Origin of the sequence: Kitasatospora sp. NPDC059812 (assembly GCF_042732075.1) — a bacterium.
Classification (GTDB): Bacteria; Actinomycetota; Actinomycetes; order Streptomycetales; family Streptomycetaceae; genus Kitasatospora.
In genome coordinates this window covers 10,822-54,940 of sequence record NZ_JBHWIO010000016.1, presented here as the reverse complement: position 1 = coordinate 54,940, position 44,119 = coordinate 10,822, and the positions used below count along the sequence as shown (strand labels likewise).

At 73.1% G+C, this 44,119-nt stretch carries 41 protein-coding genes; 31 read left to right on the top strand and 10 right to left on the bottom strand.

Translation table 11 applies throughout. From position 1 onward, the window contains the following. Positions 1-243: 243 nt before the first annotated feature. The 16 genes from ACFV6D_RS11395 to ACFV6D_RS11320 all read left to right on the top strand — a co-directional run bounded on the left by ACFV6D_RS11395 (position 244) and on the right by ACFV6D_RS11320 (position 14,663). A complete protein-coding gene (locus ACFV6D_RS11395; RefSeq protein ID WP_063346908.1) occupies positions 244-1,236 on the top strand; it encodes a YafY family protein in 993 nt (330 codons plus the stop codon). Positions 1,237-1,262: 26 nt separating this feature from the next. Beyond that, entirely contained in the window at positions 1,263-2,210 is a 948-nt protein-coding gene (locus ACFV6D_RS11390; protein ID WP_063350986.1) for a YafY family protein, read from the top strand. 27 nt (positions 2,211-2,237) lie between these two features. Further along, positions 2,238-2,444, top strand: coding sequence for a hypothetical protein (locus ACFV6D_RS11385; RefSeq protein ID WP_380559356.1), 207 nt, complete (start codon positions 2,238-2,240; stop codon positions 2,442-2,444). A gap of 55 nt (positions 2,445-2,499) precedes the next feature. Continuing rightward, positions 2,500-2,676 carry a hypothetical protein gene (locus ACFV6D_RS11380; protein ID WP_159398379.1) on the top strand — a complete coding sequence of 59 codons (177 nt, stop codon included), beginning with the start codon at positions 2,500-2,502 and terminating at the stop codon, positions 2,674-2,676. Between the two features lie 300 nt (positions 2,677-2,976). Next, a complete protein-coding gene (gene tatA, locus ACFV6D_RS11375) occupies positions 2,977-3,294 on the top strand; it encodes a Sec-independent protein translocase subunit TatA (RefSeq protein ID WP_063346906.1) in 318 nt (105 codons plus the stop codon). Positions 3,295-3,421: 127 nt separating this feature from the next. Beyond that, the gene (gene tatC, locus ACFV6D_RS11370; protein ID WP_380345068.1) at positions 3,422-4,312 is read left to right on the top strand and encodes a twin-arginine translocase subunit TatC; all 891 of its coding nucleotides are present in this window, start codon (positions 3,422-3,424) and stop codon (positions 4,310-4,312) included. A gap of 162 nt (positions 4,313-4,474) precedes the next feature. Beyond that, the gene (locus ACFV6D_RS11365) at positions 4,475-5,644 is read left to right on the top strand and encodes an NAD(P)/FAD-dependent oxidoreductase (RefSeq protein ID WP_380482195.1); all 1,170 of its coding nucleotides are present in this window, start codon (positions 4,475-4,477) and stop codon (positions 5,642-5,644) included. An 86-nt stretch (positions 5,645-5,730) separates the two neighbouring features. Next, positions 5,731-6,045 carry a (2Fe-2S)-binding protein gene (locus tag ACFV6D_RS11360; protein ID WP_063346903.1) on the top strand — a complete coding sequence of 105 codons (315 nt, stop codon included), beginning with the start codon at positions 5,731-5,733 and terminating at the stop codon, positions 6,043-6,045. Next, on the top strand, positions 6,026-7,498 hold the full coding sequence (locus tag ACFV6D_RS11355; protein ID WP_380559353.1) for an NAD(P)/FAD-dependent oxidoreductase: 1,473 nt from the start codon (positions 6,026-6,028) through the stop codon (positions 7,496-7,498). The genes ACFV6D_RS11360 and ACFV6D_RS11355 overlap by 20 nt, the downstream gene beginning before the upstream one ends. Positions 7,499-7,621: 123 nt before the next feature. Then, positions 7,622-8,485 carry a dihydrodipicolinate synthase family protein gene (locus ACFV6D_RS11350; protein WP_380426866.1) on the top strand — a complete coding sequence of 288 codons (864 nt, stop codon included), beginning with the start codon at positions 7,622-7,624 and terminating at the stop codon, positions 8,483-8,485. Positions 8,486-8,601: 116 nt separating this feature from the next. Further along, a complete protein-coding gene (locus ACFV6D_RS11345; RefSeq protein WP_063346900.1) occupies positions 8,602-9,606 on the top strand; it encodes a proline racemase family protein in 1,005 nt (334 codons plus the stop codon). A gap of 104 nt (positions 9,607-9,710) precedes the next feature. Beyond that, the gene (locus ACFV6D_RS11340; RefSeq protein ID WP_363377977.1) at positions 9,711-11,081 is read left to right on the top strand and encodes an aldehyde dehydrogenase family protein; all 1,371 of its coding nucleotides are present in this window, start codon (positions 9,711-9,713) and stop codon (positions 11,079-11,081) included. Continuing rightward, on the top strand, positions 11,081-12,109 hold the full coding sequence (locus ACFV6D_RS11335; RefSeq protein ID WP_363377959.1) for a proline racemase family protein: 1,029 nt from the start codon (positions 11,081-11,083) through the stop codon (positions 12,107-12,109). Before ACFV6D_RS11340 ends, ACFV6D_RS11335 begins: the two co-directional genes overlap by 1 nt. Before the next feature lie 68 nt (positions 12,110-12,177). After that, positions 12,178-13,098 carry an ornithine cyclodeaminase family protein gene (locus tag ACFV6D_RS11330; protein ID WP_380559351.1) on the top strand — a complete coding sequence of 307 codons (921 nt, stop codon included), beginning with the start codon at positions 12,178-12,180 and terminating at the stop codon, positions 13,096-13,098. A gap of 148 nt (positions 13,099-13,246) precedes the next feature. Next, positions 13,247-13,957, top strand: a complete 711-nt coding sequence (locus tag ACFV6D_RS11325; RefSeq protein WP_063346897.1) for a GntR family transcriptional regulator — start codon at positions 13,247-13,249, stop codon at positions 13,955-13,957. 109 nt (positions 13,958-14,066) lie between these two features. After that, positions 14,067-14,663, top strand: a complete 597-nt coding sequence (locus ACFV6D_RS11320; RefSeq protein ID WP_380345042.1) for a Uma2 family endonuclease — start codon at positions 14,067-14,069, stop codon at positions 14,661-14,663. Between the two features lies 1 nt (position 14,664). Here the strand turns inward: ACFV6D_RS11320 and ACFV6D_RS11315 are convergent, their stop codons facing one another. Next, positions 14,665-15,345: an ABC transporter ATP-binding protein gene (locus tag ACFV6D_RS11315; RefSeq protein ID WP_380482201.1), complete on the bottom strand. Its 681-nt coding sequence runs from the start codon at positions 15,343-15,345 to the stop codon at positions 14,665-14,667. Continuing rightward, positions 15,342-16,418 (bottom strand): ABC transporter permease, encoded by a 1,077-nt coding sequence (locus ACFV6D_RS11310; protein WP_380345045.1) that lies wholly within the window; start codon positions 16,416-16,418, stop codon positions 15,342-15,344. The genes ACFV6D_RS11315 and ACFV6D_RS11310 overlap by 4 nt, the downstream gene beginning before the upstream one ends. 164 nt (positions 16,419-16,582) lie before the next feature. Between ACFV6D_RS11310 and ACFV6D_RS11305 the strand changes: the two genes are divergently transcribed. The 3 genes from ACFV6D_RS11305 to ACFV6D_RS11295 all read left to right on the top strand — a co-directional run bounded on the left by ACFV6D_RS11305 (position 16,583) and on the right by ACFV6D_RS11295 (position 19,593). Further along, positions 16,583-17,782, top strand: coding sequence for a sensor histidine kinase (locus tag ACFV6D_RS11305; RefSeq protein ID WP_380426853.1), 1,200 nt, complete (start codon positions 16,583-16,585; stop codon positions 17,780-17,782). 71 nt (positions 17,783-17,853) lie between these two features. Next, a complete protein-coding gene (locus ACFV6D_RS11300; protein ID WP_380559349.1) occupies positions 17,854-18,519 on the top strand; it encodes a response regulator transcription factor in 666 nt (221 codons plus the stop codon). 48 nt (positions 18,520-18,567) lie between these two features. Beyond that, positions 18,568-19,593 (top strand): nitronate monooxygenase, encoded by a 1,026-nt coding sequence (locus ACFV6D_RS11295; RefSeq protein WP_380559347.1) that lies wholly within the window; start codon positions 18,568-18,570, stop codon positions 19,591-19,593. A 17-nt stretch (positions 19,594-19,610) separates the two neighbouring features. Here the strand turns inward: ACFV6D_RS11295 and ACFV6D_RS11290 are convergent, their stop codons facing one another. Continuing rightward, on the bottom strand, positions 19,611-21,077 hold the full coding sequence (locus ACFV6D_RS11290) for an aminopeptidase P family protein (RefSeq protein ID WP_380426859.1): 1,467 nt from the start codon (positions 21,075-21,077) through the stop codon (positions 19,611-19,613). Between the two features lie 214 nt (positions 21,078-21,291). On the opposite strand from ACFV6D_RS11290, the gene ACFV6D_RS11285 reads away from it, so the two are divergent. From ACFV6D_RS11285 to ACFV6D_RS11265, 5 genes are read left to right on the top strand one after another with little or no spacing between them, the layout of a single operon-like run. Continuing rightward, positions 21,292-23,043, top strand: coding sequence for an ABC transporter substrate-binding protein (locus ACFV6D_RS11285; RefSeq protein WP_380426861.1), 1,752 nt, complete (start codon positions 21,292-21,294; stop codon positions 23,041-23,043). A 13-nt stretch (positions 23,044-23,056) separates the two neighbouring features. Then, complete coding sequence (locus ACFV6D_RS11280) at positions 23,057-24,016, top strand: ABC transporter permease (RefSeq protein ID WP_380426863.1); 960 nt, start codon at positions 23,057-23,059, stop codon at positions 24,014-24,016. Positions 24,017-24,047: 31 nt separating this feature from the next. Further along, positions 24,048-25,034 carry an ABC transporter permease gene (locus tag ACFV6D_RS11275; RefSeq protein WP_063346888.1) on the top strand — a complete coding sequence of 329 codons (987 nt, stop codon included), beginning with the start codon at positions 24,048-24,050 and terminating at the stop codon, positions 25,032-25,034. After that, positions 25,034-26,032 carry an ABC transporter ATP-binding protein gene (locus ACFV6D_RS11270; protein WP_063346887.1) on the top strand — a complete coding sequence of 333 codons (999 nt, stop codon included), beginning with the start codon at positions 25,034-25,036 and terminating at the stop codon, positions 26,030-26,032. The genes ACFV6D_RS11275 and ACFV6D_RS11270 overlap by 1 nt, the downstream gene beginning before the upstream one ends. Then, positions 26,029-27,006 carry an ABC transporter ATP-binding protein gene (locus ACFV6D_RS11265; RefSeq protein ID WP_079135478.1) on the top strand — a complete coding sequence of 326 codons (978 nt, stop codon included), beginning with the start codon at positions 26,029-26,031 and terminating at the stop codon, positions 27,004-27,006. The genes ACFV6D_RS11270 and ACFV6D_RS11265 overlap by 4 nt, the downstream gene beginning before the upstream one ends. 260 nt (positions 27,007-27,266) lie before the next feature. Here ACFV6D_RS11265 and soxR read toward each other — a convergent pair whose 3' ends face one another. The 3 genes from soxR to ACFV6D_RS11250 all read right to left on the bottom strand — a co-directional run bounded on the left by soxR (position 27,267) and on the right by ACFV6D_RS11250 (position 32,615). Continuing rightward, on the bottom strand, positions 27,267-27,749 hold the full coding sequence (soxR, locus tag ACFV6D_RS11260; RefSeq protein ID WP_380559345.1) for a redox-sensitive transcriptional activator SoxR: 483 nt from the start codon (positions 27,747-27,749) through the stop codon (positions 27,267-27,269). 246 nt (positions 27,750-27,995) lie between these two features. Then, the gene (locus ACFV6D_RS11255) at positions 27,996-30,365 is read right to left on the bottom strand and encodes an immune inhibitor A domain-containing protein (protein WP_380559343.1); all 2,370 of its coding nucleotides are present in this window, start codon (positions 30,363-30,365) and stop codon (positions 27,996-27,998) included. 159 nt (positions 30,366-30,524) lie between these two features. After that, positions 30,525-32,615, bottom strand: coding sequence for a prolyl oligopeptidase family serine peptidase (locus ACFV6D_RS11250; RefSeq protein WP_380559341.1), 2,091 nt, complete (start codon positions 32,613-32,615; stop codon positions 30,525-30,527). A gap of 82 nt (positions 32,616-32,697) precedes the next feature. On the opposite strand from ACFV6D_RS11250, the gene ACFV6D_RS11245 reads away from it, so the two are divergent. Then, positions 32,698-33,870 (top strand): aminotransferase class V-fold PLP-dependent enzyme, encoded by a 1,173-nt coding sequence (locus ACFV6D_RS11245; RefSeq protein WP_244293311.1) that lies wholly within the window; start codon positions 32,698-32,700, stop codon positions 33,868-33,870. Positions 33,871-33,926: 56 nt separating this feature from the next. Here the strand turns inward: ACFV6D_RS11245 and ACFV6D_RS11240 are convergent, their stop codons facing one another. Then, a complete protein-coding gene (locus ACFV6D_RS11240; protein WP_380559339.1) occupies positions 33,927-34,289 on the bottom strand; it encodes an ArsR/SmtB family transcription factor in 363 nt (120 codons plus the stop codon). Positions 34,290-34,318: 29 nt separating this feature from the next. After that, the gene (locus ACFV6D_RS11235) at positions 34,319-34,693 is read right to left on the bottom strand and encodes a hypothetical protein (RefSeq protein ID WP_063346882.1); all 375 of its coding nucleotides are present in this window, start codon (positions 34,691-34,693) and stop codon (positions 34,319-34,321) included. A gap of 310 nt (positions 34,694-35,003) precedes the next feature. Here ACFV6D_RS11235 and ACFV6D_RS11230 point away from each other — a divergent pair, with 310 nt between their 5' ends. After that, entirely contained in the window at positions 35,004-37,856 is a 2,853-nt protein-coding gene (locus ACFV6D_RS11230; protein WP_380559378.1) for a DEAD/DEAH box helicase, read from the top strand. Positions 37,857-38,054: 198 nt separating this feature from the next. Here the strand turns inward: ACFV6D_RS11230 and ACFV6D_RS11225 are convergent, their stop codons facing one another. Both ACFV6D_RS11225 and ACFV6D_RS11220 read right to left on the bottom strand, forming a co-directional pair. Beyond that, positions 38,055-38,543 (bottom strand): SAM-dependent methyltransferase, encoded by a 489-nt coding sequence (locus tag ACFV6D_RS11225; RefSeq protein WP_380559337.1) that lies wholly within the window; start codon positions 38,541-38,543, stop codon positions 38,055-38,057. Between the two features lie 41 nt (positions 38,544-38,584). Then, positions 38,585-39,961, bottom strand: coding sequence for a Tat pathway signal protein (locus tag ACFV6D_RS11220; RefSeq protein ID WP_380559335.1), 1,377 nt, complete (start codon positions 39,959-39,961; stop codon positions 38,585-38,587). A 192-nt stretch (positions 39,962-40,153) separates the two neighbouring features. Here ACFV6D_RS11220 and ACFV6D_RS11215 point away from each other — a divergent pair, with 192 nt between their 5' ends. Genes ACFV6D_RS11215 through ACFV6D_RS11195 form a run of 5 tightly spaced genes read left to right on the top strand, consistent with a single transcriptional unit; the run spans position 40,154 to position 43,986 of the window. Then, positions 40,154-40,774 carry an ATP-binding protein gene (locus ACFV6D_RS11215; RefSeq protein WP_380491703.1) on the top strand — a complete coding sequence of 207 codons (621 nt, stop codon included), beginning with the start codon at positions 40,154-40,156 and terminating at the stop codon, positions 40,772-40,774. Continuing rightward, positions 40,771-41,721 (top strand): hypothetical protein, encoded by a 951-nt coding sequence (locus tag ACFV6D_RS11210; protein WP_380559333.1) that lies wholly within the window; start codon positions 40,771-40,773, stop codon positions 41,719-41,721. Before ACFV6D_RS11215 ends, ACFV6D_RS11210 begins: the two co-directional genes overlap by 4 nt. Before the next feature lie 28 nt (positions 41,722-41,749). Next, positions 41,750-42,358, top strand: a complete 609-nt coding sequence (locus ACFV6D_RS11205; protein ID WP_380559331.1) for a hypothetical protein — start codon at positions 41,750-41,752, stop codon at positions 42,356-42,358. Then, the gene (locus tag ACFV6D_RS11200) at positions 42,345-42,878 is read left to right on the top strand and encodes a class IV adenylate cyclase (RefSeq protein ID WP_380559329.1); all 534 of its coding nucleotides are present in this window, start codon (positions 42,345-42,347) and stop codon (positions 42,876-42,878) included. Before ACFV6D_RS11205 ends, ACFV6D_RS11200 begins: the two co-directional genes overlap by 14 nt. A gap of 13 nt (positions 42,879-42,891) precedes the next feature. Further along, positions 42,892-43,986: a radical SAM protein gene (locus ACFV6D_RS11195; RefSeq protein ID WP_380559327.1), complete on the top strand. Its 1,095-nt coding sequence runs from the start codon at positions 42,892-42,894 to the stop codon at positions 43,984-43,986. The last annotated feature ends 133 nt before the right edge of the window (positions 43,987-44,119 follow it).

The following is a 44,119-nucleotide window of genomic DNA, read 5'->3' as shown; positions in this document are numbered from 1 at the left end:
CTCCCCCCCTCGCGCGCGCGGCGGGGGGCGCGGCGGGGTGTGGGCGCGGGGGGGGGGGGGGGGGTCCCCCCCCCCCCCCGGGCGCCCCCCCCCCGGGCGCCCCCCCCCCCCCCCCCCTCGTCTCCGGAGGCGGCTTTTGCACTGCGTACCGCTACCGGTACGGTCGGTCCCGCCGGGTGACGACCTCCCGGCGGGCGCACCCCGCGCACCCCGCGCACGCGCGGCACACCGGAAGGGTCAGCGATGGCGATCGCCAAGGCAGAGCGGCTGATGAATCTCGCCCTGTGCCTGATGAACACCAGACGTCCGCTCTCCAAGAAGGAGCTGCGGGAATCCATCGAGGCGTACCGCGAGGCCTGGCAGAACAGCAGCGAGGACGCCTTCAACCGGATGTTCGAGCGGGACAAGGACGACCTGCGCGAACTCGGCCTGGTGATCGACGTCGACGAGAGCGCCCTGGACGGCGAACTCGGCTACCTGGCCCGCGCCGACCGCAACCGGCTGCCCGAGATCGCGCTGGACGCCGAGGAGGCGGCCGCGCTGACCCTGGCCGCCCGGGTCTGGCAGCAGGCCAAGATGTCCGGCGCGGCCAGCGGCGCGCTGCAGAAGCTGCGCGCCGCCGGGGTGCCGTTCGCCGAGCCCGAGGGCCGGACCGCCCTGGAGCCGCGCATCCCCGCCCGGGAGGCCGCGTTCGAGCCGCTGCTCACCGCCGCCCGGGACCGTCGCCCAGTCGGCTTCGAGTACCGCAAGGCCGGCGCCGCCGCCGGCGAGCTGCGCACCGTCGAGCCGTGGGCGCTGGAGTGCTGGCGCGGGCACTGGTACCTGGCCGGGTGGGACCGCGACCGCGGCGACGCCCGGGTGTTCCGACTCAGCCGGATCACCGGCAAGGTCCGGGCCAAGGCCGGCGCCTTCCTCGGCACCGTGCCCGAGCACGTCGACGTCCGCGCCACCGTCGCCAAGTTCGCGGGCGAGGGCGCCACCGCCACCGCCACCGTCCGGGTCCGCCGGGGAGCGGGCTTCCCGCTGCGCACCAAGGCGCTGAGCAGCGCGCGGGTGGACGACGGCTGGGACGAGCTGGAGATCCCGTACGGCAACGGGCTGGGCGCCGACCTCGCCGAGTTCGGGCCGGACGTGCTGGTGCTCGGGCCCGAGGAGCTGCGGGCCGACGTGATCGACCGGCTGCGGGCCGTGGCCGGGCTGGACGTGGTGAACGGAAGCGGAGGGGTTCAGGCGTGAGCAACGCGATCGACCAGACGCGGCGGATGCTGTCGCTGGTCACCTACCTGCGCGAGCGCCCCGGCGCCGAGGTGGCCGAGGTGGCCCGTGCGTTCGGGATCTCCGAGCGCGAGCTGATCGGGGACCTCAACGTGCTGCCGATGTGCGGCACCAGCTTCCGCGGCGGCGACCTGCTCGACATCGACACCGACGGCGAGCGGATCTGGTGGCACAACGTCGACGACGTGGCGCAGCCGCTGCGCCTCGCCGCCGACGAGGCCACCGCGCTGCTGGTCGCCGCCCGTGCGGTGGCCGGGCTGCCCGGCCTGCGGGCCGGCGACCGGGAGGCGCTCACCCGGGCCGTCGTCAAGATCGAGAACGCGGCGGGCGAGAGCGCCGCCGGCAGCGCCCGGGTCGGCGTGACCTTCGAGGCGGAGGGCCACGTGTTCGCCGACATCGACCGCGCGCTCAGCGAGGGGCGCCGCCTGTGGCTGCGCTACTACTCGCACGGGCGCGGCGGGATGACCGAGCGCGAGGTCGACCCGATCCGGCTGCTCACCGAGGGCCACACCTACCTTGAGGCCTGGTGCCGCACCTCCGAGGACCACCGGATGTTCCGGCTGGACCGGGTCGCCGAGATCCGGGTGCTGGACGTCCCCGCCGACCCGCCCCGGCGCGAGCCGCGCGATCTGAGCGGCGGGCTGGTCAACCCGTCCGCGGACGACCCCGAGGTGGTCGTCGAGGTCTCCTCCGGCGGGCGCTGGGTGGCCGAGTACTACACCCACGACCGGGCCGAGGAACTGCCCGACGGCGGGCTGCGGATCACCCTGCGCAGCGCCGACCCCTCCCAGCTGCGCCCGCTGGCGCTGCGGCTGGGCCGGGACGGCCGGATCGTCTCGCCGCCCGAGCTGGCCGGGCAGGCCCGCGCGGCCGCCCTGGAGGCGCTGGCCGCGTACGGGGAGCAGACCGTTGCCGACGGGGAGGGGCGGGTCTGATCGGTGGAGCCCGGGACCAGATTCAAGGTGTACTGCTCCGAGTGCCGGGAGAAGGTCGAGCTCCCGGCGGAGGAGTTCCGGCTGACCCTCGGTCGCAGCCCGGCCCAGGCGCACTACAGCTTCGGCTGCCCGCTCTGCGGGGCGGCGGTGCGCAAGCCGGCCGGGGAGAAGATCGTCGCGGCGCTCGTCGGGGCCGGGGTCCGCACCATGCGGCTCGTCCCGGCCGAGGGGTAGCGGGCGCTCTCCTGCGGACCGGGCCGGGGGGGCCGGGCCCGATAGGGTGGGGCGCATGTCCTGGATGCTCGTCGCCGCCGTCCTGCTCGCCACCGCGGGCCTGCTGGTCCTCGGGGTGCTCGCGATCCGGCTCTGGCTGGACGTGCGGGCGCTGGCCAAGGGCGTGGACGCGGCCTCGCGGGCGCTGGCCGAGGCGGCGGGGGAGCTGGCGGAGGCCGTACCGGGGCGGTAGGGCCGTCCGGTGGTGCCCGTCCGGTGGTACCCGCCGGGTAAGGCCGTCCGGTTGTTCCCGTTTGGTAGCGCCCGTTCGGTGGTGCCTGTTCGGTAGCACAGGAGGGCCGTCGGTGGTACGGGGGCTGCTGCGGGGAGGCGGGGGCGGGTTACGCTCTCAGATGGCTCCTGCAGATGGCTCCTGAACTGCGAACCGGGGCCGCTGTCCTGTTCGGGCGGCCGTCGTCGTGGCGTCATCCGCAGCGGTTACCATCCGCGGCGGGGGGCCCGACGGGTCGCCATGAGTGAAGGTGGTCGCGCAATGCGCATCTCGATGACCGCGATCGTGGTGGTCGTGATTTTCGCCGTCCTGCTGTTCGGCGCCAAGCGGCTGCCCGACCTGGCTCGCTCGCTCGGGCAGTCGATGCGGATCCTGAAGAGCGAGACCAAGGCCATGCGCTCGGACGGCGCCGAGGAGGACGCCGCCGCGACGCCGCCTCCGGCGCCCCGGGTCGACGGCGGTTCGGCGACGACCGCGGCCAGGACCATCCAGGCCGCTCCGGGCGCCTCAGGCACCGCCCGCCCGGTGGCCGAGCCCGCCGCCGGGCCGTCCGCGGCCGACGGCGACCGCCCGCGCTGAGCGCGGCGCACGTGACGAACGCGACCACGGAGGCCCGTCGACCGGCGGGCCTCGACGCACGAGTTGAGGACCGGGGTTGAGCAAGCTCTCCAAGGCGTCGAAGGCGTCCAAGGATCCTGAGGGACGGATGGCCCTCACCGACCACCTGCGGGAACTGCGCAACCGCGTGGTCAAGTCGGTCCTGGCGATCGTGGTGATCACCATCGTGGCGGCGATCTACCACAGGCAGATCGAGAACTTCCTGCTGGAGCCGCTGCCGCGCTGCACACCGGAGACCGCCAACCAGTTCAAGGGCAAGTGCGCCCAGGTCTCCAACATCGGTCTGACCGCCGGTTTCACCTGGATGCTCAAGGTGTCGCTGACGGCCGGTGTGGTCGCGACCGTGCCGATCTGGCTCTACCAGGTCTGGGCCTTCGTGGCACCCGGTCTGCACCGGCACGAGAAGAAGTACGCCGTCATCTTCATGCTGTGCGGGGCGCCGCTCTTCCTGGCCGGTGTGGGCTGCGCCATCCTGGTGCTGCCGACCACCGTCGACGTGCTGATCTCGTTCACCCCGGACAAGACCACGCCGATCCTGCCGCCCGAGGACTACCTCGACATCGCCACCCGGATGGTGCTGGTCTTCGGCTTGGCCTTCGAGTTCCCGCTGCTGCTGGTGATGATGAACATGGTCGGCATGGTCACCGGCAAGCGGCTGCTCGGCTGGTGGCGCGGCATGGTCATGGGCATCACGGTCTTCGCCGCCTTCGCCACCCCGAGCGCCGATCCGGTGAGCATGCTCACGCTGGCCGCGCCGATCTGGGCGTTCTACTTCCTCGCGGTGGGCATCGCGATCTTCAACGACAGGCGCAAGGAGCGCCGCAACCCCGACGCCGGGCTGAGCGACGAGGAGGCCTCGGAGCTGGACCTCTCGGTGCAGCCGGTGGCCGGTACGGAGATGGTCCAGGCCTCGGCCGCGCCGACGGCGGGCGCCCCGGTGCCGGCCGCCCGTCACGAGCAGATCGACGACATCACCTGAGCCGGTAGCGCACCCTGAGGCCCCGGCCCGCCGCCCGACGCGGTGGGCCGGGGCCTTTTGGCTGCTCCGGCCCGGTGAGCCCGGCCTTTTGGCTGCTCCGGCCCGGTTCGGGATTCGGCGGGTGGTCTTGGCACGATGGATGGCATGTGACATATTACTGACGTGCTCAAGACGCAGAGACCTCCCCTGGATGTCGTCGTGGTCGGCGCCGGCGTGGTCGGCGCCGCCTGCGCCTACTACGCGGCCCGCGCCGGGCTCACCGTCGCCGTCGTCGACCGCGGACCGGTGGCCGGCGGCACCACCGGCGCCGGCGAGGGCAACCTGCTGGTCTCCGACAAGGAGCCCGGGCCCGAACTCGACCTCGCCCTGCTCAGCACCCGGCTCTGGCACGACCTCGCCGAACACCTCGGCGCGGCCGTCGAGTACGAGCCCAAGGGCGGCGTGGTGATCGCCTCCACCCCGGCCGGGCAGGACGCCCTGCGGGCCTTCGCGGTCGGCCAGGCCGCCGCCGGCGTCACCGCCGAGGAAGTCCCCGCCGAGCGGCTGCACGAGCTGGAGCCGCACCTCGCCCCCGGCCTCGCCGGCGGCTTCCACTACCCGCAGGACGCGCAGGTCCAGCCCGCCCTCGCCGCCGCCCACCTGCTGCGCGAGGCCCGCCGGATGGGCGCCGAGCTGATCACCGGCGAGACCGTGACCGCCGTGTACCGGGGGCCGGACGGCGCCGTGCGCGGAGTGCGCACCGACCGCCGCCGCCTCGACGCCCCCGCCGTCGTCAACGCGACCGGCACCTGGGGCGGCGAACTGGCCCGGCTGGCCGGGGTGCACCTGCCGGTGATGCCCCGCCGCGGCTTCGTCCTGGTCACCGAGCCGCTGCCGCGGATCGTCCGGCACAAGGTCTACGCCGCCGACTACGTCGCCGACGTCGCCAGCGGCTCGGCCGGGCTGCAGACCTCCGCCGTGGTCGAGGGCACCCCCGGCGGGCCCGTGCTGATCGGCGCCAGCCGCGAACGGGTCGGCTTCGACCGCACCCTCTCCCAGGAGGTGCTGCGGCGGCTCGCCGCCCAGGCCGCGGCGCTCTTCCCGGTGCTCGCGGACGTCACCGTGATGCGCACCTACCGGGGCTTCCGCCCGTACCTGCCGGACCACCTGCCGGCCATCGGCGAGGACCCCAGGGCGCCCGGGCTCTACCACGCCTGCGGGCACGAGGGCGCCGGCATCGGGCTGGCCCCGGCGACCGGCCTGCTGATCAGCGAGCAGCTGACCGGCAAGCAGCCGGAACTGGACCTCGCGCCGTTCCGCCCGGACCGCTTCCCGGCGGACGCCGGGGCCTGAGCCCGGGACTGCTGTCTGCCTGCCGACTGCCTCGCTCTGTCGATCGCCCTCGTTCGTCGACCAACCCCGGAACGGAGAAGCCGCCGATGCGCCGCACCCCCGCCGACCTGGTCCGGGCCGAACCCGGCCCCGCCCACCACATCGAGTTCGACGGCCGACCCGTCCCGGCCCTGCCCGGACAGTCGATCGCCGCCGCGCTCTGGGCCGACGGCGTGCTCGCCTGGCGCACCACCCGGGTCGGCGGCCGGCCGCGCGGGGTGTTCTGCGGCATCGGCGCCTGCTTCGACTGCCTGGCCACCGTCGACGGCCGCCCCAACCAGCGCACCTGCCTGCTCCCCGCCGAACCCGGCACCACCGTCACCACCCAGGAGGGCAACGGCCGTGCCGACCTCGCCGTCTGACCGGGCCGCCGCCGAAGCGGCCCGACGCCCCGACCTCGCGGTGATCGGCGCCGGCCCGGCCGGGCTCGCGGCCGCCGTGACCGTTGCCGACCTCGGGCTGCGCTGCGTCCTGCTGGACGCAGGCCGAAGCACCGGCGGGCAGTACTACCGGCACCCCGCGCCCGGCCTCGGCGCCGCCCGCCCGGACCGGCTCCACCACGGCTGGTCCGTCTACACCGGACTGGCCGACCGGCTCGCCGCGCACGAGCGGGCCGGGCGGGTCCGCTTCCTCGGCGGCCACCAGGTGTGGGCGCTGGAGCGGACCGGCGACGGCTTCGCCGTGCACGTCACGCGCGGACCGGAGGCCACCGACCGGGCCACCGTCCCGGCCGCGTCCGTGCTGCTCGCCACCGGTGCGTACGAGCGCCAGCTGCCGTTCCCCGGCTGGACCCTGCCCGGGGTGGTCACCGCGGGCGGCGCACAGGCGATGCTCAAGGCCGGGCTGGTGCTGCCCGGACGGCGGATCGTGGTGGCCGGCAGCGGGCCGCTGCTGCTCGCGGCGGCGTCCTCGCTGGTCACCGCCGGGGCCGAGGTGCCCGCGGTCGTCGAGGCCACCGACTACCTCGGCTACGCCCGGCGCCCCGGCGCCTTGGCGGCCGTCCCCGCCAAGCTCGTCGAGGGCGCCGGCCACGGGAGCACGCTGCTGCGGCACGGCGTGCGGCTGCGCCCGCGCAGTGCCGTCGTCGAGGCGCACGGGACCGAGCGGGTCACCGCCGTCACGGTGGCCCGGCTGGACGCCGACTGGCGGCCGGTGCCCGGCACCGAACGCCGGATCGCCTGCGACGCCGTCGCCGTGGGCCACGGGCTGCTGCCGCAGATCGACCTGGCCACCGAACTGGGCGCGGCCACCAGGACCGCCCCGGACGGCGCGGTCGGGCTCCAGGTCGACGCCCGGCTGCGCACCACCGTGCCCGGCCTCTGGTCGGCGGGGGAGACCAACGGCGTCGGCGGCGCGGACCTCGCGATCGTGGAGGGCGAACTGGCCGCGCACGCCGTGGCCGACCGGCTGCCGAAGCCCGCACTGCTGCGCCGCCGGGCCCGGCTGCGGAACTTCGCCGACCTGATGGCCGCGGCCCACCGGCCCGGCCCCGGCTGGACCGGCTGGCTGCGCCCGGACACCGACGTCTGCCGGTGCGAGGAGGTGCCGGTCTCGGCGATCCGGGAGGCCGTGGACGAGCTGGGCGCGGGCGATCCGCGCACCGTCAAGCTGCTCACCCGGGCCGGGATGGGCTGGTGCCAGGGCCGGATGTGCGGTCCGGCCGTGGCCTGCCTGGCCGGCTCGGGTGAGCCGGGGCCGGACCGGCGGCCGCTGGCCTGCCCGGTGCCGCTGTCGCAGCTGGCGGCCGGGCCAGCCGGGCCGTCCGGGTCGTTCGGGTCGTCCGGGTCGTTCGGCGAGGCCGGCGACACGCCTTAGGGCATGTTGCGGGCCGGGGACTCTTGTCTCCGGCCCATCTCCTCTAATAAAATGTCACACCTCACCAAGGAGCTCATCGTGTCCAACACCCCACACGACACCGCCCGGCCCTGGCGCGGCATCATGGTCGCCACCACGATCCCGCTGCGCCCGGACCTCTCCGTCGACTACGACGCGTACGCCGAGCACGTCCGCTGGCTGATCGAGTCCGGCTGCGACGGCGTCGTCCCCAACGGCTCGCTGGGCGAGTACCAGACGCTCACCGCCGAGGAGCGCGCCCGCGTCGTCGAGGTGGCCGTCGAGGCGGCCGGCGACGGCTCCCGGGTGATGCCCGGCGTGGCCGCCTACGGCAGCGCCGAGTCCCGCCGCTGGGCCGAGCAGGCCGCCGAGGCCGGCGCCGGCTCCGTGCTCCTGCTGCCGCCGAACGCCTTCCGGGCCGACCACGCGTCCGTCCGGGCGCACTACGCCGAGGTCGCCAAGGCCGGACTGCCCGTCGTCGCGTACAACAACCCGATCGACACCAAGGTCGACCTCGTCCCCGCGCTGCTCGCCCAACTGCACGGCGAGGGCTCGATCGTCGCGGTCAAGGAGTTCAGCGGCGACGTCCGCCGGGCCTACGAGATCGCCGAGCTGGCCCCCGGTCTGGACCTGCTGATCGGCGCCGACGACGTGCTGCTGGAGCTGGCGCTGGCCGGCGCGGTCGGCTGGATCGCCGGCTACCCGAACGCCCTGCCGGAGGCCAGCGTCGCGCTGTACCGGGCCGCCGTGGCGCACGAGCTGGACACCGCGCTGCCGCTGTACAAGTCGCTGCACTCGCTGCTGCGCTGGGACTCCAAGACCGAGTTCGTCCAGGCCATCAAGCTGTCCATGGACATCGCCGGGCGCCCCGGCGGCCCCGTCCGCCCGCCGCGCCAGCCGCTGACCCCGGACATCGAGGCGGCCGTTCGCGCGGCCACCGAGAAGGCGCTGGCCGAGGGCCTGGCCTAACCGGGAGACTTCGTCACCAGGGCCGGCTGAGGGGGCAGCCGGCCCGGCCCCACCCACCCGATCCGGCGTACGGTCACCACCTCCGTACGCCCACTCCGACGGGAGTCGTCAGAGCCATGCGCAGCCGTCACGTGTTCCACGCCGTCGACTCGCACACCGAGGGCATGCCGACCCGGGTCATCACCGGCGGCTTCGGCGTCATCCCCGGCGCCACCATGGCCGAGCGCCGGGTGCACTTCCAGCAGCACCTGGACCACTTCCGCACCCTGCTGATGTACGAGCCGCGCGGCCACGCCGCGATGAGCGGCGCCATCCTCCAGCCGCCGACCCGGCCCGACGCCGACTTCGGCGTGCTCTACATCGAGGTCTCCGGCCTGCTGCCGATGTGCGGCCACGGCACCATCGGCGTCGCCACCGTGCTGGTCGAGACCGGCATGGTGCCGGTGGTCGAGCCGGTCACCACGGTGCGGCTGGACACGCCCGCCGGACTGGTGATCGCCGAGGTGCGGGTCGAGGACGGCGCCGCCACCGCGGTGACCATCCGCAACGTGCCGTCCTACTCGGCCGCGCTGGACGCCAAGATCGAGGTGCCCGGGTACGGCACGATCGGCTACGACCTGGCGTACGGCGGCAACTTCTACGCCATCCTGCCGCTCGCCGAGTTCGGGCTGCCCTTCGAGCGCGAGCGCAAGCAGGACATCCTGGAGGCCGGACTGGCCCTGATGGCCGCCATCAACGCGAGCCCCGACCGCCCGGTGCACCCGGAGGACCCGTCCATCCACGGCTGCCACCACGTCCAGCTGCTCGCCCCCGGCTCCACCGCCGAACACTCCCGGCACGCGATGGCCATCCACCCCGGCTGGTTCGACCGCTCGCCCTGCGGCACCGGCACCTCGGCCCGGATGGCACAGCTGCACGCGCGCGGCGAACTGCCGCTGGGGCGCGACTTCCGCAACGACTCCTTCATCGGGACGACCTTCATCGGGCGCCTGGTCGAGGAGACCGAGGTGGCCGGGCGGCCCGCCGTGGTGCCCACCGTCACCGGGCGGGCCTGGGTCACCGGCACCGCCCAGTACTTCCTCGACCCGCGGGACCCGTTCCCGGCCGGGTTCCTGCTGTAGAGCTGTCTGAAGCGGTTTGAAGCTGTTTGAAGCCGTTTGAAAGAGGAGCCGGCCTCGGGGGAGGGGCCCGCTCAGACGTCCGCTGAACCACCTTCGAAGGGCTGCTGGTCGTGACCATCACCTCGTACAACCCCGCCGACCCCGCGGACCTCGTCGTCGCCGTCGAGGAACCCGGCGCCGAAGCCGTCCGGGCCGCCGTCGCCCGGGCCCGGGCCGCCCAGCCCGGCTGGCTCGCGGCCGGCGCGGGCGCCCGGTCGGCGGCGCTCGGCCGGATCGCCGAAGCGGTCGAGGCGCACGCGGACGAACTGGCCGGGCTGATCGTGCGCGAGGTCGGCAAGCCGCTCGCCGAGGCGCGCGGCGAAGTCGCCCGCACCGCGGCGATCTGGCGCTACTACGCGCAGGCGCCGTTCGCGCCGTCCGGGGCGGTGCACGAGACCGCCGCCGGGCCCGGGCTGCTGCTCACCCGGCGCCGCCCGTACGGCGTCGCCGGGCTGATCGCGCCGTGGAACTTCCCGCTGGCGATCCCCACCTGGAAGGCCGCGCCGGCGCTGGCGGTCGGCAACACCGCGGTGCTCAAGCCGGCGCCCGAGGCGACCGCCTGCGCGCTGCGGCTGGCCGAACTGGCCGCCGGGGCCGGGCTGCCGGAGGACGTGTTCACCGTGCTGCCGGGCGGCGCCGAGGAAGGCGCGGCGCTGGTCGACACGGCCGACGTGGTCTCCTTCACCGGCTCGACCGGCGTCGGCCGGGCCGTGGTGCGGGCCGCCACCGAGCGCGGCGTCCCGGTGCAGGCCGAACTCGGCGGGCTGAACGCCGCGCTGGTGCTGCCGGACGCCGACCTCGCGCAGGCCGCCGCCCACCTCGCCGCCGCCATCGCCGGGTACGCGGGGCAGAAGTGCACCGCCACCAGCCGGGTGATCGCGGTCGGCGCCGCGTACGAGCCGCTGCGCGACGCCCTGGTCAAGGCGCTGGAACTGGTCGACGACACGGCCTGCGGGCCGGTCATCAACGCCGCCGCCCGGGACCGGCTGACGGCCGCCGTCGACTCGGCCGTCGCCGCCGGGGCCACCCTGCTCACCGGCGGCCGGGCACCCGAGCGGGACGGCTGGTACCTCGAACCGGCCCTGCTCACCGACGTGCCGGCCGAACACCCGCTGGCCCGCGAGGAGTTCTTCGGCCCGATCGCGCTGCTGCACGCCGCCGCCGACCTCGACGAGGCGATCACGCTCGCCAACGACACCCCGCACAGCCTCTCCACCTCCGTGCACACCCGCAGCCTGGACGTGGCGCTCGCCGCCGCCGACCGGCTGGACGCGGGCATGATCCGGGTCAACGCGCCGTCCAGCGGCGTCGACTTCCACCTGCCGTTCGGCGGCGCCAAGGGCGCCGCCCACGGCGAGCGGGAACAGGGCCAGGCGGCACTGGACTTCTACACCGTCAGCCGCACCGTCAGCCTGCTGCCGGGCGGGGGCGCCTGATGCTCGTCCGCACCGTCGACTACCACGCGGCCGGTGAGCCGTTCCGGATCGTGCTGGACGGCGTGCCCGCGATCCCCGGCGACAGCGTCGCCGAACGGCGGGCCATCGCACTCGGCGCCGGCGGCAGCGCGACCGCGCCCCGGCCGAGCGCGCTGGACGACGCCCGGCAGCTGCTCAGCCGCGAACCGCGCGGCCACGCCGGGATGTACGGTGGGTTCCTGGTGCCGCCGGACGACGACGAGGCGCACTTCGGGGTGCTGTTCTGGCACAAGGACGGCTACTCGACGGCCTGCGGGCACGGCACCATCGCGCTCGGCGCCTGGGCGGTGGACTCCGGGCGGGTCGCGGCCCCCGCCGACGGCGTGGCCCGGGTGCGGATCGACGTGCCGTCCGGCCGGGTCACCGCGCTGGTGCACCGGGCCGGCGGGCGGACCACCGGCGTCACCTTCCGCAACGTGCCCACCCGGGTCGCCGCCCTGAAGTTGCCGCTGGCCACTTCGCGGGGCACCGTGGAGGTCGCGGTGGCGCACGCGGGCGCCTGCTACGCCTCGGTGCCGGCGGCCGCCCTCGGCCTCGCGGTCGAGCCCGCGCAGCTGCCCGAACTCACCGCCGCCGGGCGGGAGATCAGGGAGCTGCTGGCCGGCGCGGCGGCGGTGGCGCACCCGAGCGACCCGCTGCTGTCGGGCGTGTACGGGGTCATCCTGTTCGACGAACTCGTCTCGGAGGACGGCGTGTTGAACCAACGGAACGTCACCGTCTTCGCGGACGGGCAGATCGACCGCTCGCCCTGCGGCTCCGGGACCTCCGCCCGGCTCGCCGTCCTCGCCGCCGAGGGCCGGCTCGCGCCGGGGGAGGAACTGCGGCACGAGTCCGTCATCGGGACGGTCTTCACCGGCCGCGTCCTGCCCGGCGGCGACCCGCTGGACGGCGGCGTCGTCACCGAGGTCACCGGCAGCGCCCACCGCACTGGCGAGCACGCGTTCGTCCTGGAACCGGACGACGACCTGGGGGCGGGGTTCCTGCTGTGACCGCTCCTGCGAACCCGCCTGCGGACCCTGCTGCGCCGCCTCATGCGTCGTCTCATGTGCCGCCTCTTGTGCCGCCCGGTACGGCGGCTGAGCCGCTCCAGTACGCCGTGCCGGGCGTTGGCGGGGTCGGGCCCGCGGCCGCGGTGGCGGCGATCGAGCGGGTGCTGCTCGACGGGTTCGACCCGGAGCCGGCACCGGCCCGCTCGGCCGTCCCCGTCCCGGCCGGCGAACTGCTGATGATGCCGGCCGCCGCCGGCCCGTACGCCGGGGTGAAGATCGCCGGGGTCGCGCCCGCCAACCCCGGCCGGGGGCTGCCCCGGATCACCGGCAGCTACCTGCTGCTCGACGGGCCCACCCTGCAACCGCTCGCCCTGCTCGACGGCGCCGCGCTCACCGCGCTGCGCACACCCGCCGTCACCGCCGTCGCGCTGCGCCGGCTGGCCGCGCCGGACGCCGAACACCTGGTGCTGTTCGGCTCCGGGCCGCAGGCGTACGGGCACCTGGACGCGCTGCTGGCCGTCCGGCCGCTGACCAGGCTCACCGTGGTGGCGCGGGACGCCGGACGGGCCGGGGCCCTCGCCGTGTACGGGCGCGGCCTCGGGCTGGCGGCCGGGGTCGGCGGGCCGGAGGCCGTCGCCGAAGCGGACCTGGTGGTCTGCTGCACCACCGCGCGCACGCCGCTGTTCGACGGCGCCCTGGTGCCCGAGCACGCCGCCGTCGCGGCCGTCGGCTCGCACGAGCCCGACGCGCGGGAGGTGGACGAGGTGCTGGTCGGGCGGGCCGAACTATACGTGGAGGCGCGGACGGTGGCGGCGCGCGAGGCCGGCGACCTGATCATGGCGGGGGTGGCCGGCCGGCAGCTGTGGAACCTGGCCGAGCTGGTGCGCGGCGACGCGCTGGTGCCGGCGGGGCGGCCGCGGTTCTTCAAGAGCGTCGGCATGGCGTGGGAGGACCTGGCGGTCGCGGCGGAGGTGTACCGGCGGGGGTAGGTGCCGGGCGCTCCCGGCTGCCAGGGGCGCTCAGCCGCCGAGGGGGCGGGGCCGGCTGTCCGGGTGGGTGTCCGAATCGCGAAATGTTGCACACTCAACGTAACGTGACATTGTACGCTGGTGTTCTGCACCCACCCGGAGGAACACCATGGCCGACCTCAAACCCCGCACCCTGATCTCCGTACAGGAGCGGCTTCGCGACCAGGTCGCCCACGCGCTCCGGGCGGCCCTGATCTCCGGCGAACTGCGCCCCGGCGTCGTCTACTCCGCACCCGCGCTCGCCGCCGACTTCGGCGTCTCCGCCACCCCCGTCCGCGAGGCCATGCTCGACCTCGCCCGCGAAGGCCTCGTCGAGGCCGTCCGCAACAAGGGCTTCCGGGTCACCGAGCTCACCGAGCGTGACCTCGACGACTACACCGAGATCCGTGCCCTGATCGAGGTCCCCACCGTCGGCCGGGTGACGCGCACGGCGACCAAGGAGCAACTGGAGCGGCTGCGCCCGCAGGCCGAGGAGATCGTCGCGGCCGCGCGCAAGCACGACCTCATCGGGTACCTGGAGGCCGACCGGCAGTTCCACCTGGACCTGCTGGGGCTGGCCGGCAACGCCCGGCTGGTCGACGTCGTCAGCGACCTGCGGAAGCGCTCGCGGCTGTACGGCCTCAACCGGCTCGACGAGCGCGGCGAGCTGACCTCCTCGGCGGAGGAGCACCTGGAACTGCTCGACCTCATGCTGGCCGGCGACGCCGAGGCGGCCGAGGCCTGCATGACCCGCCACCTCAGCCACGTCCGCTCGCTGTGGGCGGGGCAGGACGAGGCGGCGGAGGAGGCCCGCCCGGCGCTGAAGCTGCGGGCGCGGTAGGGGCAGCCGGGGCTAAACCGCCCGTTCGGGTGAAGACTGGGGATCGGGCGGCGGAATGCGTTCGCGCCCTACGATGATGTTCTCGACATCGGCAGCCAGGAGGAAATCCATGTCCGCCGCAGCAGTGGAAGAGCCCATCGAGCAGCCGACGCTGCTCGAAGTCGCCGAGCTGATCTCCAACCAGTTCGCCGGGCACCGGGTCGAGATCGTCGGGAGCCAGATCACCGTGACGCCGCCTCCGAATGCTTCGCACGGCAAGTCGCTGAGTCGCCTCATGCGTGCGCTGTTCGCCGCCGGCCTCGACGGGGATGAGGTCGACGTCATTCAGGGCGTTGGCATCTGGCTGCCGGATGGGCCGTCGGACTACGCCGTTCCCGACCTGGCGATCGTCGATGCCGACATCGATGACCACTTGATCGAGTACAACTGTTACGACCCGGCGGTCTTCCGGCTCGTGTTGGAGGTCACGTCGTCCAACATCAGCGACGACCTGAAGCGGAAGCCCTTCGTCTATGCCGCCGCTGGAGTACCCGTCTACGTGATCGTGGACCGGACGAACCAGCGGGTCATGGTGCTCACTGACCCACAGGAGGGCGAGTACCGCGTGCACGCCGTCCACCATCCGGGGCAGTCGTTCACCCTGCCGGAGTCGATCGGGGCGTCGGTGACGCTGTCGGTGGACGACGTGCTGGCGGCGAAGAAGTAGCTCAGGCCGCTGCCGGCACTGTCAGGCGGCCGTCGTGGACTTCGGCGATCTGGTCGACGGCCGTCAGGTGGGTGCGGTCGTGGGTGACCAGGACGGTGGCGGTGGCGCGGCGGTGGGTGAGGTCGGTGATGAGGTCGAGGACGGCGGCGCCGCGTTCGTGGTCGAGGGCGCTGGTGGGTTCGTCGATCAGCAGGACGGTGGGGTCGTTCATCAGCGCGCGGGCGATGTTGACGCGCTGGCGCTGACCGCCGGAGAGCTGGTGCGGGCGGCGGGCGGCCTGGTCGCGCAGGCCGACGGCGGCCAGCAGGTCCAGGGCCCGGGGGAGGGCGGTGCGCGGGGAGCGGCCGTCCAGGTGGGCCATCACCTGGAGCTGTTCGACGGCGGTGAGCGAGGGCAGCAGGTTGGCCTGCTGGAAGACGATGCCGATCCGGGTGCGGCGCAGCGCGGTGAGTTCGGCGCGGCCGAGGCCGGTGGTGTCGGTGCCGTCCACCACGACCTGGCCGGTGTCCGGGGTGATCAGGGTGGCGGCGACCGCCAGCAGGCTGGACTTGCCGGAGCCGGACGGGCCGACGACGGCCGTGATCGAGCCCTTGGGGACGGTCAGCGACACGTCGTCCAGCGCCGTGAGCCGGCCGTCGCCGTCCGGGTAGGTGAGGGTGATGCGGTCGAGGGTCAGGCTCATCGGGCACTCCCCAGGGCGGTCAGCGGGTCGACGGAGGTGATCCGGCGGATGGACAGGGCGGCGCCGACCGCGCCGAGCGCGATCATGACGGCGGCGGGCAGCAGCAGGGTCGGGGCGTCGAGGACGAAGGGGACGGCGGAGCCGATCAGCGCGCCGGCGCCCAGGGCGAGCGCGGTGCCGGCGGCGGTGCCGAGCACCAGCAGCAGGACGGCCTGGCCGAGGGCGTCGCGCAGCAGGTAGCGGGTGGAGGCGCCGAGGGCCTTGAGCACCGCGACGTCGCCGCTGCGCTGGATCGTCCAGACGGTGAAGAAGGCGCCGATCACCAGGGCCGAGATGGCGAACAGGAAGCCGCGCATCAGCTGGAGCGAGCCGTTCTCGGAGGTGTAGGAGCCGATCGCGGCGAGGGCGTCGTCGCGGGTGCGGGTCTCGGTGCCGTGGCGGGCGTCGGCGCCGTGCAGGTCGGCGCCCTTGGCGGTGGTGAGCGCGATGACGGTCGCGTGGCCTGCGCCGCCGGGGGCGGCCTGCTGCCAGTCGGTGAGGCTGGTCCAGATCACCGGGGTGTGGCTGTACGCGGCGTCGCCGTCGACGGCCGCGACCCGGAGGCGGTGGCCGGCCAGGGTGAGGTCGGCGCCGGGGGCGAGGTCGCCCAGGTTCTTGGCGGCGGTCTTCGACAGGACGGCCTGGCCGGGGGCGATCCGGGCGCCCTGCGGGGCCAGCGCGGAGCCGTCCGGGACGCCGAAGGCGGACAGCGCCGTGGTGCGGGTGCCGGCGGCGGCCTTGGTGGTGGTGATGCCCAGCGGCTGGGCGGAGGTGACGCCCGGCTCGGCCGCCCAGGCCTGCCACTGCTCGGGGGTGACCTGGGAGTCGGTGAAGGACAGCTTCTGCCCGTCGGCGGGCTCACCGAACACCAGGTGGTCGGCGGGCAGGCCGGTGATCGCGGAGATGTTCTGCCGGCCGAGTCCGGCGGTCAGTCCGGACAGCAGACCGACCAGTACGGTGATCAGCACGATGACGGTCCCCATCAGGGCGAACCGCCCCTTGGCGAACCCCAGATCCCTCCAGGCGACGAACACGGTGGGCCTTCCTGCTGAACGAGTGCTTCCGACGCTTCCACCGTCCCGGAGAAGGGGCCCCGCGGGCATCGCACCGCGGATTGCATCCTCGGCATCAAAGGGCAGAAGCGGAGTTCAACCTTTTGATTGATGCCGGGGCCCGATCCGGAACCTAGGCTGGACGGATGGCGACCGAACGATCCCGCACCACCCCCGTCGCCCGCGTCCTCCAGGTCTGCCTGCACCTGCTCGTGGCGGGCCTGCTCGCCCTGGCCGTCGCCCGCGCCGCCGTCGGCCGGGACGGCGACCCGCTGCCCGTCGCCGCCGCGGCCACCGCGATGGCCGCCGTGTACGCCGTCGGCCCCCGGCTGGCCGCCGTCCGCCGCTCGCGCCGGGCCGCCGCGCTGTGGCTGGCGCTGCTCGGCGTCACCTGGGTGGGCGTGCTGATCGCCACCCAGGACGGGGTGTGGCTGGCGTTCCCGCTGTACTTCCTGGAACTGCACCTGCTCGGGCGGCGCGGCGGCCTCACCGCCGTCGGGCTGACCGCCGCCACCGCCATCGCCGCCTGGTCCTGGCACCAGCACACCTTCAGCCTGCCCGCCGCGATCGGCCCCGCGCTCGGCGCGGCCGTCGCCACCGCCACCGTGCTCGGCTACCAGGCGCTGTACCGGGAGAGCGAGGAGCGCCGCCGGCTGATCGACGAACTCACCGCCGCCCGCGCCGACGCCGCGGCCGCCCACCACACCGCCGGGGTGCTCGCCGAACGCGAGCGCCTCGCCCGGGAGATCCACGACACCCTCGCGCAGAGCCTCAGCTCCATCCAGCTGCTGCTGCGGGCCGCCCAGCGGGCCCTGCCGGAACGCACCGAGGCCGCCTCCGGGTACGTCGAGCAGGCCCGGCAGGCCGCCCAGGACAACCTGGACGAGGCCCGGCGGTTCGTCCGCGCGCTCACCCCGCCCGCGCTCGACGGCGACCCGCTGCCGGTCGCGCTGGAACGGCTGTGCGCCACCACGGCGGCGCACAGCGGCCTGCCGGTGAAACTGCACGTCTCCGGGGACCCGGTACGGCTGCCGGTGCCGCAGGAGGTCGCGCTGCTGCGGATCGCGCAGTCCGCGCTCGGCAACACCGTCCGGCACGCGCACGCCTCGCACGCCGAGGTGACGCTCAGCTACATGGAGGGCGAGGTGGCGCTGGACGTGTTCGACGACGGGGCCGGATTCGACCCGGTGGCGGTCGCCGGGCGCAGCGGAGGGGACGGCGGGTTCGGGCTGCCGTCGATGCGGGCCCGGGCGCGGGCGCTCGGCGGCACCTTCACGGTGGAGTCGGCGCCCGGCGGGGGCACGGCGCTCGCGGTGCAGCTGCCGGTGACGGAGGTCGGGGAGTGAACGGGCGGAGTGACGACGGGCGGAACGAAGGCGGGCGGGGCGTGAACGGGCGGAACGAGGGAGGCCGGGGCGTGAACGAGCACAGTGACGGCGGGCGCGGGAGCGGCGCGGTGATCCGGCTGCTGCTGGCGGACGACCACCCGGTGGTGCGGGCCGGGCTGCGGGCCGTCCTGGAGGGCGAGCCGGACTTCACCATCGCCGCCGAGGCCGCGACCGCCGAACGGGCCGTCGAACTGGCCGCGGCGGGCGGGGTCGACGTGGTGCTGATGGACCTCCAGTTCGGGCCCGGCTCGGCCATGAACGGCGCCCAGGCGACCGCCGCGATCACCGCCCGGCCGGGCGCGCCCCGGGTCCTCGTCGTCACCACCTACGAAACCGACGCCGACACCCTGCCCGCGCTGGAGGCCGGCGCCACCGGCTACCTGCTCAAGGACGCCCCGCCGGAGGAGCTGGCCCAGGCCGTCCGGGCGGCCGCCGCGGGACGCTCGGCGCTGGCGTCGAGCGTCGCCGACCGGCTGCTGGAACGGATGCGGACGCCGTCGGCGGCGCTCAGCGCGCGGGAGACCGAGGTGCTGGGGCTGGTCGCGGACGGGCTGACCAACCAGCAGATCAGCCAGCGGCTGCACCTGAGCCAGGCCACGGTGAAGTCCCATCTGGTGCACGTCTACACCAAGTTGGCGGTGGACTCGCGGACGGCGGCGGTGCGGGCGGCGCGCGGGCGGGGGCTGATCCGCTGAGCGTAGGGTGGGCCGGGTCCGAACCGTATCCCGGAGTGGAGGACCCCGATGGCCGTCCGTCTCGATGAACTTTCCGTGCCGGTGATCGGCGCGCCGATGGCGGGCGGGGCGTCCACCCCGGAGCTGGTGGCGGCGGTGAACCGGGCCGGCGGGCTGGGGTTCCTCGCCGCCGGGTACCGGAGCGCCGCCGCGGTGGCCGAACAGGTCGCGCTGGTCAGGGAGTTGACCGGTGGGCCGTTCGGCGTGAACCTGTTCGTCCCGGCCTCGCCCGGCGATCCGGCGGCCGTCGCCGCCTACCGGGAGCGGCTGCGGCCCGAGGCCGAGCGGTGGGGCGTGGCGCTGCCCGAGGAGATCGGGCCGGACCGGGACGACTGGGAGGCCAAGCTCGCCGTGCTGCTGGCGGACCCGGTCCCGGTGGTCTCGTACACCTTCGGCCTGCCGACGCCGCAGGAGGCGGCGGCGGTCCGCGCGGCCGGGTCGTTCCAGGTCGGCACCGTCACCACGCCTGCGGAGGCGCGGGCGGCGGAGGCGGTCGGGATGGACGCGCTGTGCGTGCAGGGCCCGGAGGCCGGCGGGCACCGCGCCACCCACCGGATCGGGGACGAGCCCGGCGACGTCCCGCTGCTGGAGCTGCTGCCCGCCGTCCGGGCGGTGACGGCGCTGCCGCTGATCGCGGCCGGCGGGCTGGGCGACGGACCGGCGGTGGCGGCGGCGCTGGGGGCCGGGGCGGCGGCGGTGCAGCTGGGGACGGCCCTGCTGCGCGCCGACGAGTCCGGGACCTCGGCCGCGCACCGGGCGGCGCTCACCGAACTCCCGGAGACGGCCGTCACCCGGGCCTTCACCGGCCGCCCGGCCCGCGGTCTGCGCAACGCCTTCATCGACCGCCACGGCCCGTACGCCCCGCCCGCCTACCCCGAGGTGCACCACCTCACCCAGCCGCTGCGCGCCGCCGCGACCCGCCGCGCCGACCTCCAGTCCATGCACCTCTGGGCCGGCACCGCCCACCGGAAGACCCGCACCGGCCCGGCGGCGGCCCTGATCGCGGAGCTGTGGCGGTCCGCGCGGGCGGTGTGAGCGGCCGCTCCCTGGGCTCAGCCGAGCAGGTCGGCCATCCAGGATTCGATGGCGGGGGCGGTGCGGGGGAGGGCGTGGGACATGAGGTGGGCGCCGTCGGGGGTGATGACGAGGTCGTCCTCGATGCGGATGCCGAGGCCGCGGAGTTCGAGGGGGAGGGTTTCGTCGTCGGGCTGGAGGTAGAGGCCGGGTTCGACGGTGAGGACCATGCCGGCTTCCAGGGTGCCGTCGAGGTAGCGGTCGGCGCGGGCCCTGGCGCAGTCGTGGTAGTCGAGGCCGAGCATGTGGCCGCTGCCGCAGAGGGTGTAGCGGCGGTGGAGGCCGTTGTCCTCGGCGAGGGACTGTTCGGCGGGGATGCGCAGGACGCCCCAGTCGGCGAGGCCTTCGGCGATGACCCGCATGGCGGCGTTGTGGAAGTCGCGGAAGCGGGCGCCGGGCCGTAGCGCGGCGATGCCGGCGTTCTGGGCGGCGAGGACGAGGTCGTAGGCCTGCCGTTGGATGGGGGTGAAGGTGCCGCTGAGCGGGAGGGTGCGGGTGATGTCGGCGGCGTAGAGGGTGTCGGTTTCGACGCCGGCGTCCAGCAGGAGCAGGGAGTTCGGGTCGAGGGCGCCGTCGTTGCGGATCCAGTGCAGGACGCAGGCGTGGGCGCCGGAGGCGGCGATGGTGGTGTAGCTGGTGCCGTTGCCTTCGGCGCGGGCGCGCAGGTCGAAGACGCCCTCGATCCAGCGTTCGCCGCGGGGGTGGCGCAGGGCGGTGGGCAGGGCGCGGACGACGTCCTGGAAGCCGGTGACGGTGTGGTCGACGGCGAGTTGTAGCTGGTCGATCTCCCAGGTGTCCTTGACCAGGCGCAACTCGGCGAGGACGGCGTCGAGTTCGCCGTCCCGTGCGGTGTGGGCGCCGGGGCGTCCGGTGCTTTCGTCGACGAGGGGGTCGGTGCCGGCGAGGACGCGGGTGGGCGGCTGGGGGCCGGTGAGGAGTTTGTCGAGGTCGTCGAGGTGTTCGGTGCGCAGTCCGGTGAGCGCGGCGGCTTCGGCGAGGTCGGGGCGGCGGCCGACCCAGAACTCGCCGTAGCGGCGGTCGCGGTAGAACTCGGCGCCGTTGGCGTGCCCCCCGCGGGGGGAGCGGGGGCGCAGGTACAGGACCGGCTCGTGGCCGTGGGGGCCGGTCGGTTCGAGGACGAGGACGTGGTCGGCCTGGTCCTCGCCGGTGAGGCCGGTGAGCCAGGCGTAGGCGCTGTGCGGGCGGAAGCGGTGGTCGAGGTCGTTGCAGCGGACCTTGAGCCGGCCGGCGGGGACGATCAGCCGTTCGCCGGGGAAGGCGGCGGAGAGGCGGGCGTGGCGGCCGGGGAGGCGGTCGTGGCCGGGGGCGCGCTGGTCGGCGGGGAGGGGGGTGGCGGCCCAGCGGGTGCCCATGAAGGCGTCGAGGGCGGGGGAGACGGGGAGGTCGTGGCTCCCGGTGTTGAGGCCGGTCTGGCGGTGGGTCACCGGTGAACTCCTAGGAGGGGCGGGGGTGGTGTGGCCCGGACACAGCTCGGTAACGGGAGGCGTCACCTCTTGTGCAGTGCAATTTCACATTACTATGTTACGGGTCACACCGCGGAGCGGCCAGACCTCGAAGGTCGCCTCCCGGTCGGGTCCCGGATCACCTCCCGGGGCGGACCACGGGCTTCACGGCAGGCCCCCCACAGCGGAGTTGCACATGACCAGGCGCACCCACGCCGCCCTCGCGGCGGCCCTCGCGGCGACCCTCACCCTCGGCCTCGGGGCCTGCAAGAACGACAAGAGCGACAGCGGCGCCGACGCGGCGGCGGGCAGCACCAAGGGCCCGGGGGCGGCGTCCGGTTCGATCGTCGGTGGCACCCCGGTCAAGGGCGGCACTCTCACCGTCCTGTCCAACCAGGACTTCGCCCACCTCGACCCGGCCCGCAACTGGACCATGCCGAACATGGACTTCGGCATCCGGCTGCTCTACCGCACCCTGGTCACCTTCAAGGCCGAGCCGGGCGCCGCCGGCAGCGAGCTCGTCCCCGACCTCGCCACCGACCTCGGCCGCTCCTCCGACGGCGGGAAGACCTGGACCTTCACCCTCAAGGACGGCGTCAAGTACGAGGACGGGACGCCGATCAAGTCCGCCGACGTCAAGTACAACGTCGAGCGCTCCTTCGCCCCGGACCTCACCGGCGGCCCCGACTACGCCCAGCAGTACCTGGCCGGCGGCGAGAACTACAAGGGCCCGCTGAACGGCGAGCACCTGGCCAGCATCGAGACCCCGGACGAGAAGACCGTCGTCTTCCACCTGAAGCGCCCGGTCGCCGAGTTCTCCTCCACCGCGACGCTGCCGACCTTCGCCCCGGTGCCGCAAGCCCAGGACAAGGGCACCCAGTACGACCTGCGCCCGTTCTCCTCCGGCCCGTACAAGATCGAGACCTACGACCGCGGCAAGCAGCTGACGCTGGTCCGCAACACCAACTGGGACCAGTCCACCGACCCCGTCCGCAAGGCCTACCCGGACAGGATCGTCGTCGTCGAGGGGCTCAAGGCCGGTCAGATCGACGACCGGATCATCGCGAGCGAGGGCGAGGACGCCTCCACGATCGAGTGGGCGACGCTGCGCCCGGAGTCCATCTCCAAGGTGCTGCCGAAGCCGGACGTGAAAAGCCGGCTGATCGCCGAGCAGCAGGGCTGCACCGACATGCTCTACCCCAACACCTCCAAGGCGCCGTTCGACGACCCCAAGGTGCGCGAGGCCCTGATGTACGCGGTGGACCGGGACGCCCAGGTCACGGCGTTCGGCGGCCCGGCGACGGCCGACGTGGCCACCTCCTACCTGCCGCCCGCGCTGACCGGCGGCACCAAGCAGGACACCCTGAAGATCGCCCCGACCGGCGACCCGGAGAAGGCCAAGCAACTGCTCAAGGACGCCGGCAAGACCGACCTCAAGGTCTCGCTGACCGTCTCCTCCGGTGACAAGACCCGGGCCGAGGCGCTCCAGCAGTCGCTGGCCAAGGTCGGCATCCAGGTCACCATCACCACCGCCGACCCGTCGGTCTACTACGACACCATCGGCGACACCAAGAACGCGCCCGACCTCGCCATCCTCGGCTGGTGCCCGGACTACCCGTCGGGTGCCACCTTCCTGCCCCAGGTCTTCGACGGCCGCACCATCAAGGAGAAGGGCAACCAGGGCAACGTCGAGCAGTTCCGCGACCAGGCCACCTCGGACCGGATCGACCAGATCAACGCGATGAGCGACGTCACCGAGGCCAACAAGGCCTGGATGCAGCTCAGCGACGACCTGCTGAAGAAGGCGCCCACCGTGCCGCTGCTCTGGCTGCGCCGCCCGCTGCTGGCCGGCACCAACGTGGCCGGCGCCTTCGGCCACCCGGTCTGGACCGGCCAGTGGGACTTCGCCACCATCGGCCTCAAGGACCCCTCGAAGAGCAAGGGCTGAGGGGCCGTCCGCGATGAGCACACGCACTGAGCCCGCCGCCGCGCCGGTTGCGGCGGCGGGCCCCGCGAAGGCCGCCGGCCGCGGGCCGTGGCGGCTGGTCTGGGACCAGCTGTGGGCCAGGGGCTCGGCCCGCTTCGGCCTGATCACGGTCGCCCTCCTGGTCCTGCTGACCGCCCTGGCCGGACCGCTGAGCGCGCTCGGCGGCTGGACCCCCGACGAGTTCGACAAACGCGCGATCGACCCCTACCTCGGCGGCCTGCCGATCGGCGACTTCGGCGGGATCGGCACCCGGCACTGGCTGGGCGTCGAACCCGCGACCGGGCGCGACCTGTTCGCCCGGGTCCTGCACGGCGGCCAGACCTCGCTGCTGATCGCGTTCACCGCCACCGTGCTGGTCGTGGTCGCCGGCACCCTGACCGGCATCGCCGCCGGCTACTTCGGCGGCCGCACCGACGCCGTGCTCTCCCGGCTGATGGACCTCACCATGTCCTTCCCGTCCCTGATCTTCATGATCTCGATGATGTCGGTGGCCAAGGACGTCAACCGGATCCTGCTGATGACCCTGGTGATCGGCCTGTTCGGCTGGCCCGGCATCGCCCGCGTGGTCCGCGGCCAGACCCTCTCGCTCAAGCACCGCGAGTACGTCGACGCGGCCAAGGTCGGCGGCGCCCGCTCCTGGCGGATCCTCACCCGGGAGATCCTGCCGAACGTCTCCGGGCCGATCATCGCCTACACCACGCTGCTCGTCCCCGGCATGATCGCCACCGAGGCTGCGCTCAGCTACCTCGGCGTGGGCGTGCGCCCGCCGACCCCGTCCTGGGGTCAGATGATCGCCGAGAGCATCGTCCACTACGAGACCGACCCGACGTACTTCCTGATCCCGACGGTCTTCCTGTTCCTCGCCGTGCTCGCCTTCACCCTGCTCGGCGACGCGCTGCGCGACATCCTCGACCCCCGAGGAGGCCGGTCGTGATCCTCTCCCCCGACCCCCGAGGAGGCCGGCCGTGATCCTCTACCTCGGGCGCCGACTGCTCGCCGCGGCCGGCATCCTGCTGGCCGTCTGCGCGATCACCTTCACCATCTTCTACCTGCTGCCCTCCGACCCGGCGGTGGCCGCCTGCGGCAAGACCTGCAGCCCCGACCGGGTCGCCGAGGTCAAGGCGGCGATGGGCCTGGACAAGCCGGTCTGGGAGCAGTTCGCCACCTACCTCACCGGCATCTTCGCCGGGCGCGACTACGGCAGCGGCGCCAGCGCCACCCACTGCGGCTTCCCCTGCCTCGGCTACTCCTACGAGTACTCGCTGCCGGTCTGGGACCTGCTCACCGACCGCCTGCCGGTCTCCGTCTCGCTCGCCATCGGCGCGGCCGTGCTCTGGCTGGTCCTCGGCCTGGGCGCCGGCGTCACCTCGGCGCTGCGCAAGGGCGGGCTCACCGACCGGACGCTGATGGTGGCGTCGGTCGGCGCCGCGTCGCTGCCGGTCTACTTCACCTCGATCATGCTGATCTGGGGCGTCGTCCGGACGGCCGGCCTGCTGCCGTACCCCGCGTACCACGCGTTCACCGACGACCCGGTCGCCTGGGCCTCCAACCTGCTGCTGCCGTGGATCGCCCTGGCCCTGCTGTACGCGGCCATGTACGCCCGGCAGAGCCGCAACTCGATGATCGAGGCGATGGCCGAGCCGTACATCCGCACCGCCCGGGCCAAGGGCCTGCCGCCCGGCACCGTCGCCGTCAAGCACGGGCTGCGCTCCGGGATGACGCCGATCCTCACCATCTTCGGCATGGACCTCGGCGGCCTGCTGGCCGGCGCCGTCATCACCGAGTCCATCTTCGGCCTGCCCGGCGTCGGGCGGCTGTTCTACGACGCGCTGGTCCGCTCCGACCAGCCCGTCATCCTCGGCGTCACCCTGCTCGCGGCCTCCTTCATCGTCGCCGCGAACCTGCTGGTCGACCTGCTCTACGCGTACGTCGACCCGAGAGTGAGGTACTGATGACTCTGTTGGAGGTCGACGACCTCAGGGTCTCCTTCGACACGCCCCGGGGCGTCGTCCGGGCGGTGGACGGCATCTCCTTCGCCGTCGAGGCCGGGCGGACCCTCGGCCTGGTCGGCGAGTCCGGCAGCGGCAAGTCCGTCACCTCGCTCGCCGTCATGGGCCTGCACCGCGGCGCCGCCGTCACCGGCTCGATCCGGCTCGACGGGATGGAGCTCAACGGGCTCGGTGAACGGGCGTTGGGCGCTGTCCGGGGCCGCCGGATCGCGATGATCTTCCAGGACCCGCTGTCCAGCCTGCACCCCTTCTACACCGTCGGCGAGCAGATCGCCGAGCACTACCGGGTGCACTTCAAGGCCAACCGCAGGGCGGGCCGCGCGCGGGCGCTCGAAATGCTGGCCGAGGTCGGCATCCCGGAGCCGGCCCGGCGGGTCGACGAGTACCCGCACCAGTTCTCCGGCGGCATGCGCCAGCGCGTCATGATCGCCATGGCCCTGGCCTGCGAGCCCGAACTGCTGATCGCCGACGAACCCACCACGGCCCTCGACGTCACCGTCCAGGCGCAGATCCTCGACCTGATCGCCCGCATCCAGCAGGAGCGCGGCCTCGGCGTCGTCATGATCACCCACGACCTCGGCGTGGTCGCCCGGGTCGCCCACGAGGTGCTGGTCATGTACGGCGGCCGGGCCGCCGAACAGGCGTCGGTGGACCGGCTGTTCGCCACCCCCGGGCACCCGTACACCCGCGGCCTGCTGGACTCGCTGCCGCGCCTGGACGACACCGACGACGCCCCGCTGCGGGCCATCCCCGGCAGCCCGCCGTCGCTGATCGCCCCCGCCCCCGGCTGCTCCTTCGCCCCGCGCTGCGCCCGCACCGACGCCGCCACCGCCGAGGAACACGCCCGCTGCCTGGCCGAACGACCCGAGCTCGGCCCGCTCGCCCCCGGCCACCAGGCCGCCTGCCACCTGCCGCTGGTGTCGGAAGGAGCCCGGCCATGACCGAAACCCTGTTGTCCGTAAGGGACTTGGTGAAGACCTTCCCCGGTCGACGCGGGCGCACCGGCCGCCCCGGCGCCCCGGTCCGCGCCGTCGACGGCGTCAGCTTCGACGTCGGCAAGGGCGAGACGCTCGGCCTGGTCGGCGAATCCGGCTGCGGCAAGTCCACCACCGGGCGGATGATCGTCCGCCTGCTCGACCCGACCTCCGGCACCGTCACCTTCGACGGCACCGAGATCGGCGGGCTCTCCCAGGCCCGGCTGCGACCGCACCGGCGGCACCTGCAGATGGTCTTCCAGGACCCGTACTCCTCGCTCAACCCCCGGCAGACGGTGGCCCGGATCATCTCCGAGCCGCTGCTGCTCCAGGGGTTCGGCGCGGCCGACGCGCGCCGGCGGGCCGGCGAGCTGATGGAACTGGTCGGGCTGATCCCCGAGCAGATCGACCGCTACCCGCACGAGTTCTCCGGCGGCCAGGCGCAGCGCATCGGCATCGCCCGCTCGCTCGCCACCTCGCCGAAGCTGGTCATCGCCGACGAGCCGGTCTCCGCGCTCGACGTCTCCATCCAGGCCCAGGTGGTCAACCTGATGGAGCGGCTCCAGCAGGAGCTCGGCCTGGCGTACGTGTTCATCGCGCACGACCTCTCGGTGGTCAAGCGGGTCTGCGACCGGGTCGCGGTGATGTACCTCGGGCGGATCGTCGAGATCGGCGACAAGGCCGAGGTGTACGGCAGCCCGGCGCACCCGTACACCAGGGCGCTGCTGTCCGCCGTCCCGCTGCCCGACCCGGCGGCGGAGCGCGCGCGGGAGCGGATCGTGCTGCTCGGCGACCCGCCGAGCCCGGCGAACCCGCCGTCCGGCTGTTCCTTCCACCCGCGCTGTCCCAAGGCGCAGGAGATCTGCCGCACGGACCGTCCGCTGCTGCGGATCGCCGGGCCGGGCGGCCGGGAGGCGGCCTGCCACTTCCCGGAGGTCTGATTCCCGGAGGCCTTCGGGGGCCTTCATGAGCCGGCTGAGGCCGGCTGACCAGAGCCGCCGTACCGCCCAGTTGCCCCCACGCCGGGCGGTACGGCACCCAACGGGCGAGGGACACGATCCCTCGCCGCAGACGCCCGGTCGGGCGCGGCGGGGAACCTCACGAGGGCCGCGTCCGACCGGGTTCCACCGTGTTCACGGTCAGGCCGTTCTCATGGTCCGACCGTGTTCACGGTTCGGTCGTTCTCAGGGCCCGGCCGTTTTCACGATCCGGACGGCCCGCCCGCCTCGCCCGCCGTGCCCGGCAGCAGCCGGCGCGGGCCGGGCCCCTCGGCGGCCAGTTCGTCCCCGGGGTTGAGCACCCGGCAGCGGCGCAGCGACACGCAGCCGCAGCCGATGCAGCCGGTCAGCTCCTCCTCCAGCCGCTCCAACTCGGCCCGCCGGGCACGCAGTTGTTCGGCCCAGCGCCGCGAGATGCGGTCCCAGTCGTGCTTGCCCGGCATCCGGTCCTCGGGGAGCCCGGTGAACACCTCGGCCACCTCGGAGAGCGGGATGCCGAGCCGTTTGGCGACCAGGATGAGCGAGATCCGGCGCAGCACGTGCCGCCGGTAGCGGCGCTGGTTGCCCGGCGACCGCTCGGAGGAGATCAGCCCCTGGTCCTCGTAGAAGCGCACCGCCGAGGTGGCGATCCCGGCCCGCCGGGCCACCTCGCCGACGCTCAGCAGGTCGACCGGTCCGGTGTCCATGCCTGCTCCTCGACTCCTCGACTCCTTGACTTCAAGTCCTGTTGAAGATCCAGCGTACCGGACGTGGTCGGATCATTCGCTGCGCGGAGCGGTACCACCCCTGCCGAGCAGGACAGTTACCCCCTGGAGTCGGCGCCGAACGGCCTCGTCGGAGGTCGGCGTGAACCGCCCTCCGGGCGCGGTGAGGCCCATGAGCCGGCCCCGGGCCCCTTTTCGTCGGGGGCCCGGGGCCTTCGCTGGGGGTTCCTACGAGGCCGGGCCGACCCGGACGGTGGTGATCCGCCCGCCCTGGGACTCCCGGACGACCTCGATCCTGGTGTTGGTGTCCGGCACCTTCACCGCGAGCTGCGGGAGGGCCGGGTCGGTGTACGTGCCGGTGTGGTCGTTGAAGACCGGGACGGCCGGCTCGGACGGGATCCGCACCGCGACGCCGCCCTTGTGCAGCGTGAACGCCGTGGTCGGCTTGAGCGAGAACGGCGCGTCGTAGGTCTGCGCCCGTCCGTTGACCAGGGTGCCGTCGGCGAAGCGGACCGCCGCCGGGTGGGCGTCGATCGGCAGGATCAGCCCGCCGCCGGGGTGGTCCTTGGTGTTGTTGTCGCCGTACGCGGTGTCCCACAGCCAGAGCAGGACGCCCTCCTGGTACGGGTAGGTGTCGACGATGTCGGCCTTGCCCGCGACGCCGCTGTACCCGAAGTTGTACGGGCCGGTCTTCAGGAACGCGCCGTAGCCGGTGTAGCGGCGGTTCTCGGCGAGGTAGGCGCGCGGGTGCTGCTTGACGGCGGTGCGGCCGGTGATGACGGTGAAGCCGGTGGCGGTCCAGCCGTTGGCGCCGTTCTCGGCGCCGTCGGCGAAGAGCTCGGTGCCGCCGGCGGTGATCTTCACGGCGTCGACGAGCACGCCCCGGCCGTGGGTGTTGCCGTCGGAGGTGGCGTGGAAGCGCAGCCGGACCTGCTGGCCGAGGTAGCCGTCCAGCGGGAGGTGCAGCTTCCGGTAGGTGCCCGAACTGCCGCTGAGACCGGGGGTGTTTGCGCTGGTGTTGCCGATCGGCGCGCCGTCGACGGTGCCGCCCAGGGCCGTCCAGTGCTTGCCCTGGTCGGTGGAGGCCTCGACGGTGAGGAAGTCGTAGTCCTGCTCGGTGTCGTACCAGGCGGCGGCGTCCAGGGCGGCCGGGCCGGTGGCGGTGCGCAGGTCGACGTCCCGGCTGAGCGAGTTGTCGAGGTTGTCGCCGGTGTCGCTCCACCACTGCCTGGCGCCCTCGTACGGGTCGGCGAGGTCGGTGCTGGTGGTGCTGTCCGGCAGGTGGACGAGCAGCGCCTGGGCCTGGTCGGTGTTGTAGCCGCTCACCCCGAGGGCGTGGCTGGACCGGGTGGCGGCCTGCGCCTCGTCGTAGTCGAGCCAGCCGAACTGGAGCTTGCTCCAGGCGTCGAGGTCGCCCGGGTAGCCGCCGGTGGTGTTCGGCCCCTTGCCCAGGTAGGAGCCGGAGGACATCAGCGACCAGAAGTTGACGCTGTTGTCGCCGCCGCTGGTGCTGTACAGGTCGGGCAGGCCGAGGTTGTGGCCGTACTCGTGGGCGAACAGGCCGACGCCGCTGTTCTCGCCGGCCTGGACGTAGTCGTAGACGTAGAGGCCGGTGTCGCCGACCGGCGCGCCGCCGATCTTGTTGCCCTCCGGGCCGGTCCGGCCGGTCGCGTCGGGGAAGGTCCAACTGCGGTGCGCCCACAGCGCGTCGGCCCCCTGGGCGCCGCCGCCCCAGGTCTCGTCGACGCCGGCGTGCACCACGATGACGTTGTCGAGGTAGCCGTCGGGCTGGTTGAACTCGCCGGTCTTGGTGTGGTCGTAGCGGTCGTAGACGTCGTACTGGGCGAGCTGCGCCTTGATGTCGGCCACGCTGCGGCCCTTGGCGATCTCGCCGTCGTACCAGGCCTTGACGGCGTCCCGGATGAACTCCTGCCCCTGTGTCCAGGCGCCGGAGCCCTGCGGGCCCTTGTTGCTGCCGTAGCGGGCCTCGTTGTACGGGACGGTGACCCAGTCGCTGACGGTGCCCTGGACGTCGTAGCGGCCGGAGGACTGGGTGCGGTAGTAGTTGCGCATGGACACGGTGCCGGGCGTGTCGTCGAAGAACATCTTCTGGTAGTAGTCGCGGCTGAAGTCCGGCTCCCACAGCGTGTGGTTGTCGCCCTTGCCCGGCTTGGGGATCTGGTCGTGGCGCGGGCCGGGGGTGCCGCCGTAGCGGGGCTGGCCGTTGTACTGGGTGGTGTTGTCGACCTCGTCGCCGAACTGGGCGAGGATCACGAAGACCTTGTCCGTGCGCTGGTGCGCCAGTTGGACGTAGTCGTTGCCGACCTTCACCTTGGCGGGGGCCCGCTTGCCGGCGGTCTTGGCGACGGCGCCCTGGTTGAGCTGTTCCAGGGCCTTGGTGCGGAGCGCCTGGCGCTCGCGCTCCTGGGGGGCGAGCGGTGCGGGCGGGGCTTCGGCGCCGCCTGCCTCGGTGCCGCGTTCGGCGGCGGCGATCGTGGCGGGGGCAGGGGGAGCGGCCTGGGCGGGGGTGCCCAGCAGGGTGGCGGCTATCGCGCTCGTGGTGAGCGCGGCCGCAAGAGCGGCGGACAGTCTGCGCAACTGACCGGTCCTTTCCGGGGGATGGGGTTTGGGGGTGGAGTAATCGTTCGGCGAAGCGCAGGTAATATTTCACATGTCACGGGTCACGTGGAAGAGGTGCGGGCAAGGCGAAGGGCGCCGCACCACCGGTGCGACGCCCCTGCCCGCGAATCCGGCGGCTCAGCCCAAGGACGCCCGCAGGAAGGCGAGTTCGGCCTGGGTGACCTGCTCGTTCACCCCGCCCGGGGTCATGTGGGTGACGCCCGGCAGCGGCAGCACGCTGTGCGGGCGGCCGGCCTTGGTGAGCGCCTCGGAGAGCAGCAGGGTGTGCGAGGGGTGGACGTTGTCGTCGGCCAGCCCGTGGATCAGCAGCAGCGGCCGGGTCAGCCCGGGCGCGTCGGTGACCAGGCAGTCGTCGGCGTAGCCCTCCGGGTTGTCCTGCGGCAGCGCGAGGTAGCGCTCGGTGTACGCGGTGTCGTAGTGCCGGAAGTCGGTGGGCGGGGCGCCCGCGCAGGCGGCGTGGAAGACGTCCGGGCGGCGCAGCACGGCGAGCGCCGCGAAGTACCCGCCGTACGACCAGCCGCGCACGCCGACCCGGCCGAGGTCGAGGTCGGGGTGCTGTCCGGCGAGCGCCCGCAGGGCGTTCACCTGGTCGTCCAGCGCCACCTGGGAGAAGCGGCGGAAGATCGCCCGGGTGAACTCCGGCGAGACGAACGGGGTGCCGCGGTTGTCGGTGGTGACGACGGCGAAGCCCTGGTCGGCCCACCACTGGCGGAGCTGCCAGCGGCGCGGCTCGGCCGCCACGGCCTGGAAGCCGGGCCCGCCGTAGACGTCCAGCAGCACCGGCAGCCGGCGGCCGGGGACGTGGTTGCGCGGGTACACCACGGCGGTGGGCAGGCCGAGTTCGGTGACCCGGGCGAGCCGTGGCCGCACCCGGTAGGGGAGGGTGGCGCTCAGGTCGGTGAGTGGCAGCGCGGGGCCGTCGGGTGAGGCGTCGAGCGAGCCGTCGCGCAGCAGTCGGCGCCGGATGCCGTCGGCGTCGGCGGTGGTGAGCAGCAGGGTGCGGCCGGCGGCGAGTGCGGAGTGCACGCCGGGGCCGGTGGTGACGGGTTCGGGTGCGCCGCCGTCCGGGTCGACCAGGTGGACGTACTGGTCGGCCGGGTCGCCCTGGCCGGTCTCGCAGAGCAGCCGGCCGTCCAGGTGCCCGACCACCCGGCGGATCTGGAGCCCGGTGGTGTCCAGCGGCTTGCCGTCCAGGGCGAGGCCGCGGGCCTGCGGGGTGTCGTGGGCGGTGAGCAGCCGGCCGTCGGCCAGCCGGGCGGGGGTGCCGGGCAGGTCGTCGACCCAGAACTCGTCGGTGGTGCGGGAGAGTTCGCGGGTCTCGCCGGTGGCCGGGTCGGCGGTCAGCAGCAGGACGTGCTGCTGGAGCCGGTCGGCGACGGTGAGCAGCAGTTCCTGGTCGGAGGCCCAGGTGGCGGCGCAGAGGTACGGGAACGCGGCGGCGTCCCAGCGGAGCCGTACCCGGCTGCGGTCGAGGCCGAGGACCCAGAGCTGGACGTCCGCGTTGGGGCCGCCGGCCTGCGGGTAGGCGAAGTCCTCGGCGGGCTCGTCGGGGTGGGCGGGGTCGGCGAAGTAGCGCCGGGGGAGGGCGGATTCGTCCACCCGGGCGGCCAGCAGCGCGCCGCCGTCGGGGCGCCACCAGTGGCCGCGGGAGCGGCCGAGCTCCTCGGCGGCGGCGAACTCGGCGACGCCCCAGCGGGCGCCGTCGGCGGGGGAGAGCGGTTCGAGGTCGGGGGTGACGTACAGGGCGTCGTCGGCGACGTAGGCGACGCGTTCGCCGGCGGCGTCCGGCCGGGGGTCGAACGCGGGCCCGGCGACGGGCAGTTCGGTGCCGGCGCCGGTGGCGGTGTCGATCCGGAACAGCCGGCCGTCGAGGGCGAGGACGGCGGTCGCGAGGTCGGCGGTGGCCGCGTACGTGCCGATGCCGGCGGCGACCAGGCGGGTGCGTTCGCGCAGCCGTCGTTCGACGGCGGGCAGGTCGTCGCGGCGGCCGGTGCGCCCGGGGGCGAGGACGGCCGGGTCGGCGACCAGTCGTTCCTCGCCGGTGGCGGTGTCGAGCAGGTGCAGGCGGTCGACCGGATCCTCGGAACCGGTCGAGCGGAGCAGCAGCAGCCGGGTACCGTCCTCGGCGAGGGTGAACGCGCGCGGCGCACCGAAGGTGAACCGGCCGGTGCGGGCGCTGAGCGACAGGAAGGGGTCGGTGATGGTCACGGCCCGATCGTCGTATCGGAGCACGCCACCCGACCAGTACCCTGTCATGTGAAATGTCACACACCACAATGGGGAGGATGCCGTGATCGAGGACCTGTGGACCGTCGAACCCCCGGCCCCGCTGCCCGCGGCCGACGGGCTGTTCGGCATCTCGCCGGACGCGGCGCACCTGAACCACGGTTCGTACGGCGCGGTGCCCGTCCCCGTGCAGCGGGCGCAGCAGCGGCTGCGCGCCGAACACGAGCTGGACCCGGACGGCTTCTTCGCCGACCTGCCGGCCCGGGTCGGCGCGGCGCGCACCAGGATCGCCGCCGACCTGGCCGTCGACCCGGACCGGCTCGCCCTGGTCTCCAACGTCACCGAGGCGGTCGCGATCGCCCTGGACACCATCCCGTTCGCGCCCGGCGACCGGATCCTGGTCACCGACCACGGTTACGGCGTGGTCACCCGGGCCGCCGAGCGCCGGGCCGCCGAGACCGGCGCCGAGGTGGTCGAGGTCGAACTGCCGCTGGACACCCCCGACGAGCAGGCCGTCCGGGAGGCGGTGCTCGCCGCCGTCGACGAGCGCGTCACCGTCGCGGTGCTGGACCAGATCACCTCGCCCACCGCCCGCCTGATCGCAGGCCCGGGCCTGCTCGCCGACCTGCGCGAACGCGGCGTGACCACCGTCGTGGACGGCGCCCACGCCCCCGGCATGCTGCCCGCCCCGGTCGACCCGAACGCCGACTTCTGGTTCGGCAACCTGCACAAGTGGGCCTTCGCCCCGCGCGGCACCGGCGTGCTCGCCGTCCGCCCGGAGTGGGTGGACCGGGTGCGCCCGCTGACCTTCTCCTGGGAGCACGACCGGGGCTTCCCGTGGAACGTCGAATGGCGCGGCACCTGCGACTACACGGGCTGGCTCGCCGCCCCGGCCGGGTTCGAGCTGCTGCGCGAGCTCGGCCCCGAGGCGGTGGCCGCGCACAACGCCGCACTCGCCGGGTACGGCCAGCGGGTGCTCGCCGAGCGGGCCGGCCTGGCGCCGCTGCCCGCTACGCCCGGGGTCTGGATGCGCTCCGTCCGGCTGCCGGCCGGGTGCGTCGAGGCGGAGCAGGACGTGAAACCGCTGCGGGACGAGGTGTGGCAGCGGCTCGGCACCCGGATCGCGATCCGCCCGTGGGCCGGCGGCGGGGTGCTGCGGGTCAGCGCGCAGCTGTACAACCGGCCGCGGGAGTACGAGCGGCTGGCGGACGGGCTGGCCGACCTGCTGAAGGGCTGACCGGCGCGCGGGGGCCGGCCTGCGCGCGCGGTTATTCCGGGCCGGCTCGCACGTAGCTACTCTGGGCTGGCTCGCTCGGAGCCGGCCCGTTCGGAGCTGGCCCGCAGCTCGGCGAGCAGCAGGTTCTGGTCGGCGAGCAGCCCGGTGAGGATCTGCCGGGCCGCTCGCAGCAGGTCGGCGACGTCGCCGCCGGCCAGCGCGTACACCACCGTGCTGCCCTCCCGGGTGGCGGTGACGATGCCGGACCGGCGCAGCACCGCGAGCTGCTGGGAGAGGCTGGAGGGTTCGACCTCCAGCTCGGCGAGCAGCCCGCGGACGGGCGTCGGTCCGGCCTGCAGCAGTTCCAGCACCCGGATCCGGACGGGATGGCCGAGCATCCGGAAGAACTCGGCCTTGGCCTGGTAGAGCGCTACCGCCACGAGTCCCCCCTTCCCTGGGGTCGGTCCGCTCAGATCTCCAGCGAGAGTTCGATCCGCTTGAGCTGGTGGCGGGCCATCGCGAGGTTGGAGCGGCCGCGGTTGAGCGCCAGGAAGAGGAAGAGGCCGCGCCCGGTGGGCGTGGTGATCGGTCGGACCAGGTGGTACTGGTTGGTGAGGCTGATCAGGATGTCCTCGATCTCGTTGTCGTGCAGGTTGAGCATCTCCATCGCCCGCATCTTGGCGCGGACCACGTCGGTGTTCCCGGCGGCGGCGACGTTGAGGTCCAGTTCGCCGCCGTCGCCGAGGCTGCCGAGCGCCATGCCGCTGCCGTAGTCGACCAGGGCGACGCCGATCGCGCCGTCGATCCCCATGGCCTCTTTGAGGGACGTCTCCAGGTTCGCCATCGTCGGTGTCCTCCCGTGAGTTGGTGGCGGTGGCTCCGCCGTGGCAACGACGGTAGGGAGACCGGCGGCCGTCCACCGGGGATGACCGGAGACGTCCGAAGCTGGTCGGACTCTGATCACTTGAAGATGTTTGCAACTATGGATGTGAGAGGGAAGCGATCCCGGAATGATCCCGCGGCCGATCCCGTCCCATGGAAGCCGCACGGAAGCCGTACGGAAAGTCGCACGGAAAAACGGTGCTATCGATGTCAGTGCCGCCGGGTAACCTCTCGCTGAGATGCGAGATCACACCAACCACACCCGGACGGCGATGAACACCCCCGAGCCCCAGCCCCACGACGACCAGGAGCTCAGCCCCGCCGAGGCGTACGCGGCCAGCCGCCGCCGGGCCAAGGAGCAGGCGACCGCGCTCCACGGCTTCCAGCAGCTGTACGACTTCCCGCTGGACGATTTCCAGCTGGAGGCCTGCGAGGCGCTGGAGGCCGGCTCGGGCGTCCTGGTCGCCGCGCCCACCGGCTCGGGCAAGACCATCGTCGGCGAGTTCGCCGTGCACCTGGCCCTCCTGGGCGGCCGCAAGTGCTTCTACACCACGCCCATCAAGGCGCTGTCCAACCAGAAGTACGGCGACCTGGTCAAGCGCTACGGCGCCGCCAAGGTCGGCCTGCTCACCGGCGACAACACCGTCAACGGCGACGCCCCCGTGGTGGTCATGACCACCGAGGTGCTGCGCAACATGCTCTACGCGGGCTCCAGCACCCTCGACGGCCTCGGCTACGTCGTCATGGACGAGGTGCACTACCTCGCCGACCGCTTCCGCGGCGCCGTCTGGGAGGAGGTCATCATCCACCTCCCCGAGTCGGTCACCCTCGTCTCGCTCTCCGCGACCGTCTCCAACGCCGAGGAGTTCGGCGACTGGCTGGACACCGTGCGCGGCGGCACCCGGGTGATCGTCTCCGAGACCAGGCCCGTGCCGCTGTGGCAGCACGTGATGGCCGGCAACCGGATGTACGACCTGTTCGCCAACCCCGACCGGGACGGCCGCCCCAAGGACGGCCCGCGCAACCCGGGCAAGGCCGTCAACCCCGAGCTGGTCCGGCTCGCCCGCTCCGAGCTGGACCGCAACCCGCGCGACCGGTTCGGCCGCGGCCGGGGCCGCAGCATGCCCAACGGGCGCCCCGGCCGGGTCTGGACGCCGGGTCGGGTGGACGTCATCGACCGGCTCGACGCCGAGGGCCTGCTGCCCGCGATCACCTTCATCTTCAGCCGGGCCGGCTGCGAGGCCGCCGTCCAGCAGTGCCTCAGCTCCGGCCTGCGGCTCAACAAGGACGCCGACCGCGCCGTCGTCCGGGCCTTCGTCGAGGAGCGCTGCGCCGACATCCCCGACGAGGACCTGCACGTCCTCGGCTACTTCGAGTGGCTGGACGGGCTGGAGCGCGGCATCGCCGCCCACCACGCCGGGATGCTGCCGCGGTTCAAGGAGGTGGTCGAGGAGCTGTTCGTGAAGGGCCTGGTCAAGGCCGTCTTCGCGACCGAGACCCTGGCGCTCGGCATCAACATGCCCGCCCGCTCGGTGGTCATGGAGAAGCTGGTCAAGTGGAACGGCGAGACCCACGCCGACATCACCCCCGGCGAGTACACCCAGCTCACCGGCCGGGCCGGGCGCCGAGGCATCGACGTCGAGGGCCACGCCGTGGTGCTCTGGCAGCGCGGCCTCGACCCGGAGGCGCTGGCCGGCCTGGCCGGCACCCGCACCTACCCGCTCAAGTCCTCGTTCCGGCCGTCCTACAACATGGCCGTCAACCTGGTCTCCCAGTTCGGCCGGCACCGCTCGCGCGAACTGCTGGAAACCTCCTTCGCCCAGTTCCAGGCCGACCGCTCGGTGGTCGGCATCGCCCGCCAGGTCCAGCGCAACGAAGAGGGGCTGGAGGGCTACCGCGAGTCGATGACCTGCCACCTCGGCGACTTCGACGCGTACATGGACCTGCGCCGCCGACTCAAGGACCGGGAGAACGAACTCGCCCGCGAGGGCAGCGGCCAGCGCCGCGCGGCCGCCGTCGAGTCGATCGAGCAGCTCAAGCCGGGCGACGTCATCCACGTCCCCACCGGCAAGTTCGCCGGTCTCGCCCTGGTCCTCGACCCGGGCCTGCCGCCGGTCAGCCGCAACGGCCGGGTCGGCCGCCACCCCGACTTCCAGGACGGGCCCCGCCCGGTGGTGCTCACCGCCGAGCGGCAGGTCAAGCGGCTCGCCATGATCGACTTCCCGTACCCGGTCGCCGCCGTCGAGCGGGTACGCATCCCCAAGTCCTTCAACCCGCGCAGCCCGCAGTCCCGCCGGGACCTCGCCTCCGCGCTGCGCACCAAGGCCGGCCACCTCGAACCCGAGCGGTTCCGTCGGGGCCGCGCGGCCGCCGCCGACGACCAGGAGATCACCCGGCTGCGCACCGAACTGCGCCAGCACCCCTGCCACGGCTGCGACGAGCGCGAGGACCACGCCCGCTGGGCCGAGCGCTACCACCGCCTGCACCGCGACACCGAGGCGCTGGAACGCCGGATGCGCTCCCGCACCCACACCATCGCCCGCACCTTCGACCGCGTCTGCGGGCTGCTCACCGACCTCGGCTACCTGAGCGGCGACACCGTCACCGACGACGGCAAGCGCCTCGGCCGGCTCTACGGCGAACTCGACCTGCTCGCCTCCGAGTGCATCCGCGAAGGCGTCTGGAGCGGCCTGGACGCCGCCGAACTCGCCGCCTGCGCCTCGGCGCTGGTCTACGAGGCGCGCCAGTCCGACGACGCCACCGCCCCCCGGGTGCCGGAGGGCGCGGCCAAGGAGGCGCTCGGCCAGATGGTCCGGATCTGGGGCCACCTGGACGCCCTGGAGGAGCAGCACCGGATCAACACCGCCGAGGGCGTCGGCCAGCGCGAGCCCGACCTCGGCTTCGCCTGGGCCGCCCACCGCTGGGCCCTCGGCCACAGCCTGGACCAGGTGCTGCGCGACGCCGACATGCCGGCCGGCGACTTCGTCCGCTGGACCAAGCAACTGATCGACGTCCTCGGCCAGATCCAGGACGCGGCCGGCGAGGACGCCGAACTGCGCCGGACGGCCCGCAAGGCCGTCGACGGCCTGCGCCGCGGCATCATCGCCTACTCCTCGGTGGGCTGACCGCCGAACGCCAGGGGCCCGCCCGTTCACCCCGAACGTGCGGGCCCCTGGCGTATCCGGTGGCTTCCTACCCCCCACCCCCGTGCGGCCTCGGCGGGCCGGAGCGGCACCGGAATTGTGAGCGGCTGCACGAGAAGTCGATCAGGTCGACTTCTCGTGGAGAAGGGGCAGCCGAAACGGGCGAGGCGATGCCGATGGTCAGGGCGCGGGAGGCGCCGGGGCGAAGTAGTCGCGGAGCATCTCCGTGGTCCACGCGGGCTGGCGCACTTCTCCGCGCGGTCCGAACTCCTCGAACCAGGGCTTCACTTCGAGGACCGGGGTGCCGTCGATGGCGTCCAGGTCCTCGACGTGCAGGTCCAGGCCGTCGACCTTGAGGAGGCGGCAGCGGGAGGACCCGAGCCAGTTGATGCGCCGCATGTTCCGGTGGCCGAACACGCCGACCTCGGGCCAGTCCGGGTTGTCCCGGGGACGGCGGGCACCGAAGTTCAGATCGGCCGGGTCGGTCCTGTGGAACCGGAAGATCACGTCGAGGTGGGAGAACTCCTCCAGCCCCTTCGTCGCGTCGAGCGGAAACCTGTCGCCGTCCAGCCGGATGATGGCGCGGGTCCCTCCCCAGCGGTCGTCGGTCGGTTCCGTACGGCCTCCCACAACGCGTCCGAGCGCTTCCACGCTGAAGACATCACCCACGTGTTTCCCCTCCTGTGAACGGACCGCGCCAGAACGGCGGGTCAGATGGTGGCTGCCAGATAGTCGGCGGCGCGCCTGTCGACGGCGTCGATGTGCTGCACCTTCCGTCCGCGATAGGGCGAAAGCGCACTGCGAATTTGTAGAGCGACTTCGCGGGTGCGGGCGGAGCGGACGGTCTGCATGGCGTCGAGCGACTGGGACCAGATGGTGCAGGCCTCCTCGATGGAGTGCTGCCCGGCCTTCACGAGGCCCAGGTGGCCGAGGGTGACCGCGTGGGTCCTGGTGAACGTGGAAGCCTTACGGGTCGCGACGCTGCGCTCGAACTCCTTCGCTGCGCCTTCCAGGTCGCCGAGGTCGCGGAGCGCCGACGCGGTCTCGTGTGCCAAGGAAGCCTCGCCGAAGAAGAACACCCGGGGTGGTTCGTCGTCACCGGGCGAGGCTGCCGACAGATCGCGTTCGGCCTGGAGCAGCGCGGCGTTCGCCTCAGCAGTGCGCCCCGCAGAGGCCAGGGTACGTGCATGGACGACGCCGAGCAGGGACCGTTCGCGATGGCCGGCGAGCCGGTACCGGTCGCCGGCCATCGATGCCTCGGCGACCCTGACGGCATGGTGCGGTTTCCGGAGGTCGACCGCTTGGTGAGCCATGGCGCGCAGAATGTGCCCGGCCATCGCGGGGTCGTCGGCCTCGGCCGCCAGTTTCACGGCGACGGTGTAGTAGTGCTGGGCGGCGGGGTGCTCGCCGTTGTCGAACGCCGTCCACCCGGCCAGGTAGGCGAGTTCGGATGCTGCGGAGAACATGTCCCGCCGAATCAGGTCGGAGGAGAAGGTTCCTTGGAGGAACTCTCCGACATCCGTGAGGAGGTACTGCGCGACCGCCGTGCGCCCGTGCCCGCCGCCACGGCGCTGGTCGAGCTGGGAGAACAGCCTTGCCACGTCCCGGACGGCATCCACATCGGCCTGACCGGCCCGGCGTTGTGTGATGCCGCGACTCTCCGTTCGGGCCATCTGCTCCCACCAATGGTCGGGCGGGATGCTCAGCGTCCCGAGCGAGTACGTGAGGGTGCGGAGGAGCTGTCTGCGTTCCACGTCAACGTCGATCCGTCCGAGAGCCGCCAGGGCCTTCAGCGTATCCAAACCCCAGTCGCGTAGATCCGGTTGCTCGTCTCCGAACCCCATCGCAGACAGGGTGATGTCACGGTTCAGCCAGGTGGTGAGTACCTGCGCGAGGTGCTGTGGGATGTTCCCGGAGGGAATGACGCCTTGGCGGACCCACTGCGTGACGGATGCCCGACTCGGTCGTGCCGGATCGTTGTGACTGGCCGCGACGGCGCACAAGGCCCGGGCGAGGGCTTCGTTTGGTCTGCCCGTTTCCCGGATGAGCTGGCCCAGCCGCGAGTTGGGCTGGCGGGTACGCCCCATGGGGTCTCCTGGCGATGCCGTTTAACCGGTTTAACAGCGGAAGGTAGCCGACACCTTACTCCCAGCCACCTTCGACGGTTTGCTGTTCGTGCAAGGCAGTCACATGCCGCACTTCGAATGTTCCGTCATGTTCGGGCACCAGTAGGGATGTTCTCCCGACGGTCCCAGACCCCGAGTGAGTGAGGCGCCCTGATGGAGCCTGGATCACGCATCATCACCACGAGGTTCCCCGCTCAACGGGAACGCATCGGCGATCTCCGCCGCTGGGCCCGTACGGCCGTGCCACTGCTGGGTCTCGGCTTGGACGACCGGCAGCGCGGTGACCTGCTGGGCGACGTGGAACTCGTGCTGTCCGAACTCGGCGCCAACGCCGTGCTGCACGGCTGCGGTGGTGATCGGCCGGATCTGAAGCTGACCGCCTCGCTGGCGTACACCATGGGTGTGCTGCGAGTGTCCGTGTCCGACCCGGGCAGCGGCAGGCCCGAGCGCCGGTCGCTGGGCGACGAAGCGACCTGTGGGCGCGGCCTGGGGCTGGTCATGGGGGTCGTGTCCCGGTTCGGTGTCGAGAGCCTCCCCGAGGGCGGCAAGGAGATCTGGTCTGAGATCGAGCTGCCCGATCCGGTGCGGCCGGCGGCCGCGGTGGTCGAACGGACCGGCCAACGGGGCGGGACGCTGCGCTCGGACACCGTCGCGCGGGAGTTCCGGTCTCGGCCGCCCAGAGTGGGGAGGGGCGGCCCGTTGGTCCTGGCGCGGACCGGGCCGACCTGCGGTCCCGTCCATTCGCTCATTCCGCACCCAAGGGCCACGCCGTGAGCGTCGGACCGCGCACCAGGACGCTGCTCAAGACCACAACCCCGGCCCGCAGACTGGACATTGCGGCGTCCTTCGAGGCCCTGACGCAGGCGGGCGTGGCCACCGGTGGCGACGTCGCAAAGGCCGAGCTGGTCAGCGACAGCCCGAACCACCTGTGGTCGCTGCCCACTTCACGCGCGCTCGCCATCGTCCACCCCGATCTGGACGAGGCCGGGGCGCTCATCAAGGGCGCGCAGTTCCTGCGACAGCATCAGGTCCCCGTGACCTCCCCCCGGTACACCGACGTCCGCATGTCTGCCGAGGGCCGGGCCGTGACCTTCTGGCAGGCCCCCGGGAAGCCGAGCGCCGACGCGTCCCTGTCCGCATGGGTGACCGCCCTCACGCACCGGACCGACCCCAGGACGGCCCCGTGGCTCAGGGAGCACGATCCGTTCGCCGGGCTGCTGGACGGCCTGGACGACGCTCCGCTGAACACGGCCTCCAGGAGTTTCCTGCGCGACCACGCGGCCCAACTGCGTGAGGAGTGGGACTTCCTCGACTGGCCGACACCGGACACCGTCATCCTCGGAGCCCTCGGGATGGCCCCCTGCCACGACGACGGAGTCCACGTCGGGCTCCTGCTACGCCGCCCGCTGACGCGCGGCCACCGCGAGTGGGACCTGGTCGCCGCCCGCTGGCGCTCCGAACTGCTCATCGGCCCCCGCGAAGACCACCGGACCTACGCCGACACCTACCTCTCGTACGAACGGGAGGGCCGGCCCCTGGACCACCCCTACATCGGCGCCTGGTCCGGCTATCAGGTCGTGCGCGACATCGTCGTCCTCACCGCAGTGATGGAAACGGTGCGCCGCGCCCACCTCGACGCCAACATCCGCCAGGAGGCGGCCCACCGGATCACATGCCTGCGCGGTGCCCACCCGGCCCCGTGGAACTGGGGGCTGCGATGACAAGCCCGAACAGGGATATGGAGTTCACATGGACGTGACCCGAGGGTTCTTCGTCACCGTCGACGGTCTCAGCGCGAGTGGGAAGACCACCGTCGCCCCGCTGGTCGCCAGCCTTCTCGGTGGCGTTCACCTCGCGGACGGCACATTGCCGACGTTCCCCCGCATGCGTGTGGAAGTCGACGCCGCCGACATCCTGCCGGCGCGGTTCCACTGGTGGATGATGGCCAACCACATCAAGTCCGAGACCGCCAGGGTGCTCATCAAGGGCGGTCGGACGGTGGTGGTCGAGTCCTACTTCCCGCGCACCATCGCCACACACAGGGCGATGGGTCACGACTGTGTGCCGGAGTACCCGGAGGGGGCTCTCGTCCCGCACGTGCCGATTTTGTTGGAGGTGGACGAACGCGTCCGCCAGGAGCGGCTTCGTCGGCGGGCCGAGCTGGGAACGCTGAGCTCCTGGCACCGGCGGGAGGAGCCGAACGCGGCCGAAAGCTCCCGTGTGTACCGGGCGTTCGGACTGCTGCGGGTCGACGGCACCGACCGCACGCCTGATGAGGTGGCTCACAGCATCGCCGATACCGTGCGCTCATCTGCCCGTACCGCGCTGAGGAAGGCAATTCCCCATGACCGCAACTGAGTTCGAAGCGAAGATCCTCAACGTCGATCCGGAGAAGATCCGCGTGCTCCTGACCGAGGCCGGGGCTGAGCACGTGGTCGACCGCTTCCAGCGCCGCTACGTCTACGACATCCCCGGTCGGCCGGGCGCGTGGGTCCGGCTGCGTGACACCGGCACCGACGTCACGTTGTGCGTCAAGGAGATCCACTCCGATGCGATCGACGGCGTGACCGAAACGGAGACGACCGTAGGTGGCTTCGACGCCACGAACACGCTCCTCGGCAAGCTCGGCTACCAGCCGAAGGCGTACCAGGAGAACCGCCGGTCCTCCTGGACGCTGGGCGGCGCGGCCGTCGAGATCGACCACTGGCCGCTGATCCCCCCCTACCTGGAGATCGAGGGCGACAGCGCCGAACACGTCCATGCGACCGCCCTCGCGCTCAAGCTTTCTCTGGAGAAGCTCACGAGCGAGAACACGACCAAGGTCTACCGCCGGTACGGGATCGACATCGACGCGATTCCCCGGCTCACGTTCGAATGACAGGAGACGAGCCTTGTCAGTCACCCAACGCCCGGCAGTCCGGGTCGTCCGGGACAGGACCATCCGCATCAAGGTGATTGACGACTGCGGGTTGGCCTGCACGTTCTGCCACAACGAGGGAACGCCGGTCACCGTCGACAATCAGGGCCGCGCCGAACTGCCCTTCGTCGCGGGCCCGGGCAGGACCGGGCGCGTGTCGATCTACAGCGAGACGAACGGTGTCGGTTTCCTCGCCGCCAGGATGGCCCCGGACATGTCCTTCCGGCGGGCGGTGCGAACCGTGGCGAGGGCGTTCGACGCCGACGAGGTTCACCTCACGGGAGGGGAGCCCACCCTCCACACGGAGGTGCCCGCGCTGGTCGCGGCGCTGTCCGGCATGGGGTTGAGCGTCGGGATGACCAGCAATGGGGAACGGGGCCGGCAGGTCATGCCGGAGTGTTCGGTGGCCGGCCTCAACCGGGTCAACGTCTCGGTCTTCGGCACCACCGCCGAAGAACTCCAGGCCGTTCAGTCCGAGCGTTTCAGGTCTGCGGGCCTGGCCGAGGCGAAGATCCGGGCAGCGGAACAGACCGTCCGGTCCGCCGTCTCCAACGGCGTGAAGGTCTCGGTGAACATCGTCGTTCCCGGAATGGCCCACGTGGACCGGGTCGTCAACCTGGTCGAGTCGTACGGCCAGTTCGCGGATGTGCGGATGCTCACCAGCATCCAGGACGGGGCGGAGTCGACCGCGGCGATCTCCGAAGTGCTGGCCCGGGTCGGCGCGGAACCGGTGCTTCGGACGTTCACCGCCGGCACCTCCGACGAGCGCACCCTGTACCGGGCGCTCGGCGGCCGGGCGGTCTACGTGAAGCGGCTGCTGCCCGTAAGGCTCCCGGACACCTGCGCGTCGTGCCGGTTCAACAACGACACGGACTGCGAGGAGGGCTACTACGGCATCCGCCTGTACCTCACTGAACAGGGAGAGTACATGCTCGGCGTCTGCATCCAGCGCATGGACCTCTGCGTCCCCGTGGCCGATCTGTCGAAGAGCGGGATCGTGGAAGAGGTGCAGGCCTTCAAGGACGCCGAAGTCCGGCGGCTGACGAGCGAGTACGGTGCCGCTGCCTGAGTCTCTGGCTGTCGGTTGGGTATCCAGGGCCCGCACGTTCGACTCGAAAAGGGGGGGGCGGAGTGTGTGAGGGGGCAGGAGTGACAGGGGGGGTTGGTGGTGGTGGATAGCCACAGGGTGTTGGGGACCCCAC

Excerpts from the sequence above, each read along its gene's own strand:
- ACFV6D_RS11200 (WP_380559329.1), top strand. The coding sequence starts at position 42,345 with ATGACCGCAACTGAGTTCGAAGCGAAGATCCTCAACGTCGATCCGGAG.
- ACFV6D_RS11320 (WP_380345042.1), top strand. The coding sequence starts at position 14,067 with ATGTCCGCCGCAGCAGTGGAAGAGCCCATCGAGCAGCCGACGCTGCTC.
- ACFV6D_RS11235 (WP_063346882.1), bottom strand. The coding sequence starts at position 34,693 with ATGGCGAACCTGGAGACGTCCCTCAAAGAGGCCATGGGGATCGACGGC.
- ACFV6D_RS11345 (WP_063346900.1), top strand. The coding sequence starts at position 8,602 with ATGCGCAGCCGTCACGTGTTCCACGCCGTCGACTCGCACACCGAGGGC.
- tatC (WP_380345068.1), top strand. The coding sequence starts at position 3,422 with ATGGCCCTCACCGACCACCTGCGGGAACTGCGCAACCGCGTGGTCAAG.
- ACFV6D_RS11295 (WP_380559347.1), top strand. The coding sequence starts at position 18,568 with ATGGCCGTCCGTCTCGATGAACTTTCCGTGCCGGTGATCGGCGCGCCG.
- ACFV6D_RS11325 (WP_063346897.1), top strand. The coding sequence starts at position 13,247 with ATGGCCGACCTCAAACCCCGCACCCTGATCTCCGTACAGGAGCGGCTT.
- ACFV6D_RS11265 (WP_079135478.1), top strand. The coding sequence starts at position 26,029 with ATGACCGAAACCCTGTTGTCCGTAAGGGACTTGGTGAAGACCTTCCCC.
- ACFV6D_RS11305 (WP_380426853.1), top strand. The coding sequence starts at position 16,583 with ATGGCGACCGAACGATCCCGCACCACCCCCGTCGCCCGCGTCCTCCAG.
- ACFV6D_RS11315 (WP_380482201.1), bottom strand. The coding sequence starts at position 15,345 with ATGAGCCTGACCCTCGACCGCATCACCCTCACCTACCCGGACGGCGAC.
- soxR (WP_380559345.1), bottom strand. The coding sequence starts at position 27,749 with ATGGACACCGGACCGGTCGACCTGCTGAGCGTCGGCGAGGTGGCCCGG.
- ACFV6D_RS11380 (WP_159398379.1), top strand. The coding sequence starts at position 2,500 with ATGTCCTGGATGCTCGTCGCCGCCGTCCTGCTCGCCACCGCGGGCCTG.
- ACFV6D_RS11230 (WP_380559378.1), top strand. The coding sequence starts at position 35,004 with ATGAACACCCCCGAGCCCCAGCCCCACGACGACCAGGAGCTCAGCCCC.
- ACFV6D_RS11395 (WP_063346908.1), top strand. The coding sequence starts at position 244 with ATGGCGATCGCCAAGGCAGAGCGGCTGATGAATCTCGCCCTGTGCCTG.
- ACFV6D_RS11350 (WP_380426866.1), top strand. The coding sequence starts at position 7,622 with ATGGTCGCCACCACGATCCCGCTGCGCCCGGACCTCTCCGTCGACTAC.
- ACFV6D_RS11280 (WP_380426863.1), top strand. The coding sequence starts at position 23,057 with ATGAGCACACGCACTGAGCCCGCCGCCGCGCCGGTTGCGGCGGCGGGC.
- ACFV6D_RS11335 (WP_363377959.1), top strand. The coding sequence starts at position 11,081 with ATGCTCGTCCGCACCGTCGACTACCACGCGGCCGGTGAGCCGTTCCGG.
- ACFV6D_RS11220 (WP_380559335.1), bottom strand. The coding sequence starts at position 39,961 with ATGGGGCGTACCCGCCAGCCCAACTCGCGGCTGGGCCAGCTCATCCGG.
- ACFV6D_RS11270 (WP_063346887.1), top strand. The coding sequence starts at position 25,034 with ATGACTCTGTTGGAGGTCGACGACCTCAGGGTCTCCTTCGACACGCCC.
- ACFV6D_RS11390 (WP_063350986.1), top strand. The coding sequence starts at position 1,263 with ATGCTGTCGCTGGTCACCTACCTGCGCGAGCGCCCCGGCGCCGAGGTG.
- ACFV6D_RS11205 (WP_380559331.1), top strand. The coding sequence starts at position 41,750 with ATGGACGTGACCCGAGGGTTCTTCGTCACCGTCGACGGTCTCAGCGCG.
- ACFV6D_RS11215 (WP_380491703.1), top strand. The coding sequence starts at position 40,154 with ATGGAGCCTGGATCACGCATCATCACCACGAGGTTCCCCGCTCAACGG.
- ACFV6D_RS11285 (WP_380426861.1), top strand. The coding sequence starts at position 21,292 with ATGACCAGGCGCACCCACGCCGCCCTCGCGGCGGCCCTCGCGGCGACC.
- tatA (WP_063346906.1), top strand. The coding sequence starts at position 2,977 with ATGCGCATCTCGATGACCGCGATCGTGGTGGTCGTGATTTTCGCCGTC.
- ACFV6D_RS11360 (WP_063346903.1), top strand. The coding sequence starts at position 5,731 with ATGCGCCGCACCCCCGCCGACCTGGTCCGGGCCGAACCCGGCCCCGCC.